This window comes from Pedobacter puniceum, from assembly GCF_009674685.1.
Taxonomy (GTDB): Bacteria; Bacteroidota; Bacteroidia; order Sphingobacteriales; family Sphingobacteriaceae; genus Pseudopedobacter; species Pseudopedobacter puniceum.
Genome location: NZ_WKJI01000003.1, coordinates 57,672 through 115,342 on the forward strand (window position 1 = coordinate 57,672; position 57,671 = coordinate 115,342).

48 protein-coding genes and 2 tRNA genes (2 of these 50 cut by a window edge) are annotated in these 57,671 nt (G+C 34.5%); 23 read left to right on the forward strand and 27 right to left on the reverse strand.

All coding sequences use genetic code 11. From position 1 onward, the window contains the following. The 5 genes in view from GJJ64_RS11575 to rsmI are tightly spaced (at most 60 nt apart) and all read right to left on the reverse strand, a layout consistent with a single transcriptional unit that may run on beyond the window. Window positions 1-614: the 5' portion of an efflux RND transporter periplasmic adaptor subunit gene (locus tag GJJ64_RS11575; RefSeq protein ID WP_154287947.1), read on the reverse strand. 535 nt of this gene lie to the left of the window's left edge; 614 of the gene's 1,149 nt are visible here — the first part of the coding sequence; the start codon lies at window positions 612-614; its stop codon lies beyond the left edge, outside the window. 2 nt (window positions 615-616) lie between these two features. After that, window positions 617-4,954, reverse strand: a complete 4,338-nt coding sequence (locus GJJ64_RS11580; RefSeq protein WP_154287948.1) for a CusA/CzcA family heavy metal efflux RND transporter — start codon at window positions 4,952-4,954, stop codon at window positions 617-619. A 60-nt stretch (window positions 4,955-5,014) separates the two neighbouring features. Continuing rightward, entirely contained in the window at window positions 5,015-5,401 is a 387-nt protein-coding gene (locus tag GJJ64_RS11585) for a hypothetical protein (RefSeq protein WP_154287949.1), read from the reverse strand. Between the two features lie 35 nt (window positions 5,402-5,436). Then, window positions 5,437-7,044: an apolipoprotein N-acyltransferase gene (gene lnt, locus GJJ64_RS11590; RefSeq protein ID WP_154287950.1), complete on the reverse strand. Its 1,608-nt coding sequence runs from the start codon at window positions 7,042-7,044 to the stop codon at window positions 5,437-5,439. Between the two features lie 39 nt (window positions 7,045-7,083). Then, window positions 7,084-7,800, reverse strand: coding sequence for a 16S rRNA (cytidine(1402)-2'-O)-methyltransferase (rsmI, locus tag GJJ64_RS11595; protein WP_154287951.1), 717 nt, complete (start codon window positions 7,798-7,800; stop codon window positions 7,084-7,086). A gap of 191 nt (window positions 7,801-7,991) precedes the next feature. Between rsmI and serS the strand changes: the two genes are divergently transcribed. Continuing rightward, entirely contained in the window at window positions 7,992-9,263 is a 1,272-nt protein-coding gene (gene serS / locus GJJ64_RS11600) for a serine--tRNA ligase (RefSeq protein WP_154287952.1), read from the forward strand. Window positions 9,264-9,561: 298 nt separating this feature from the next. Here the strand turns inward: serS and GJJ64_RS11605 are convergent, their stop codons facing one another. The 11 genes from GJJ64_RS11605 to GJJ64_RS11660 all read right to left on the reverse strand — a co-directional run bounded on the left by GJJ64_RS11605 (window position 9,562) and on the right by GJJ64_RS11660 (window position 18,247). After that, on the reverse strand, window positions 9,562-10,035 hold the full coding sequence (locus GJJ64_RS11605; RefSeq protein ID WP_154287953.1) for a DUF4112 domain-containing protein: 474 nt from the start codon (window positions 10,033-10,035) through the stop codon (window positions 9,562-9,564). A gap of 39 nt (window positions 10,036-10,074) precedes the next feature. Further along, on the reverse strand, window positions 10,075-11,391 hold the full coding sequence (locus GJJ64_RS11610; RefSeq protein WP_154287954.1) for a TIGR00341 family protein: 1,317 nt from the start codon (window positions 11,389-11,391) through the stop codon (window positions 10,075-10,077). A 5-nt stretch (window positions 11,392-11,396) separates the two neighbouring features. Then, the gene (locus GJJ64_RS11615) at window positions 11,397-12,443 is read right to left on the reverse strand and encodes a hypothetical protein (protein WP_154287955.1); all 1,047 of its coding nucleotides are present in this window, start codon (window positions 12,441-12,443) and stop codon (window positions 11,397-11,399) included. 107 nt (window positions 12,444-12,550) lie between these two features. Then, window positions 12,551-13,240, reverse strand: a complete 690-nt coding sequence (locus tag GJJ64_RS11625; protein ID WP_154287957.1) for an SIMPL domain-containing protein — start codon at window positions 13,238-13,240, stop codon at window positions 12,551-12,553. A gap of 156 nt (window positions 13,241-13,396) precedes the next feature. Continuing rightward, window positions 13,397-14,707 carry an ABC1 kinase family protein gene (locus GJJ64_RS11630; RefSeq protein WP_154287958.1) on the reverse strand — a complete coding sequence of 437 codons (1,311 nt, stop codon included), beginning with the start codon at window positions 14,705-14,707 and terminating at the stop codon, window positions 13,397-13,399. Window positions 14,708-14,761: 54 nt separating this feature from the next. After that, on the reverse strand, window positions 14,762-15,445 hold the full coding sequence (locus tag GJJ64_RS11635) for a TetR family transcriptional regulator C-terminal domain-containing protein (RefSeq protein ID WP_317162931.1): 684 nt from the start codon (window positions 15,443-15,445) through the stop codon (window positions 14,762-14,764). A gap of 22 nt (window positions 15,446-15,467) precedes the next feature. Continuing rightward, window positions 15,468-16,109: a flavin reductase family protein gene (locus GJJ64_RS11640; RefSeq protein ID WP_154287959.1), complete on the reverse strand. Its 642-nt coding sequence runs from the start codon at window positions 16,107-16,109 to the stop codon at window positions 15,468-15,470. 1 nt (window position 16,110) lies between these two features. Beyond that, a complete protein-coding gene (locus GJJ64_RS11645) occupies window positions 16,111-16,809 on the reverse strand; it encodes an SDR family NAD(P)-dependent oxidoreductase (protein WP_154287960.1) in 699 nt (232 codons plus the stop codon). Window position 16,810: 1 nt separating this feature from the next. Next, entirely contained in the window at window positions 16,811-17,512 is a 702-nt protein-coding gene (folE, locus tag GJJ64_RS11650) for a GTP cyclohydrolase I FolE (RefSeq protein ID WP_229655532.1), read from the reverse strand. Continuing rightward, on the reverse strand, window positions 17,475-17,888 hold the full coding sequence (locus GJJ64_RS11655) for a 6-pyruvoyl trahydropterin synthase family protein (RefSeq protein WP_154287962.1): 414 nt from the start codon (window positions 17,886-17,888) through the stop codon (window positions 17,475-17,477). Before GJJ64_RS11655 ends, folE begins: the two co-directional genes overlap by 38 nt. A 71-nt stretch (window positions 17,889-17,959) precedes the next feature. Further along, window positions 17,960-18,247 carry a TIGR03643 family protein gene (locus tag GJJ64_RS11660; protein ID WP_154287963.1) on the reverse strand — a complete coding sequence of 96 codons (288 nt, stop codon included), beginning with the start codon at window positions 18,245-18,247 and terminating at the stop codon, window positions 17,960-17,962. A gap of 41 nt (window positions 18,248-18,288) precedes the next feature. Between GJJ64_RS11660 and GJJ64_RS11665 the strand changes: the two genes are divergently transcribed. The 7 genes from GJJ64_RS11665 to GJJ64_RS11695 all read left to right on the forward strand — a co-directional run bounded on the left by GJJ64_RS11665 (window position 18,289) and on the right by GJJ64_RS11695 (window position 27,913). Next, window positions 18,289-18,441, forward strand: coding sequence for a DUF2256 domain-containing protein (locus GJJ64_RS11665; RefSeq protein WP_154287964.1), 153 nt, complete (start codon window positions 18,289-18,291; stop codon window positions 18,439-18,441). Between the two features lie 37 nt (window positions 18,442-18,478). Further along, window positions 18,479-19,819 (forward strand): DASH family cryptochrome, encoded by a 1,341-nt coding sequence (locus GJJ64_RS11670; RefSeq protein WP_154287965.1) that lies wholly within the window; start codon window positions 18,479-18,481, stop codon window positions 19,817-19,819. Window positions 19,820-19,861: 42 nt separating this feature from the next. After that, window positions 19,862-21,397 carry a cryptochrome/photolyase family protein gene (locus tag GJJ64_RS11675; protein ID WP_154287966.1) on the forward strand — a complete coding sequence of 512 codons (1,536 nt, stop codon included), beginning with the start codon at window positions 19,862-19,864 and terminating at the stop codon, window positions 21,395-21,397. Between the two features lie 81 nt (window positions 21,398-21,478). Beyond that, entirely contained in the window at window positions 21,479-22,378 is a 900-nt protein-coding gene (locus tag GJJ64_RS11680; RefSeq protein WP_154287967.1) for a MerR family transcriptional regulator, read from the forward strand. Window positions 22,379-22,469: 91 nt separating this feature from the next. Beyond that, entirely contained in the window at window positions 22,470-25,274 is a 2,805-nt protein-coding gene (locus tag GJJ64_RS11685; RefSeq protein WP_154287968.1) for a 2-oxoglutarate dehydrogenase E1 component, read from the forward strand. 29 nt (window positions 25,275-25,303) lie between these two features. Next, window positions 25,304-26,836, forward strand: coding sequence for a 2-oxoglutarate dehydrogenase complex dihydrolipoyllysine-residue succinyltransferase (gene odhB, locus GJJ64_RS11690; RefSeq protein WP_154287969.1), 1,533 nt, complete (start codon window positions 25,304-25,306; stop codon window positions 26,834-26,836). Between the two features lie 69 nt (window positions 26,837-26,905). Beyond that, the gene (locus GJJ64_RS11695) at window positions 26,906-27,913 is read left to right on the forward strand and encodes a hypothetical protein (protein ID WP_154287970.1); all 1,008 of its coding nucleotides are present in this window, start codon (window positions 26,906-26,908) and stop codon (window positions 27,911-27,913) included. Window positions 27,914-27,971: 58 nt separating this feature from the next. Here the strand turns inward: GJJ64_RS11695 and GJJ64_RS11700 are convergent, their stop codons facing one another. After that, on the reverse strand, window positions 27,972-28,391 hold the full coding sequence (locus GJJ64_RS11700) for a nucleoside-diphosphate kinase (RefSeq protein WP_026904117.1): 420 nt from the start codon (window positions 28,389-28,391) through the stop codon (window positions 27,972-27,974). 108 nt (window positions 28,392-28,499) lie between these two features. Between GJJ64_RS11700 and GJJ64_RS11705 the strand changes: the two genes are divergently transcribed. The 9 genes from GJJ64_RS11705 to GJJ64_RS11745 all read left to right on the forward strand — a co-directional run bounded on the left by GJJ64_RS11705 (window position 28,500) and on the right by GJJ64_RS11745 (window position 40,572). Then, window positions 28,500-29,510: a DHH family phosphoesterase gene (locus GJJ64_RS11705; RefSeq protein WP_154287971.1), complete on the forward strand. Its 1,011-nt coding sequence runs from the start codon at window positions 28,500-28,502 to the stop codon at window positions 29,508-29,510. A gap of 115 nt (window positions 29,511-29,625) precedes the next feature. Then, the gene (locus GJJ64_RS11710) at window positions 29,626-30,585 is read left to right on the forward strand and encodes an FKBP-type peptidyl-prolyl cis-trans isomerase (RefSeq protein ID WP_154287972.1); all 960 of its coding nucleotides are present in this window, start codon (window positions 29,626-29,628) and stop codon (window positions 30,583-30,585) included. Between the two features lie 79 nt (window positions 30,586-30,664). Next, window positions 30,665-31,432 (forward strand): TatD family hydrolase, encoded by a 768-nt coding sequence (locus GJJ64_RS11715; RefSeq protein WP_154287973.1) that lies wholly within the window; start codon window positions 30,665-30,667, stop codon window positions 31,430-31,432. 53 nt (window positions 31,433-31,485) lie between these two features. Continuing rightward, window positions 31,486-32,508, forward strand: coding sequence for an asparaginase (locus GJJ64_RS11720; protein ID WP_039451085.1), 1,023 nt, complete (start codon window positions 31,486-31,488; stop codon window positions 32,506-32,508). 357 nt (window positions 32,509-32,865) lie between these two features. Then, window positions 32,866-36,042: a SusC/RagA family TonB-linked outer membrane protein gene (locus GJJ64_RS11725; protein WP_154287974.1), complete on the forward strand. Its 3,177-nt coding sequence runs from the start codon at window positions 32,866-32,868 to the stop codon at window positions 36,040-36,042. An 8-nt stretch (window positions 36,043-36,050) separates the two neighbouring features. After that, a complete protein-coding gene (locus GJJ64_RS11730) occupies window positions 36,051-37,595 on the forward strand; it encodes a RagB/SusD family nutrient uptake outer membrane protein (RefSeq protein ID WP_154287975.1) in 1,545 nt (514 codons plus the stop codon). Window positions 37,596-37,619: 24 nt separating this feature from the next. Next, window positions 37,620-38,282, forward strand: a complete 663-nt coding sequence (locus GJJ64_RS11735) for a hypothetical protein (protein WP_154287976.1) — start codon at window positions 37,620-37,622, stop codon at window positions 38,280-38,282. 124 nt (window positions 38,283-38,406) lie between these two features. After that, the gene (locus tag GJJ64_RS11740) at window positions 38,407-39,453 is read left to right on the forward strand and encodes a hypothetical protein (protein WP_195759281.1); all 1,047 of its coding nucleotides are present in this window, start codon (window positions 38,407-38,409) and stop codon (window positions 39,451-39,453) included. A gap of 114 nt (window positions 39,454-39,567) precedes the next feature. Further along, the gene (locus GJJ64_RS11745) at window positions 39,568-40,572 is read left to right on the forward strand and encodes a LacI family DNA-binding transcriptional regulator (protein ID WP_154287978.1); all 1,005 of its coding nucleotides are present in this window, start codon (window positions 39,568-39,570) and stop codon (window positions 40,570-40,572) included. Here GJJ64_RS11745 and GJJ64_RS11750 read toward each other — a convergent pair whose 3' ends face one another. The 8 genes from GJJ64_RS11750 to ileS all read right to left on the reverse strand — a co-directional run bounded on the left by GJJ64_RS11750 (window position 40,573) and on the right by ileS (window position 50,007). After that, a complete protein-coding gene (locus tag GJJ64_RS11750) occupies window positions 40,573-41,886 on the reverse strand; it encodes a cryptochrome/photolyase family protein (protein ID WP_154287979.1) in 1,314 nt (437 codons plus the stop codon). After that, window positions 41,879-42,784, reverse strand: coding sequence for a TIGR01777 family oxidoreductase (locus GJJ64_RS11755; RefSeq protein ID WP_154287980.1), 906 nt, complete (start codon window positions 42,782-42,784; stop codon window positions 41,879-41,881). Before GJJ64_RS11755 ends, GJJ64_RS11750 begins: the two co-directional genes overlap by 8 nt. A 66-nt stretch (window positions 42,785-42,850) precedes the next feature. After that, a complete protein-coding gene (locus tag GJJ64_RS11760) occupies window positions 42,851-43,276 on the reverse strand; it encodes a CBS domain-containing protein (RefSeq protein ID WP_154287981.1) in 426 nt (141 codons plus the stop codon). Between the two features lie 74 nt (window positions 43,277-43,350). Continuing rightward, window positions 43,351-44,793: an SDR family oxidoreductase gene (locus tag GJJ64_RS11765; RefSeq protein ID WP_154287982.1), complete on the reverse strand. Its 1,443-nt coding sequence runs from the start codon at window positions 44,791-44,793 to the stop codon at window positions 43,351-43,353. A 120-nt stretch (window positions 44,794-44,913) separates the two neighbouring features. Then, the gene (locus GJJ64_RS11770) at window positions 44,914-45,606 is read right to left on the reverse strand and encodes a DUF2490 domain-containing protein (protein ID WP_154287983.1); all 693 of its coding nucleotides are present in this window, start codon (window positions 45,604-45,606) and stop codon (window positions 44,914-44,916) included. A 20-nt stretch (window positions 45,607-45,626) separates the two neighbouring features. Next, the gene (locus GJJ64_RS11775; RefSeq protein WP_154287984.1) at window positions 45,627-46,229 is read right to left on the reverse strand and encodes a lipoprotein signal peptidase; all 603 of its coding nucleotides are present in this window, start codon (window positions 46,227-46,229) and stop codon (window positions 45,627-45,629) included. After that, window positions 46,229-46,612 (reverse strand): TraR/DksA family transcriptional regulator, encoded by a 384-nt coding sequence (locus GJJ64_RS11780; RefSeq protein WP_154287985.1) that lies wholly within the window; start codon window positions 46,610-46,612, stop codon window positions 46,229-46,231. Before GJJ64_RS11780 ends, GJJ64_RS11775 begins: the two co-directional genes overlap by 1 nt. A gap of 2 nt (window positions 46,613-46,614) precedes the next feature. Then, window positions 46,615-50,007 (reverse strand): isoleucine--tRNA ligase, encoded by a 3,393-nt coding sequence (ileS, locus tag GJJ64_RS11785; protein ID WP_154287986.1) that lies wholly within the window; start codon window positions 50,005-50,007, stop codon window positions 46,615-46,617. A gap of 118 nt (window positions 50,008-50,125) precedes the next feature. Here ileS and GJJ64_RS11790 point away from each other — a divergent pair, with 118 nt between their 5' ends. From GJJ64_RS11790 to GJJ64_RS11810, 5 genes are all read left to right on the forward strand, one after another. Continuing rightward, window positions 50,126-50,317 (forward strand): hypothetical protein, encoded by a 192-nt coding sequence (locus tag GJJ64_RS11790; RefSeq protein WP_154287987.1) that lies wholly within the window; start codon window positions 50,126-50,128, stop codon window positions 50,315-50,317. Between the two features lie 67 nt (window positions 50,318-50,384). Further along, on the forward strand, window positions 50,385-52,619 hold the full coding sequence (gene porZ / locus GJJ64_RS11795; protein WP_154287988.1) for a type IX secretion system anionic LPS delivery protein PorZ: 2,235 nt from the start codon (window positions 50,385-50,387) through the stop codon (window positions 52,617-52,619). 1 nt (window position 52,620) lies between these two features. Further along, window positions 52,621-53,346 carry a DNA repair protein RecO gene (gene recO, locus GJJ64_RS11800; protein ID WP_154287989.1) on the forward strand — a complete coding sequence of 242 codons (726 nt, stop codon included), beginning with the start codon at window positions 52,621-52,623 and terminating at the stop codon, window positions 53,344-53,346. A 59-nt stretch (window positions 53,347-53,405) separates the two neighbouring features. Continuing rightward, window positions 53,406-53,483 (forward strand) — tRNA-Val (locus tag GJJ64_RS11805). A 13-nt stretch (window positions 53,484-53,496) separates the two neighbouring features. After that, window positions 53,497-53,571: transfer RNA gene (locus GJJ64_RS11810), tRNA-Val, on the forward strand. A 207-nt stretch (window positions 53,572-53,778) separates the two neighbouring features. Here the strand turns inward: GJJ64_RS11810 and GJJ64_RS11815 are convergent. Next, on the reverse strand, window positions 53,779-55,704 hold the full coding sequence (locus GJJ64_RS11815) for an LTA synthase family protein (protein ID WP_154287990.1): 1,926 nt from the start codon (window positions 55,702-55,704) through the stop codon (window positions 53,779-53,781). A 91-nt stretch (window positions 55,705-55,795) separates the two neighbouring features. Beyond that, complete coding sequence (locus tag GJJ64_RS11820; protein ID WP_154287991.1) at window positions 55,796-57,427, reverse strand: M1 family metallopeptidase; 1,632 nt, start codon at window positions 57,425-57,427, stop codon at window positions 55,796-55,798. Between the two features lie 93 nt (window positions 57,428-57,520). Between GJJ64_RS11820 and GJJ64_RS11825 the strand changes: the two genes are divergently transcribed. Further along, window positions 57,521-57,671, forward strand: partial view of a hypothetical protein gene (locus GJJ64_RS11825; RefSeq protein WP_154287992.1) — the 5' end (the start) only. It continues 1,019 nt past the right edge of the window; only the first 151 of its 1,170 coding nucleotides appear in the window; its start codon is at window positions 57,521-57,523; its stop codon lies off the right edge, out of view.

Here is a 57,671-nt window from a genome sequence, read left to right on the forward strand (position 1 = left end):
GAAACATAACCATCAATAGGCGAGTAGATGTTTATTTGCCTTGATAAATTACCTTCGCTAAGTTTTGTAGGGTTGATATTGATAAGTCTTAACTTCTCTGCCAAAGCATTTAAACTAATCTTTAAAGTTTTATATTCTGCCTCTGTTTGCTGTAAAACTTTGTCGCTACTGGCTTTATTTAGATTTAGTTCTTTTTGTCTTTGATATTCTTTTTCGGCATAAGCTAGTTTAGATTTTGTAATGAGGTAATCTTGCTGTAATTGTATGTACTGCTGATCTTCCATTTTAGCAATAACTTCTCCTTTATTAATGTGCATACCGGGTAATAACTTTGTGCTAGCAACGTAGCCACCTAAAAGTGTACTTACCGATACCATGTTTTGCGGAGGTACATCAATAGTTCCAGTAACTTTTACCACCGATGAAATATTTCTTAAACTAAGCTTTGTTGTATCTAAAACAACGTTCTTGAGCTGTTCTTTGGTTAAAGTTACTTCTTGCTCATTAGTTTCTTCATTTGTTGCTTGTTCTTCTTTGGTACTATTACAGCCTGTAAAAAGGACAATGCTAGTAAGCAGAAGAAATACTTTAGCTGAATATATGAATGCTTTCATCTTTATTTTGCGTTTAAATATTGTAACTGAATGCTTTGCTCGTTCAAATTTTTCAAAGCTTGTAGATATTGACTTTTAATAGCAATGCTTTGCTGTATTAGCATTACCCAATCTAGGTAATTGATATCGCCGTTCTCAAATTGTTTGTTAGCAGTTTTAGAAATCATATCGGCATCGGCTAAGCCTTTATCCTCAAAATACTGAACAATTTCTAAACTACTTTGGTATTGTAGCCATATTGCTTGATATTGATTTTCAAGCTGTTGCTTTTGTATCTCGTACTCTTGCGAAACAATTTCCTGGTTAATTTTAGAAGCAGCAATTCTGCTATTTTGCGAGCTAAAAATAGGTATCCCTAAACCAATTTGTCCGGAATTAAAACGCTTGCTACGGTCGTAAAAAACTTCATCCGGACCTACCCCAATAAAGGTGGTATTAAAGTACCCTAAAGTTATTTCTGGTAATAGTTTAGATTTTTCTGTTTTAGTTTGAGCTATACTTACCGCTTTTTGTTGCGCTAACATTCTAAGTTGCGGATGTTCTTCTACCTTGCTTACTTTGCTAAATCTATCCGCAGGTATAAGATTTTCTTTTGTAAGATTAAAATCTAAAGAGCTGTTTAGCAAGAGCTTAAATTGTAGTTCGGATAGTTCTAAATCTTGTTTCAATTGCTTTAGCTGCATCAATATCTGGCCTCTTTGGCTTGATGCTGTAGCTGCTTCTAAAGCATTGGTCTCGCCTTTTGCTAGTCTTAATTGTGCTTTTTTAAGAAACTCGGCATAAATACTATCACTAGTTTTAAGTAAGTTTTCCTGCTCTTTAAGATTTAGGATTTGATGATAGGTGATAGAAACAGCTCTAGTAAGTTCTGCCTCTTTCACTGCAATATTTAAAGCCGCCGTTTTAGCTTCTTCTTTCAATTGATTTTTTTGTCTTACATAAACCGTAGGAAACTGAAAAGATTGCGATGCTCCAAATCTTAAATCATTATAAACACTGTTTACCTGTCCAAAATCTGTATTAAAATTAGTTGATGGTAAACCAGCACCTGTTTTAACCAATTTTTCTTGATAAGCCGCTTTTAAACGTTCATTTTTTACAGTTTTATTGTTCTTTATAGCGGTATCTATGGCAGCTTTTAAAGTAATGTTTTGTTGTGCTTTCGCTGATGAAATGCCCAAACTTAATACCAATAATAAAGCACCTAACTTTGGATTTACTTTTATTTTACCACCTTTTTCAAAAAGGATGTACAAAATAGGAAGTACAAACAAGGTAAGAAAAGTAGCAATCATTAAACCACCAATAACAACGGTAGCTAATGGCCTTTGTACCTCTGCACCAGCACCATTACTTAAAGCCATTGGTAAAAAGCCCAACGATGCTACAAAAGCAGTCATTAAAACAGGTCTTAGTCGTACTTTAGTTCCCATTAAAACAATTCTGTTTAAATCTTTTAACCCCGATACTTTTAAACGGTTAAACTCGGCTATTAAGACAATGCCATTTAACACAGCAACACCAAATAAAGCTATAAAGCCAACTCCGGCACTGATGCTAAAAGGCATGCCTCTTAAAGCTAAAAATAATATCCCACCAATAGCAGAAAGCGGTATTGCAGAATAAATTAACAAGCCATGTTTAACCGAGTTGAAGGCAAAGAATAGCAATACAAATATCAGCGCAAGTGAAACCGGAACAGCTATCATTAAACGTTGCTTTGCAGCGTTTAAATTCTCGAAAGCACCTCCGTAAGTAACATAATATCCGGCAGGTAAATTAAGCTGACTTTCTACTTTTTGCTGCAGTTCTGCTACTATGCTTTGCACATCTCTATCTTTAACATTAAAACCAGCAACAATTCTTCTTTTGGCATCTTCACGTTGTATTTGGTTAGGCCCGTTTTGGATGCTTACATCTGCCAATTGCTGTAAAGGAATTTGTGGTCCTTTGGGTGTTGGTATCAATAGGTTTTGGATATCTTCTAGATTCTTCCTTTGCTCGTTATCTAGTCTTACCACTAAATCAAAGCGTTTTTCGCCATCAAAAACTAAACCTGTACTTTGGCCAGCAAAAGCAGTATTTACAATTCTATTAATATCGGCAATATTTAATTGATATTGTGCAATGGCTGGTCTGTTATAATTAATGATTACCTGTGGCATACCTGTAATAGGCTCTACAAATAAATCTTGGGCGCCATCTACCGTATTGATGATTTTGCCAAGTTTATGTGCATAATGTGCCAATGTATCTAAATCTTCCCCAAATATTTTACATACCACATCTTGTCTAGCGCCTGTCATCAACTCGTTAAAACGCATTTGTACCGGAAACTGAAATCCGGTTGTGATACCAGGCACTTCTTCTAGGGCTTTCCCCATCTTATCGGCCAACTCATTAAATGTTTCAGCAGAGGTCCACTCTTTCTTATTCTTTAATATCACCATCATATCGCTAGCTTCCATAGGCATAGGGTCTGTTGGTACTTCTCCGCTTCCAATTTTGGTTACTACTTTTTCTACCTCTGGGAAACGAGATTTTAGGATATGAGCTGCTTTTTGGGTACTTTCTATAGTGGTATTTAAATTACTCCCGGTTAAAACGCGAGTATCAACAGCAAAATCACCTTCCTCTAAGGCAGGTATAAACTCGCCTCCTAAAGAAAATAATGTAGCCAGCGCAATTACAAATAATGCTGCTACACCGCTTAAAACCATTTTAGGGAATTTTAGGACTTTTGCTAATGCTTTTTGGTAAACACGTTCTAGTTTATACATCCATTTATCAGAGAAATTGGGTTCATGCTCTATTTTTTTATTTAAGAATAAAGCACTCATCATGGGAATATAAGTAAGCGAAAGAATAAAAGCACCTATCAAGGCAAAGGCTACAGTTTGCGCCATAGGTTTAAACATTTTGCCCTCTATACCTTCTAAAGTGAAAATTGGTAGATAAACAATCAGGATGATAATTTGCCCGAAAACTGCACTGTTCATCATCTTACTGGCAGATGTTTGCACTTCATTATCCATTTGCTTTTGGTTAAGTTGTACAACTGCTCCAAATTTATTGCTGTGCTTAAGCTGATGCATAACGGCTTCTACAATAATAACCGCACCATCTACAATTAAACCGAAATCTAAAGCTCCTAAACTCATTAAATTTCCGCTTACGCCGAAGGTATTCATCATGATAATGGCAAAAAGCATAGCAAGCGGAATAACAGAAGCCACTACTAAACCAGCTCTAAAATTTCCTAAGAAAAGTACCAGAATAAAAACAACAATTAAAGCACCTTCCATGAGGTTTGTTTCAACTGTTTTAATAGCATTATTTACCATTTTGGTACGGTCTAGAAAAGGTTCAATTTCTACACCTTCTGGTAAGGTTTTTTGTATTTGAGCTACACGGTCTTTTACATTTTTAATTACCTCATTACTATTAGCGCCTTTAAGCATCATTACAATAGCTCCGGCAACTTCACCTTCATCATTATAACACAAGGCCCCATAGCGGGTGGCATGACCAATTTTAACATCGGCAATGTCTTTTATAAATACAGTAGCAGATGATGACGTTTTTACTGCTATGTTTTCAATATCTGTAACGCTTCCTATTAAACCTTCGCTTCTAATGAATAATACGCTAGCACCTTTTTCTATATAAGCGCCTCCGGTATTTTGGTTATTTTGTTCTAAGGCCGAGAAAACATCGTCTATCGTAAGGTTTAAAGATTGTAATTTGTTGGGATTAATAGCAATTTCAAATTGCTTAAGCTTGCCGCCAAAACTACTTACCTCGGCCACACCTTTAACACCTAAAAGTTGGCGCCTTACTATCCAATCTTGAATAGTTCTAAGCTCTGTTTCGTCGTATTTATCTTCATAGCCTTTTTTAGGTTTTACTACGTATTGATAAATCTCGCCTAAGCCAGTAGAAACAGGGCCTAATTCTGGTGTACCTATCCCTTTCGGGATTTCTGTTTGTACTTTTTGCAAGCGTTCTGCTACTTGCTGTCTGGCCCAATAAATATCTGTTTCATCAGTAAAAACAATGGTAACTAAGGATAATCCAAATCGTGAAAAACTACGAATTTCTTTCATCCCATCTATATTGCTGTTAGCCTGCTCTATAGGGAATGTTACCAGTCTTTCTATATCTGTAGCACCAAATGATGGTGCCACAGTAATCACCTGCACCTGGTTATTGGTAATATCTGGTACTGCATCTATGGGTAAACGTGTGGTTTGGTAAATACCATAGCCAATAAGGGCAATGGTAAATAAGCCAATGATGAGTTTATTCCTGATGGAAAACTCAATAATCTTATTTAACATATCAGTATTGCTAAATTTTTATGAAAAAAATAGTAATGTATTAGTTTGTAGAGAAAATAATTAGCAAGCTTTTGGAGGCTGCCAAATAGAAGAAAGATAAACTGAGTTTATAAAGAAACTATTATAAACGGGTGTTTTTTGTTGACGTATAATAGCAGGTAATGTAATGGTGCTTAAGTTATACTGTGGTAAGTTTACATTACAATCTACCAAATTTAAATGGTTGTGGGTTTTAAAAGGTAGTTGCATATCTCGTTCATAATCAGCATCTCTAATATCTTCTAAAGTATAATGCATACTTAGAAATTCAAAGATGGTGATATTGTTATCTTGCAATTTATGCTCTATCAGGTGCTCAACCAAAATAGGCAATTTTAATAGCTGGTACAGTTCTGTAGTAGCTATTAAATGGATGCTTAATAACGATATGGCAATTATCTTTTTCAAATCATTACAAATATAAAAAAATATAGATTCAAACTTTAAACACTAGGTTTAACTGCTTTGTTTCTAATTTTATAGGTTAAAAGGAATATTAACCCCAAAATACCTATCCCTAAAAATGGGTAAACCACAATATCTGGATGTTTAACATAAAAAGTAAGTTCAGAATTTAAGTTAATATCTTGCGCTATAGCAGCAGGTTGCCACCATGATGTTTGTTGTACCAAATCTCCACGTTGGTTAATAAAACCAGATATCCCGGTATTTGCAGAACGGGCCACCCAACGTCTGGTTTCTACAGCTCTTAATCTGGCGTATTGCAGATGTTGGTCTTTTCCTGAGGTATTGCCCCACCAACCATCGTTGGTGATGATGGCTATAAACTGTGCTTCTTTTTTAACATAACCTGCAACCCAGTTACCCCAGATAGATTCGTAACAAATAACAGGAGCAACACCAATACCACTTTGCGAATACAATACAGAAGGCTCATCCTGATAGCCATAACCACCAGTGGTACCGCCAAATTTGGCAAACACGGGTTTTAAAAATGATAAAGCATTAATAAAAGGCATTTTCTCTACTCCAGGTACCAGTTTAGATTTATGGTAGAATTGTACTTTGGCAGAGTTTTCAATCGCAACAGCAGTATTAAAACTATCCCAATATTGGTTACTTTGAGCATTAAATTTTGCTGTCTTAGTTTTTGGGCTTTGATAAGTTAAATAGGTTTCAGCCCCGGTAATTAAAGTGGCATTGGCATAAGGCTGCATAAATTGTTGTAAGCGGTAAAATATGTTCCCTTGCCTAATATAATCTTCATTTACATATTCTGGAATGGCTGTTTCTGGCCAAATGATAAACTCGGTACTAACTTTAGTCGCTTTAGTACTTAAAGCAATTAAATGATCTAGTTGCTGGTTGGTAGTATAACTTTCATATTTGGCATAAGGGTCTATATTGGGTTGTACCACTACTACATGGGCGGGGTTATTTTCTTCTTCATAGTTCATGTAGGTTAGGGTAGAAAAACCTATCGGGATGAGCACCCAGCAAGCTAAACCTACTAAAAGCTTGAATATATTTTTTTGCTGTTTTTCGCTATTTTTTAACTGTTTCCAGATGTTAAATAGTAGGATATTACTTCCTAAAATCCATAAAGAGCCTCCGTATACACCTGTATACTCGTACCATTGGATAAACTGCGGACTGCTAGCAAAACCATTTCCTAAAGTCATCCAAGGGAAGTTTAAATCCCAGCTTTGGTGTAAATATTCATAAGAAATCCAAAATCCTATAAGGGCTATATCAGCTAGAATGGGTTTGGTGATATTTTTAAGTTTATGATAGCAGAAAAAACTCAAAGTCATGAGTAAAGCGCCTAATAAATAAGCCACAATAGAGCCTTCTGGCGATGCATTCCAAATCCAGTAGATACTAGCGGTATTCCATGATAAAAAGGTTAAACCGGCTGTAATAAATACTTTTCTTCCTTTTTGTTTAGTGTCACTTTTGTGGATGTTTTCTATAGCCACTAATAGTGGGAAAAATCCTATCAATAACAATAATGAGGTGTAAGAAATAGGCGGCCAAGCTATAAAAAGTATAATGGCAGATATGAATGCGTATTGGATATGCTTTTTCATTGAATGTAATTTCTTGATTTGATGAAGAATTTAACTTTATTAATCTTCTTGGTCTCTAAATTTTTCTTTTACAGCTTTGCCAGATATTTTCCCCGCTAAACAAATTACAAATTCACCTTTTATAGTATGGGTTTCAAAATAGTTTTTAACCTCGGCTAAACTTCCTCTTTTGGTTTCTTCGTACATTTTAGTAAGCTCTCTGGAAACAGAAACTTCTCTATCTGCACCAAAAAACGTGATAAACTCTTCTAAAGATTTTAATAAACGGTGTGGCGATTCGTAAAAAATCATGGTTCTTTCTTCTAAAGCCAATTCTTTTAAGCGTGTTTGCCTGCCTTTTTTTACGGGTAAAAATCCTTCAAATATAAATCTATCATTGGGTAAGCCCGAGTTTACCAAAGCCGGTACAAAAGCAGTAGCACCAGGTAAACATTCTACTTCTAAATTGTTTTTTATAGCCTCACGAGTTAGTAAATAGCCCGGGTCTGAGATGGCTGGCGTACCAGCATCAGAAATTAAAGCTATGCTTTGCCCTTCTTTTAAAAACCTGATTATTTCATTAACGGCCTTATGCTCATTATGTTGGTGGTGCGAGAAAAGTTTTTTATCGATACCAAAATGTTTTAGCATAGGAGAAGAGTTTCTGGTATCTTCTGCCAAAATAATATCTACCTCTTTTAAAACTTTAACAGCTCTAAAAGTCATATCATCAAGATTCCCTATGGGCGTAGGTACGAGGTATAGTTTTCCGTTCATGGTTTAGCTTTACCCTCAATCCCTCTTAAAAAAAGGGTGAATTTAGGGCTGTGTTTTATTTTCTGATTTAACATTATCCGTTTTTTATTTAATCCTTCAGCTTGTTTTCTGTTTTCAGTTTATAAAAATATCTATCCTCAAAAATCGTAAATCGTACATCCTTTTATATCTTTGCAGAAAAAATAAAAATCATGCTGCAAGTTAGTTATATCCGCGAAAATAAAGAGCAGGTTCTAGAACGTTTAAGTGTTAGAAATTTTAGTCAGCCAGAGTTGGTTGATGAAATCATCAGTTTAGATGAGAAAAGACGTTCTACGCAATCCAAAGGAGACGCTTTGCAAGCAGAAGCAAATGCAGCAGCCAAGCAAATTGGCGAGTTGATGAAGCAAGGTAAGAAAGAAGATGCCGAAGCCATCAAATCAAAAACGGCATCATCTAAAGAGGAGATAAAAAAATTACATGATGAACTTGCTGTGATAGAGCAAGAATTACATCAAAAGTTAGTTCAACTACCAAATTTGCCTCATTCATCTGTACCTAAAGGTAAAACTCCAGAAGAAAATGAAGTGGTATTAACTTTTGGCGAAGCACCAAATTTGGCAGAAAATGCATTACCACACTGGGATTTAGCTGCAAAATACGATTTAATTGATTTTGAACTGGGTGTTAAAATTACCGGTGCTGGTTTCCCAGTTTACAAAGGTAAGGGTGCTAAATTACAAAGAGCCTTAATTAATTATTTTTTAGCTGAGGCTGAGAAAGCAGGTTATGAAGAAATGATGTTGCCACATTTAGTTAATGAGGCATCAGGCTTCGGTACCGGGCAATTGCCAGATAAAGAGGGGCAAATGTATCATGTTGGTATAGACCATTTATACCTGATACCTACTGCTGAAGTGCCTATTACCAATTTATACAGAGATGTTATCTTAAAAGAAGACCAATTACCTGTTAAAAACTGTGGTTATACACCATGTTTTAGAAGAGAAGCGGGTTCTTATGGCGCACATGTAAGAGGTTTAAATCGTTTACACCAATTTGATAAGGTAGAGATTGTTCAAGTTGTGCACCCTGATAAATCTTATGATGTGCTAGAGCAAATGAGCTTACATGTACAAAGCTTATTACAAAATTTAGGCTTACACTATCGCGTTTTAAGATTATGCGGTGGCGATATGGGCTTTACATCAGCCTTAACTTACGATATGGAAGTGTGGAGTGCCGCACAACAACGTTGGTTAGAGGTTTCTTCTGTTTCTAATTTTGAGACTTACCAAAGCAATCGTTTAAAATTAAGATTTAAAGGTAGCGAGGGTAAAACACAGTTAGCACATACTTTAAACGGAAGTGCTTTAGCTTTACCAAGAATTGTAGCTTCTATTTTAGAGAATTACCAAACGCCAGAAGGAATTAAAATTCCTGATGTTTTGGTTCCTTATACAGGTTTTGATATGATTAAGTAAACAAAAATTCAAAAGAAGTTTCTTCAGAATATCATGTTTTGTTAATATGGACAGGAGTTGAAATCATGTTATTCTTTAGCTTAGCTATTATTGTTGACGTTTTTTAAAAATGTTTTAAAATTAGTCTTTGATACATAAGTTCTAGCCCGGTAGTGGCTTCTTTCTTTTCTTTGATGAAAAGAAAGAAAAATCCGTCCTTCCTGCTTAAGAAAGTTTTGTTTAAATGTAAAAGAGAGGTCTTAAATATCCGATTTTTCAGGTCTTTCTACTTTATACTCTGTACTTTTCTACTTCTATGCTACAACCAATTTTGAATCAGCGTATACAAATAAGCAAACAAATAGTACAGAGCAATAGCAATTAAGCCTAACACCACTACAGCAATAAGTAAAAAACCGATGATGATACCTGTTATACTGCCAGTATGTTTACCTTCTGTATAATGTTCTCTTAATAATTTAATATTCCTGCTGTTGGCTTTAAAGCCGAAATCAAAGAAAAAACCTAAAACCGGGATAGCGCCTAAAATGGTATCTATCAAAACATTACCAAACATTTTAAGAGCCACTTTTTTGCTGGCTCCATTTTTCAGCATGGTAGCAATAAGGGCTAATGAAACACTAAAACCTGCTATATCTCCAAGATAGGGGATGAAATTTAGAATAGGGTCTAAACCAAAACGATAACCTTTTATGCTAAACTGTTCGTCCATTAATTTTGAGATGCGTTCTACCCATCTTAATTTATCGTTCTTGAATGGCTGTTGGTTCATGCTGTTGTTTTAGTTCAATAAGCAATTTATGTACCTTGTTTACCTGTTAAGAATAATTAAAGTGTCTTTATTTAGTCGCAATTTTAAAAAAGCGTAAAGTTTTTTTGCTCCCTGATTGCTTAAAGAAGTTTTTTTCTTCCAATTGATGATTACATGAGTTAGCGTATCATTTGAATTACCACTTTGTTTTAAATTAACCATTTCACCTATACTAATCTGACTAGCTTCTGGGTATAAAACTGCAAGTTCTTTAGAGATATCAGATGTTGCGTAAACATTATCTTTATTGTTAATAGGAGTAGCCGCTTTTAAATTGATAGCATTTAGCATACTGGCTGCTACCTCGCGGCTCATATCTGCAATTTCTTCTTTAGAAACATTTACTCTAGAAAGCTTTATTCTTAAATCATCAAAACCACTGGCTTTTAATAAACTATCATAACTGGCTATTTCTTTTTCAGAAACTGGTTTGCCAGCAATAACAACCTGTACGTATTTTAAAGAGTCTCTATTTTCTATATTCCATTTTAATACCTCTGTTTCATCATTACTAATTTTATTGATAATGATGTTTTGAACCTGTCTGTTCATTTTATTTTTAAGATATACTTCCCATAAGAAATAGCCACTTGGTATCACTACAAAAAGTAAGGCAAAAGACATAATTCTACTAACTCTTTTACGGGTTTTTACATCCATATATTGTCTTAGTGGAAACTGCAAAAACTTAATAACCAAATAAGTTGATAAACTGATGAATATGGCGTTAATGATGAAAAGGTAAAAAGCCCCGGCAAAAATCATCAACTGTCCGGTTGCAAGTCCGAAACCTGCCGAACAGAGTGGGGGCATTAAGGCTGTAGCAATAGCAACACCAGGGATAGCATTGGTTTTCTCTTTTCTTGAACCAGATACAATACCTGCAATACCACCAAAAAATGCTACCATTACGTCTAATAAAGTAGGTTGTGTACGAGCTAGAATCTCTGCTGTAGCATCTCCTAAAGGGGTTATGGTAAAGTATATATAAGCAGTAGTTAAGCTTATGAAGGTAGCCATACCCAAATTACGTAAAGAGCGGGTAAGCATTTCTTTATCATTAATACCAAAAGATAAACCTACACCTAATATGGGCGACATTAGGGGCGAGATAAGCATGGCACCAATAATTACCGCAGCAGAATTAACATCTAAACCAATAGAAGCCAAAACGGCAGAACATATTAAAATCCAAATGTTATAGCCTTTTAAATCTATATTTTCATTGATGTTATTTACTGTACCTTCTTGGTCTGTGGTGTCTTGTAAATGGAATATTTTTTTTAGGTAGTTTTTAATAAGATCTGCCGAATTCATATAAATTATTTTAAAAACAAGCAGGCGTGTAAATGTTCTTTCACCAACATGCCCATGGTAGTCATCTTCTTAAATTTTGGCATTTTATGGTATTTTGCCAACTCTTCTCTTAAAGCTATTACTTTTTCTTCTGGAGCGATATCATCTTGAACCATTACGCTAAATATTTCTTTTAGCCTGTAATGAGCCAGTTTTACCCGGTGACTAATTAAGCTGCGTTCTTCTTGTTGGTATTGCAGCATAGATTTCTCGTTCATATGCTCCATCCCCATAAAAACTATGTTATTGTTCTCTTTAAAATAATGTGGTAAGTATAATTTAAGTCGGCCTTCGTAGGATTGTTGATCAAAATCTATAGCCCTAATGCGGTATTGGTTTCCCTCGATATCTGGCGTAATATCTACCACGAAATTATAAGAGCGCATATCGCCTAAAAGCCTTACAAAGCAACGTTCGTTAAATTTTACAAATTCCTTACTGATACGTGTTTGGTTAAAGCTGGTATCATTAAGGTAACTATTTAAAAATACATCTCCGGGTAAACCGGGTATATGCTCCTCTATTAAGGTATTATCATCTGTTAAATAATTTATTCTGTTTGGAGATAAAATATGCTCTAATTCTAAGCCATAAACCCTACTTGCATCGGCAATTTTAACGTAAAAATGGTCATAGTTATCGTTTAACCTATTGATGATTCTTACCCTAAACGGTTTAGAATTACCAAAAGTGCAGTAATCTATTCTGGAAACAGAAAGATGGTCCATCACCTCCATACGCCCCGATGTATGTAGCAAAGCATAAATATATTTCAAGCCCGGATAAAGCTCTTTCATCTCAGATTCATCATAATAAACCGTTTGCCACAAAGTATCTTGGTTGTTTTTATCTAACAACGGCGTAGAAAGATTAAAACGCAGCATATCAGCATATAAAACAGGGAGTTTTATTTCCCTATCATATTTAATTAGGTATTGTTTTAAAGTTGGATTAACAGCATAAAGTATCTTCTTTTTAGAAGGTACATCATTCCGCTCTTCAATAATATTCATATCATGATGCTCTTTCTGTTGGTAATTTATCAATATTTAGTGGCTCTTGAAAATAAAAAAGCCCATTCTAAATCAAGAATGGGCTTGGTAAGTTTTAATGATGATGCTTATTTAATCTCAAAAGCAGCGTTAATGGTATAATTCAATTTTATTTTCTTAAAATCTATATCAGGCATAGCACCTGCATCAGCCATTTCTGCTCTTACTGCCATGGTTTTATAAAGCATAGGTTGCGGTGTAAAATCACTATTATGGTCTTGTATTAAAAGTACACCGCCTAATTTCTCGCCAATACTTTCTACCAATGCAGTAGCTTTCTCTTTAGCATTTTTTAAGGCTTTAACCTTAAGCTCGTTTTTATAAGCCTCTATTTTAGAGTGCGAGTAGCTTTCTATGTTGGTGTAGGCAATTCCTTGTGCATCAACAGCGGCAATAATAGCATCTAAATTAGAGAGGTCTTTTACTTTTAAACGATACTGTTTGCTGGCTAAAAAAGCTGGGTCTTTTTTCTTTTCCCAGTAATTGGTATAGCTGCTCATGTTGTTAATCATGAAATCTTCTGATGGAATACCCGCTTTTAAAACGGCTGCTTGTAATTGCTTTTCTAAAGTACTGATGCTTACTTTTCTTTTAGCATCTTTCATATACTCTTTTAAAGAAATGCCTACATAAATTTCATCTGGAGTGATTTCCATTTCGGCGCTTCCATTTACTTCTATTTTTTTTCTTAAATCTGCTTGAGCAAAAGCCTGTGCTACAAAAACTAAGGCTACAAAGGTTAAAACTAGCTTTTTCATATTCTTTCTTGTTTGGATAATCATGTAATTGATATTGTTTTTCTCTAAGATGTAATAATTATACCAATTCCATAAATGGGGATAAAATTTTTTTAAGATAGTTGAGGTTGGAGGGCATTAAAAAAAAAGCTCTAGATTTTACTAGAGCTTTTCTTATTAATAAACCAATTGTATATGTGGCTTATAAGTATCTGTTCTGATGTTTGCTTTTAGCTCGTGTAAAATATTGTACAAGCCAAAATTGGTGCGGTTAACATAAATAAAATGCTTCACACCACGGGCTTGCTTAAACTCTGGCATTTTAGCTATTTTCTCGCCGAAAGTATATAGTGCATCAAAGAAATCGGTTTGCCCAAAATCAAATTCGCCTGTCATATAAGGTTCTGCAAAAAGAGTAATCATCTCTTTGTAGTTCTGATAATAGAACTCAATTTGTTGTGCATTATCTTTTGGTAAAATCATCTCTAAAAGCCTAAAAGCTTTAATGGTTTCTTCTTTGTTGTTTAATAATGCTGTTGATGTAGTAGAGAAGAACGGATAATAAAAATCATCTGGTAATTCTTTAATACATCCAAAATCAATAATACCCAGTTTGCCTTCTGGGGTAATTAAGAAATTACCCGGATGTGGGTCAGCATGTACCGCTCTTAATTCATGCTGTTGGAAATTGTAAAAATCCCAAAGTGCTTGCCCAATTTGGTTCCTTAATTCTTGACTAGGGTTGGTTTGTAAAAACTCTTTTAGATGCAAGCCTTCTATCCAATCCATCGTAATAATTCTTGGGCCTGATAGTTCTGGATAATAGGTAGGGAAAACTAAATTAGGAATATCAGCACAAGCTTTAGAAAATTCTAAAGAGCGTTTTACTTCCAATTCATAATCTGTTTCTTCTATCAAACGCTCTTCTACCTCTTTCATATAAACATCAAGCTCCTTTTCGCTCATGCCTAACAATCTAAACGCAAAAGGTTTTACCAATTTAAGGTCTGATGAAATGGAGCTACCAACACCCGGATATTGGATTTTTACCGCTAATTTTTTCCCGTTTAAAGTTGCTTGATGAACTTGCCCAATAGAAGCTGCATTGGTTGATTTTAAATTGAAAGTATCATAGATTTTTTCTGGCGTTTTACCAAAATGTTTTCTGAAAGATTGTACAATTAATGGTCCGCTTAGTGGTGGTGCATTGTATTGCGATAAAGAAAACTTGTCTACATAAGCCTTTGGTAGGATGTTTTTATCCATACTAAGCATTTGTGCCACTTTTAAAGCACTGCCTTTAAGCTGACTTAAAGAGTTGTAGATGTCGCTGGCATTATCCTCATTTAATTCATCTCTACTTAAATCCGGATTAAAAAGTTTTTTAGAATAATGCTTGATATAATTACCACCTATTTTTATACCTGTACCAACAAACTTTGCAGAACGGGCTACTTTACTGGATGGAATACTGTTTTGCTCTTTCATCTTTATCTGTTATATCGTATTTAATACCAGTTGTTTTTTGGTGATTTAACTAACTTAAAAAGCCATTTTAATACCTGCATGTTGTGCTAAAAACTTCCCGTATTCAAATAAATTATCAATAGGAGAGCGCTGGAATAAATCAAAAGTTACGTTAATGCCTTTTTCTATAGCTTCATCGGTTTTTTCAAATCCGGCAGATTGATCTTTAATCCAAAAATTTAGTAAGAAGGCTACTTGTAGCCAAAGCGCATCCACATATTTATCGCTAATAAACTTTCTTTCTGAAAGTTCGCCGCTTTCTAAACCATCTTGTATAATTTGGGTACTAAACTCGGTAAAAGTTTCTTTGGCAGAGCTTAATGCTGTAGGAGTTTTAATTCCTTTTTTAAAGTTTCTAACGCTATGTAGGGCATAACTTCTTTTGCTTTTTAAAAGCTCAAAAAAGCTATAGAAGAAAGATAACGCTTTTTCTCTGGCCGAGTATTGCTCCCAAACTTCCTGACTTTTAATCTCGGCGATGGTTTTAGAAAATAAATCGTTCCAGATATCAGCTTCTATAGCACTAAAAGAAGCATAAAACTTATAAAACTCTTCTTCGGCCATTTTATTCTTCTTCGCAAAAATAAAAACCGATGCAGGTTGCTTGCCCTCAGTTAATAAATGTTCTATATATGCATTCTGAATTTTTTCTTTAGTACCCATTGCTTTTGGCTTTTTTTCTGAGACTTTATTTTCCATCATCTTCAAGATTAATTACTTCTTAAACGTTTATTTCTTCTGGATGTTTTTCTGGTTGTGCATAGCTTAATCTGGCTAATAGTTGGGTGCTGTGGTAAGCATCTAAACCAGCTACAGTTACCGTATTTGTTGCTGCTAGGTTTATATAACCATCTGCTGAAATTAAATTTTCATCAACTAAAATATGCTGCACTTCGCCAATAACTATACGCGTACCATTTAATGCAACAGGGATGATTTCTTTTAATTTTAAACCCAATTTAACCGATGATTCCTTAACAAAAGGAGCATCAAAACCTTCTAAATACTCTTCCTGAAAACCACAAGCAGCAAATTCAGATTCACCAGCTTTATACCTAGCGCTGGTCTGATGTGCGGCTTTATAAAACTCTTCCTTAACGTTGTTAAGGGTGTAGTAGCTGCTTTCGCTGATGTTTTTTAAGGTTTCATGCTCTGGTCCATCTGGCCTTACCACCATGCCAATGTAAGGTGGGTTAGCACCAATATGAAAAATAGAGTTAAACAAAGCAATATTGGTTGCGCCATTTGTTTTGTTTATTGTTGCAACCATTTGTAAGCTCTTAAACCCCGATATACTGTTCATAAAAGTAGTGCGGTATCTGCTTGGGAGTTCTGTAATTTGCTCTAGGGTAAGATGTTTCATTTTAAAATGATTTTAAAGTAGACATTCCGCCATCAATACCTATAACCTGCCCAGTTATCCAAGAACTTTTTTCTGATAATAAGAAATTGGCAGCTTCTGCCAGTTCTTCTGCTGTTCCGATTCTTCCTAAAGGGTGTCTTTTTTCAGATGCTTCTCTTCTTTCTGGTGTAGCTAATAAGCCGGCAGCCAAAGGCGTATCCGTTAAAGAAGGCGCTAAAGCATTTACTCTTATTTTGGAAGCCGCAAATTCTGCCGCTAGTGAAACAGTTAAGCCTTCTATTGCACTTTTGGCCGCTGCTATAGATGCATGAAAACCCATCCCGGCTTTAGCAGCTACAGTGCTAAATAGCAAAATACTAGCTTGTTTGGATGCTTTAAGCTGTGGTAATACTTGCTGTATAACTTTTACAACACCAATAACATTTACTTCGTAATCTTTTCTAAAATCATCTGCTGTAAGTCGGGCAAATGGCTTTAGATTTATAGTTCCAGGGCAATAAGCTAAACCATGGATGGTCTCAGGTAAATGGTTTTTTAAAACAGTAACATCACCTAAAATATCTAGTTCAACAAATGTTGCTTCTAAAGGTAATTCGCCCCTATGTCTAGAAACAGCGGTAACATCATGCCCATCAGCAATTAGTTTTTTTACTAATTCCAAACCTATACCTGTACTACCACCAATTACTAAATAATTCATATTATCCTATATGTTTTAAAAATTCATTACGGGTGTCAATATCTAAGAATTTGCCACCATACTCTGCAGTTACAGTAGAACTTTGCACATCTTTAATCCCTCTTGATGATACGCATAAGTGGGTAGCGTCAATTACAACAGCTACATCCTCTGTACCTAAAGCTTGCTTTAACTCATTAGCAATTTGCATAGTTAAGCGCTCTTGTACTTGTGGTCTTTGTGCATAATATTGTACAATACGGTTTAGTTTTGATAAACCAATTACTTTACCATTACTTATGTAAGCTACATGTGCTTTTCCGATAATTGGAACAAAATGGTGCTCGCAATTACTGTATAAAGTAATATTCTTTTCAACCAGCATTTGATTGTATTGATATTTGTTATCAAACAGCTTCATATCTGGTTTATTAGCCGGGTTTAAACCTTTGAAAATTTCTTTTACATACATTTTGGCGACTCTTTGCGGAGTACCTCTTAGGCTATCATCTGTTAAATCAAGACCTAAAATATCCATGATATGTTTGAAGTGGTGTGCTATCTGTTCTATTTTGATATCATCATCTAAATCAAAAGCGTCTTCTCTTAATGGTGTATCATAAGAGGTTCCAATATGTTCATCGCCTAAGGCGTCAAATTGGCTTAGTACATCTTCTTTTAGGGGTTTAAGCTGGGTACTCAACATAGTTTCTTTCAGTTTCAAAAAGTGTAACATAAAGATCTAGCGCAGTATCTAACTGTGCTCTTAATATATTCCATATAACCATGGCAATATTTTCTGCAGTAGGATTCAAATCTTTAAATTCTTCTACATCTAAATTGAGGTTCTTATGGTCAAATTTTTCTACAACATGGTCTTGGATGATGTCGGATAAAATTTTCATATCTACCAAATAACCTGTTTGTTCATCTGGGTAACCAATTACCTTTACAATAAGTTCATAGTTATGTCCGTGGAAACTGGGATTATTACACTTTCCAAAAACTTTTTTATTTTCTTCATCGCTCCAAAGCGGATTATGAAGTCTGTGTGCGGCATTAAAATGTTCTTTTCTGTAAACGGCTATTTTCTGTTTCATTGTTAGTCTAACATCAAGGATGTTGTTTTGTTTAACTTTTATAGATATTTCTTAAACAAATGTACGATAGATTATCGCTTAGAGATTTTATTTAATGTAATTTGACGTTGTAATGAACATTTAAAGCGGTTTACACCCTGCTCTCTTTTCTTTTGATGTTTGATAGAAACTTGATGGGCTCTTTCTCTCCAAAGCCTCCAGCTTGATGGTTTAAGTTCTCTTCTCATCAAACGGATAACATCTTGCTCTTTTAATTTAAATTGATATTCTATGGCTTCAAAAGGAGTACGGTCTTCCCAAGCCATTTCTATAATTCTATCTATATCGGCTTGACTTAAATTTTTAAAATTTTGTTTCATCAGTGATTAAACATCTTAAGCAGTCTATTGTTTATTTCCTCATGAAGAACAAAAGCGGTAAAATTGTTAGCAAAGCCCATTTACCTGCTAAGCTTTGTGTAGTTTGTAATAGGCCTTTCTCTTGGCGTAAAAAGTGGGAAAAATGTTGGGAAGAAGTAAAATATTGTTCAGAACGTTGCCGAAATATGAAATAATAACCAAATTGCAGGCATTTTAAATATAAACCTTGACATGAGTGGTAAAACGATATTAGTATGGTTCAGGAACGATCTACGTATTCATGATAATGAAATACTACTTGAAGCTACATTAAAAGGTACTAAAATTGTTCCTGTTTACATTTTTGATACTCGTTATTATACACAAACGGTTTATCAAACTCAAAAAACTGGGGTATTTAGAGCACAATTCACTATAGAAAGTGTTACTGATTTAAGACTCTCTTTACAAAAACTAGGCGGAGAATTATTGGTTTATACGGGTATTCCAGAGCAAATAATCCCAGAAATAGTTAAAAAATATCAAGTTGATGAGGTTTATCATCATAGAGAGGTAGCATCAGAAGAAACCAAAATTTCTTCTTTGGTTGAAGATGCGCTTTGGAAAAGCCAAATTAACTTAAAGCATTTTATTGGGCATACCTTATATCATAAAGAAGATTTACCTTTCCCTATAAAAGATATTCCTGATGTATTCACCAAGTTTAGGAAAAAAGCAGAGAAGGAAGGCCAAATACGCTCGGTATTTGCTACGCCAGAAAAAATTATAGTTCCAAACAATTTAGAACAAACAGAAATCCCATCACTTCAAGATTTAGGTTTTGAAGAGTTTCAGCCAGACCAACGTAGGGCTATAAATTTTATAGGTGGTGAAACTGAAGGCTTAAAAAGATTGAACTATTATTTGTGGGAAACAGATTTTCTAAAGCAATATAAAATCACCAGAAATGGTTTAATTGGTGCCGATTATAGTTCTAAACTATCTCCATGGCTTTCTGCAGGATGTGTATCACCAAGAGAAGTTTATTGGGAAGTAAAGAAATATGAGAAAGAGCGTGGAGCAAACGACTCTACTTATTGGTTGATTTTCGAATTGATTTGGAGAGATTACTTCCGTTTTATGTTCAAAAAACATGGAACCCAATACTTTATACAAGAAGGTGTAAAGGGTAAATCTCAGGACTTAGCGTCTAATCAAGAAGAATTGTTTGAGAAATGGAAGGCTGGTAAAACTGGAGTACCTTTTGTGGATGCTAATATGAGAGAACTTAACCTAACAGGGTTCATGAGTAACAGAGGCCGTCAAAATGTTGCTTCTTATTTGGTTAAAGATTTAAAAGTAAACTGGACCTTAGGGGCAGCTTATTTTGAGGAAAAACTCATTGATTACTCTCCTTCAAGCAATTGGGGTAATTGGGCTTACGTTGCTGGTGTAGGAAACGACCCCCGAGAAGACAGATATTTTAATATCCCTAAACAAGCCAAAGAATATGACCCTAAAGGGGAGTATGTTAAATTATGGCTTCCAGAACTATCTGAGCGTGGTGTAGAAACTGTACACGAAAATTACTAAAGAATTTAACAAACTAATACAATTGTAAATTGTATTAGTTACATGTCTAAAACCTTAAGGTTAATTTTAGGAGATCAACTTAATACACAACATCCATGGTTTGCTGATAAGCAAAAAGATGTTACGTATGTGATGATGGAAATCATACCAGAGCAATTGTATGTGAAGCATCACATCCAAAAGATTATTGGTTTCTTTCTCAATATGAGGCATTTTGCCTTAAGCCTTAAACAGCAAGGGCATCATGTAATTTACTTTTACCTTGACAGCGCAGAAAACCAACAAGATTTTAAAGAAAACCTACTTTGGCTGAAGCAAAAACTTAGCATTAAAAAGTTCGAGTATCAGTTACCTGATGAAGTAAGACTTGATGAAGTTTTAAAAGAAATCCAAAAAGAATTTAAAGAAAGTAAAGTTTACGATACCTATCATTTCTTAACTTCAAGAAATGAGGTAAAAGACTTCTTTAGAGGTAAGAAACAGTATTTGATGGAGAATTTTTATCGCTATATGCGAAAAAAACATCAAATATTAGTAGATGATAAACAAAACCCAATTGGTGGTCAATGGAACTTTGATGCCGAGAATCGGAAAAAATATGATGGTAAAGCTCCTTTAAAAGATGCTCTTCTATTTAAAAGAGATGTAACCGAATTGGTTGCTTTGCTAGATAAATTGCAAATACCTTATTTCGGAGGAATCAATAAAAAGGAATATAATTACCCCGTTGGAAGGCAAGAAGCTTTTGCCTTACTAGACTACTTTTGCCAAGAGCTTTTGCCTGCTTTTGGTACTTACGAAGATGCTATGTTAAAAGAGCATGTAACACTTTTTCATTCCAGATTATCTTTTATACTGAATTTAAAAGTTATTAGCCCTTATGAGGTTGTACAGCAAGTTGTTAAATATTGGGAGTTACATCAAAATAGCATTACCATAGCTCAGGTAGAAGGTTTTACAAGGCAGGTTATAGGCTGGCGAGAGTATATGCGTGGAATCTATTGGGCAGAAATGCCCGACTTTAAAGAGAAAAATTTCTTTAATTACAGTACTTCTTTACCAACATGGTTTTGGGATGGAAAAGTAAAAATGAACTGCTTAAAGCATTGCATATCAAACTCTTTAGAGCATGCTTACGCACACCATATACAACGCTTAATGGTTATTGGCAATTTTACATTGTTAGCAGGTATACATCCTAGTGAGGTAGATAATTGGTTTTTAGGTGTTTACACGGATGCTGTAGAATGGGTGCAAATTACCAATACCAGAGGGATGAGCCAATTTGCAGATGGAGGAATTGTTGGAAGTAAGCCCTATGTATCATCAGCCAATTATATTGATAAAATGAGCAATTATTGCAAGGGCTGTTTTTACGATAAAGCTAAAAGACATGGGAACAAAGCTTGTCCGTTTAATAGTTTGTATTGGAACTTTTATATAGCGCATGAAGATAAGCTTAGAAGCAATCAGCGAGTTTCTATGATGTATAAGCTTTTAGAAAAAATTGAGCCTGATGAAAAAGAAAAAATTACAGAACAAGCAAAAAAATATTTGGAAAATCTAAACAGCTTGTAAATTTGTATTTGTTTAAACAAATTTAACATAAGCTTGTTACTGCATTAACTCTAAAGCAGAAGTAGCTATAAAACAGGTAAGGTGAAAAGATTTTCTATTAGTGATATTGAGAACTTAACTGGTATAAAAGCCCATACAATAAGAGTATGGGAACAGCGTTATAATTTCTTTACTCCAAAACGTACCGAAACGAATATCCGTTATTACGATGATCAGGATTTGTGCATGTTCTTAAACATTGCCACATTAAATGAGAACGGGTATAAAATCAGTAAGATTTCTAAAATGAATAGTGAAGAAATTAATCAACTGGTTGCTTCTCTTAAAGAAAATCATTACAACACCAACATTCAGGTTCAAATGCTTTCTAATGCCATGTTAAAAATGGATGATGATGAGTTTGATGAGATTTTAGGCGCCTGTATTAGAGAAATGGGGATGGAAGCAGCAGTTTCCGAAATCGTTTTCCCTTTTTTAAGAAAAGTTGGTTTTATGTGGCAGGTAGGAACTATTAATCCTGCACATGAACATTTTGCTACCCACAAAATAGAGCAAAAAATTATCTATTGCACTACTCAGTTTAACAAAAAAATAAACAAGCAAGGTAAAAGGTATTTGCTTTTTTTGCCTCCAAATGAGCACCATCAAGTAGGGCTATTATTTGCACAATACATGTTAAGAAGTAATGGTCACCACGTTTTATATTTAGGACAAAACCTTCCTTATGATAGTCTAACAGAGGTTGTTAACTATTATGAGCCCGATTTTGTGCTGTCAGTATTAACCGTTCTAAATACCGATACGGATGTTGATGATGCTATCACTAAAATAAAAGCTGCTATAGGTGAAATACCTCTTATCCTCACAGGCAGTTTAATCACCAACCAAGAAACAAACAAATCTCAGAAAATCATTATCGTAAAAAATATTGCAGAGTTTGCAAGTATCATAGAAAAGTTAAATATGAGTATAGCTTCTTAATTTCAAATAATTATTTGAATATTTAAGCCTTTAAATTAGTGGTTTACAAACCTATTTTTTACTTTTGCCCCTTATAAAGAATTAGTTTTTAATGGATAGTTTTTCATACCTAAGTAACGCAGATTCAGCCTACATAGATTCCCTTTATCAATCATATAAAGAAGATCCTCAATCAGTAGATTTTGGCTGGCAAAAATTTTTCGAAGGATTTGATTTTGGTCAGCAGGCTGCAGACGGTAGCAGCACCGAAAACGTATCTGTAAATTCAACTCCAGATCATGTATTAAAAGAAATTAATGTTTTAAACATGATTAATGGCTATCGTACAAGAGGCCATTTATTTACCAAAACAAATCCAGTAAGAGAAAGAAGAAAATATTATCCTGGAAAGGGTATAGAAACTTTTGGTTTTACCGATGCTGATTTAGATACCGTATTTAATGCGGGTGTAGAAGTTGGTTTAGGTCCTGCAAAACTAAGAGACATTTATCAATTATTAGAAGATACTTATTGCCAATCTATAGGTGTAGAGTACAGATACATGCGTAATCCTATCAAATTTAAATGGTTTGAGGAGCGTATGGAGTCTTGTCGTAACTTACCTAACTTTGATACAGAGAAGAAAAAGAGAATTCTACAAAAACTTAATCAAGCTGTGGTTTTTGAGAGTTTCTTAGGGACTAAGTTTTTAGGTCAGAAACGTTTTTCTTTAGAAGGTGCAGAATCTTTAATACCAGCTTTAGACTCTGTTATAGAAAAAGGTGCCGATTTAGGTATCCAAGAATTTGTTATTGGTATGGCTCACCGTGGTCGTTTAAATGTTTTAGCCAATATTATGGGTAAAACTTACAAAGACATTTTCTCTGAGTTTGATGGCAAATACAATAAAGATTTACCTTTTGGTGGTGATGTTAAATACCACATGGGTTTTTCTACCGATGTAGAAACCTCTAACAATAATAAAGTTCATTTAAGTCTTTGTCCTAACCCTTCTCACTTAGAAACCGTAGGTGCAATTGTAGAAGGTTTATCAAGATCTAAAATGGATATGAAATATGGTAGCGATTATAAAAAAATTGCTCCAATTTTGATTCATGGTGATGCCTCAATAGCCGGTCAAGGTTTGGTTTATGAGGTATTACAAATGGCAAAGTTAGATGCTTACAAAACAGGCGGTACTATCCACTTAGTTATCAACAATCAAGTAGGTTTTACTACTAACTTTAAAGATGCCCGTTCATCAACTTATTGTACAGATATTGCAAAAGTTACTTTATCTCCAGTATTCCATGTAAATGGAGATGATCCTGAAGCGGTAGTTTATGCTATCAATATGGCGATGGAATATCGTCAGCGTTTCCATAATGATGTATTCATAGATATCCTATGCTACAGAAGATATGGACATAACGAGTCTGATGAGCCAAGATTCACTCAGCCGCTTCTTTATAAAACGATAGAAAAGCATCCAAACCCAAGAGAAATTTATGTTGAAAAACTTAAAGCTGCTGGGGCTGTTGATGCCAATTTGGCTAAACAAATGGATAAAGAGTTCAGAGATCTTTTACAAGAAAGGTTAAATGAGTCAAAAGAAGATGAAGGTGCACCAATTAACCCTGTTTTTTCTGGCGCATGGACAGAAGTAAGGTTCTCTAAAGAAGAAGATTTTGTGTCATCTCCTGACACTAGCGTAGATAAAGATACTTTCTTGAAAATAGCTTCTAAAATTACCGATTTACCAACCGATAAGAAATTTTTATCTAAGGTAGACCGTTTATTTAAAGAGCGTAAGAAAATGGTTGAAGAAACCCATGTTTTTGATTGGGCAATGGGAGAGTTAATGGCTTACGGTACTTTAGTTAACGAAGGTAATAGGGTAAGAATTAGCGGTCAAGATGTTGAAAGAGGTACATTCTCTCACCGTCATGCCGTGGTTAAAGTAGAAGATTCTGAAGAAGAATATACTCCATTAACGCATGTTTCAGAAAAACAAGCTCCTTTTGAAATTTACAACTCACACCTATCAGAATATGGTGTATTAGGTTTTGAGTATGGTTATGCTATGGCAAACCCTTACGCTTTAACCATTTGGGAAGCTCAGTTTGGAGATTTCTTTAACGGAGCTCAGATTGTTGTAGACCAGTACATATCATCAGCAGAAACCAAATGGCAAAGAGCTAATGGTTTGGTAATGTTATTGCCACATGGTTATGAGGGGCAAGGTCCAGAGCACTCTTCTGCAAGGGTAGAGCGTTTCTTAGAGCTTTGTGCAGAGTATAACATGAGCGTTGTAAACTGTACAACACCAGCTCAATTTTTCCATGTATTACGTCGTCAATTAAAAAGAGAAATTCGCAAGCCTTTGGTGGTATTTTCACCTAAGAGTTTGTTAAGATATCCAAAATGCGTTTCTCCTTTAGAAGATTTTACCAATAATAAATTCCAAGAAGTAATTGATGATGCATCAGCGAAAGCTAAAGATGTAAAACGTGTTTTAATTTGCACTGGTAAAATTTATTACGATTTACAAGAGGAGAAAGAAAAATTAAATAGAAAGGATATTGCTATCGTAAGATTAGAGCAAATGTATCCTACTCCTTTTGCGCAGTTAGATAAAATCAGAGAGAAATATAGCAATGCTGAGTTTATCTGGGTACAAGAAGAGCCAGAAAATATGGGTGCTTGGCCATTCATCAGCAGAGTGTTTAGAAAATCTAAATTTGATTTTGATGTAATTTCTAGAAAACCTAGCAGTAGCCCTGCAACAGGTTTCGCTAAATTACATTTAGCAGAGCAAGCGGCTATTGTAGCCAAGGCTTTCGAGATAAAAAACACAGAGCAAGTTAAAGAAGTAGTAAAAAAAGCGTCGACCGCTAAAACTGCTAAAGTAGATTAATCATATATCAAATATATAATAGCGTATTTATGAGCTTAGAAATTAAAGTGCCTGCAGTAGGCGAGTCTATAACTGAAGTGATCCTTTCCAGATGGATCAAATCTGATGGAGATCATGTAGAAATGGATGAAGTTATTGCAGAACTAGAATCAGATAAAGCTACATTTGAGCTTACTGCAGAGGGTGCAGGAGTGTTAAAAACTATTGCAAAGGAAGGCGATACCTTAGAAATTGGCGCTTTAGTATGTAAAATAGAAGGTTCAGATTCTGCTCCGGCTAAAGAAGAGGCTTCTGTTGAAGTTGCTAAAGAAGAAGCGGCTCCTGCAGCAGCACCAGCTTCCACAGGTGGTGGTGTTGTAGAAGTAAAAGTTCCAGCAGTTGGAGAGTCAATTGCAGAAGTTACTTTAACCAAATGGTTAAAAGCAGATGGTGATGAAGTGGCTATGGATGAGGTAATTGCAGAATTAGAATCTGATAAAGCAACATTTGAGTTACCAGCAGAAAGTGCAGGTGTTTTAAAAACTATAGCTAAAGAAGGCGATGTATTAGAGATTGGGGCTTTAGTAGCTTCAATTAGCGGTTCAGCGGGTGTTTCTGCAAAAACTGTTTCTTCTACACCTGCAGCAGCACCGGCAGCAAGTTCAGCAAAAGCTGAAGGCGCTTCTTATGCAGATAAAACACCTTCTCCGGCAGCAGCCAAAATTTTAGCAGAAAAAGGTATCAGCCCTAGCGCAGTAAGCGGAACTGGTGTTGGTGGCAGAATCACGAAAGAGGATGCTAATAACGCTCAAGCTGCTAAGCCAGCAAGCGCTCCGGCAAAAGCAGCAGCTACTAGTCAGCCAAGTACAACAACATCTGGCGATAGAGTAGAACGTCGTGAAAAAATGAGTTCGCTAAGAAAAACTATTGCTAAGCGTTTAGTTTCTGTTAAAAATGAAACGGCTATGTTAACTACTTTTAATGAAGTTAATATGGCGCCAGTAATGGAGCTTAGAAAAAAATATAAAGATCAGTTTAAAGAAAAACATGGCGTAGGTTTAGGCTTTATGTCATTCTTTACTAAAGCTGTTACAGAAGCATTAAAAGATTTCCCTGCGGTAGGTGCTAAGATAGATGGCGATGAAATTGTTTATAGTGATTTTGCTGATATCTCTATAGCGGTTTCTGCACCTAAAGGTTTAGTTGTACCTATTATTAGAAATGCAGATAAAATGTCTTTAGCTCAGATAGAGAAAGAAGTTATCAGCTTGGCTACAAAAGCAAGAGAAAACAAACTGACTATTGAGGAAATGACAGGTGGTAATTTCACTATTACTAATGGTGGTATTTTTGGTTCTATGTTATCTACCCCTATTATTAATGCGCCACAATCAGCTATATTAGGTATGCATAATATTGTTGAGAGACCAGTTGCAGAAAACGGACAAGTAGTTATCAGACCAATTATGTACGTAGCTTTGTCTTATGACCATCGTATTATTGATGGACGTGAGTCTGTAGGTTTCTTAGTAAGAGTTAAGCAACTTTTAGAAGACCCAGCAAGATTATTATTAGGTGTTTAAGCCTTTTCAATAAACTAAAGAAACCTCTGGAGAAAATTCCAGAGGTTTTCTTTTTTAGTGAGCAAATTTATGAGCATCAAAAAGTATTTAATCGTTTCTGTTCTAATCTTAAGTTCTTTAAGTGGCTTTGCACAGCAATTAGAAACCAATTTTAATTTCCACGGTTTTGCAGATAATAGAGAATATGCAAAATCAGGGCGATTATCTCAAACCATATTTGGTGCTCGTTTCTCTCCAGAAATTGGTGCTCTACTAGATAGTACACATCGTTTAAGAATTGGGGTAAATCTATTACACGAATTTGGTTCTTCTCAATTTATAGAAAAAGTAAATCCTGTTATCTACTATCAATACCAAAAAAAAGCTTGGGATTTTTATTTAGGGGCTTTCCCAAGGGTGAATTTATTAGATGATTATCCGCGTATTCTTTTGAACGATACCTTAAATTATTTCAGACCCAATATAGAAGGGATGTTGGTGAAATATGAAACTGCGAAGTTTAAACAAAATATCTGGATAGATTGGACAAGTAAGCAAACTAACCAAAACAGAGAGGCTTTTCTTTTTGGTTTTTCTGGAAAATACCAGCCGGGTAAATTTTTTATTTCTCATTATGCTTATATGTTCCATAATGCTTTTTCTAAAATGCCACCTGCAAATCAATATTTACAAGACAATGGGGCTGTTTTGGTACAATTGGGTTTAGATCTAGGCAAACCTCTATTTCTTGATTCTTTAACAATTTCAGCAGGAGCCATGGCTTCTATAGAAAGAACCAGAGGTTTAACAGGTATAGAAATACCAAAAGGTTTTATCAGTAATGTATATTTAGCTTACAAAAAGTTTGATATACAAAATACTTTTTACGCAGGTCAAGGTCATTGCTTAATTAATGGGGATAAGTTTTATACCTCTGATGTTTATGACCGTTTAGATATTGGTTTTACACCTATTATGTTTAAGAATATCCAAGGTAAATTTATTTGTTCTTTACATTTTGTAGATGGTGTAATTGATAGTCAACAAGCTTTTTCTTTAAGATATAACCTGTTTAATTCTAAAGCTCTAAAAAAGTAAGTTCATAAAAAAAGAGCTTTAGGATGATACCCAAAGCTCTTTAAATTGTTTTGTTAGATTAAAATCTCTCTGAAGCATTAAAGAAGAAATTACCTTCGATTAAAGCGTTATCATCAGAATCAGATCCGTGTACTGCGTTTGCATCTATAGATTTTGCGTATTTGTTACGGATAGTTCCTGGCTCTGCTTTAGTTGGGTCTGTAGCGCCAATTAATTTTCTGAAATCTTCTACAGCATTATCTTTTTCAAGAATAGCAGCTACAATAGGTCCAGAAGACATAAAATCAACTAAATCTTTGTAAAAAGGACGCTCTTTATGGATTTCATAAAATTTACCAGCAAGCTCTTCACTTAAACGGGTATATTTCATGGCAATAATTTTAAATCCGGCAGATGTAATATCATTCAAAATAGCACCAATATGTCCGTTTGCAACGGCATCGGGCTTAATCATTGTAAAAGTTCTGTTAGTAGCCATATTTGTTTTTGAATTTGACCGCAAAAATACGTTTAAAATCTTAATGTAAAAGCTATAGCTCTTTAATTTGTTGGTAATTATGTAACTTCGCAATTATTAGATTTTTGGATGATTGATATAACCGCTATTAAAGCGCTGCTTGCTGAGCCCCGACGAATTGTAATTACTACTCACCATAAACCAGACGGAGATGCCATGGGTTCTTCATTAGGTTTGTATAACTATCTAATCCAAAAAGGACACTTTGTTAAAGTTGTTTCCCCTACGGATTATCCTTACTTTTTACAATGGCTGCCTAATAATCCAGAAGTTATCATTTTTACAGAAAAGCAAGAGGAAAGTAAGAAATTAGTTGCCGATGCCGAGCTTATTTTTTGTCTTGATTTTAATGCTTTATCGCGTATTAATGAATTAGGAGATGAAGTAAGAAAATCATCAGCAATTAAAATCATGATAGATCATCATTTAGAGCCAGAAGGTTTTGATGATTATCGTTATTGGAATATTGGTGCTTGCGCTACCGCTCAGTTAGTTTATGACTTTATTGTAAATGAGTTAGAGGAGAAACAATACATCAATAAGGATGTAGCTACATGTTTATATACTGGTATCATGACAGATTCTGGCTCATTTAGATTTCCTACCGTAACATCCGGCTTACACCGCATAGTTGCAGATTTAATTGATGCAGGAGCAGAAAACTGGAGAATTCACCAGCAAGTATATGATAATGCTACAGAAGGGCGTTTAAAATTCTTAGGATATTGCCTAAGTAATAAATTAGAAGTTTTTAGAGAATACAATACAGCTTTAATTAGTGTTTCTAAAAGTGATATTGCTAAGTTTGATATTCAAACAGGCGAAACTGAAGGGATAGTTAATTATGCTTTATCAATAAACGGAATAAAATTAGCGGCATTTATTGTAGAAAGATCAGATAGGGTAAAGCTATCTTTACGTTCTACCGGAGATTTTCCAGCAAATGAAATTTGTAAAAAATATTTTGATGGCGGAGGTCATAGAAATGCTGCAGGTGGCCATTCTGAAGAAAGCCTAGAGCATGTAGTGCAAAAATTTAAAAGTATATTGCCAGAATACAAAAAGCTATTGCTACTATAAGAAACATAAGTTTATATTTGGCAGCAATTTTTTATATATTCAAGCATTAAAAACAGATAAACGATTATAAAATAATAAAGGGCAAGCATTTTGCCTTATTAAACAAATTAAATTAATGAAAAAAGGATTATTGATTTTAAGTATAGCAGCGTTAGGATTCGCAGCTTGTAACGGTGGATTTAAGAAAGGTGCATCAGGCTTACTTTATAAAGTTCATGAAGATGTTGAAGGAGATTCAATTAAAGAAGGAGATTTTATAAGCTTAAATATAATTGCAAAAACCGATGGTGACTCTGTTTTATACAATTCTTATGAAATGGATAGAGCATCTCAAACTTTTGTGCCAAAACCTATGTATGATGGCGATTTATTTACTGCTATCATGAAACTAAATAAAGGTGATAGTGCTACTATTAAAGTAGATATCGATTCTGCTGAGAAAAAAGGTCAGCCAAGACCGCAAGGTATCAAAGGAAAATATATCATTTACACCGTTAAAATTGAAGATGTAATTAAAAAGGATACTACTAAAGAGCAAGAGTTTCAATCTAAAATTGAGGCTTTCTTTAAAGCAGAAGGTGATAGAGCTAAAAAAGCAGAAGCTCCTAAATTAGAGAAGTACATCAAAGATAACAGCTTAAAAGCGCAAAAATATCCTTCAGGTTTACAAGTAGCTACTTTAACAGAAGGTACAGGTGTGCAACCAAAACCGGGTGATAGCGTAATGGTAAACTATACAGGTAAATTGGTTTCAGGTAAAGTATTTGATACTAGTTTGCCAGAAGTTGCTAAAAAGAATAATATTTACAACCCAGGGAGAGAGCCTTACACTACATTAAACCTTGTAATTGGACAAGGTAATGTGATACCAGGTTTTGATGAAGGTGTTTTAAAAATGAAAAAAGGTGGTAAATCAGTTTTATTGATTCCTTCTGCATTAGCTTACGGAGAGCAAGGTATGCAAGGTGGCATGATTGGTCCATTCACTCCTTTAGTGTTTGAAATAGAATTGGTTAATGTTGTACCGGGTAAAGGTGTGGCAACGCCAGTTTCGCCGGAAGCTCCAAAAAAATAAAGAAAAACCCTTTCTAATTTTAGAAAGGGTTTTTTGTTAAGGCTCATTTTTTAGAAGATATAGAAAGCGATTTTTAGAAATGATATTGACAGATACCCATACTCATATTTATTATGAGCAGGATATAGAAAAGAGAAAGCAGTTAATGGATAACTGTTTCAATAACCATGTGCGGAGATTGTTTTTACCTAATGTAGATCATGAATCTATTCCTATGGTTTTTGATTTATGTAAACAGTATCCAGCCCACTGTTTCCCTATGTTGGGCTTGCATCCTTGCGATGTTAAAATTGGCTTTGAGGATGAATTAAGTAAAATAAAATCTTATCTACATGATGCAAAAATTTATGCTATTGGTGAAATAGGGATAGATTTATATTGGGATAAAACCACAATAAACTTACAACAAGAAGCATTTAAACAGCAAATTCAATGGGCTAAAGATTTAGATTTACCTATTGTTATTCACTGCCGTGATGCCTTTGATGAAGTGTTAGCCATTCTTCACGAAATGAGAGATGATAGGCTAAGAGGAATATTTCATTGTTTTAGCGGAAATTTAGAACAGGCTAAAGAAGTAATCTCTTTAGGGTTTTTCTTAGGAATAGGCGGTGTTGTAACCTATAAAAAGTCTGGTTTAGATGAAGTAGTAAGACAAATAAATCTAAAGCATATTGTTTTAGAAACCGATGCGCCTTATCTGGCTCCGGTACCCTTTAGGGGAAAGCCTAATGAGAGTGCTTACCTTATTTATGTTGCACAAAAAGTAGCAGATTTACATCAAATTTCTGTAGAAGAGCTTGCAGAAATTACAACAGCCAATTCAATAGAAATCTTTGGTGTATAAAAACTATTTCTTTTTCTTTGTAACAATTAACGTTCAAAATTAAAATCAACCTGATGACCAAAATTTTTGTCATATATACCGGAGGTACTATTGGTATGATAACCGATCCGGCAACAGGCGCTCTCAAGCCATTTACTTTTGAACAAATTATAGAGAATGTTCCGGAGTTAAAGAGGATGGATTATCAATTAACCGTTCATTCTTTTAACCCAATCATAGACTCTTCTGATATGACGCCCGAAATTTGGGCATTTTTAGCAAAGTTGATTGAAGATAACTATGATGATCATGATGGCTTTCTGATTCTTCACGGTTCTGATACGATGGCTTTTTCTGCATCAGCTTTAAGCTTTATGCTAGAAGGCTTAACCAAGCCAGTTATTTTTACAGGCTCGCAACTTCCTATATCTGAGGTAAGAACAGATGCTAAGGAAAACTTCATTACCGCCTTAGAAATTGCATCAGCAAAACTACCAGATGGTAAAGCTCGGGTTCCAGAAGTGTGTATCTATTTCGAGAATAAACTTTTTAGAGGTAATAGAACCTTCAAATATAACTCTGCCAAATTCGAAGCTTTCAGATCACCTAATTATCCTGTTTTAGTAGAAGCAGGTGTACATATTAAGTATAATGATGCTGCCATTGGAAAATGCGAAAACTGCATTTTAAAAGTACATTCTAATGTAAATAATAATATAGGGGTATTAAAGTTATATCCAGGTATAAGCCCACAAATTGTAGATGCCGTTTTAAATTCCGATGCAGAAGCAATCATCATGGAGAGTTTTGGTGCTGGTAATACTACAACCGCAAAATGGTTTTTAGATAGGTTAGACAATGCCATCAAAAACGGAAAAATTATACTAGATATTTCGCAATGTAAAGTAGGCTCAGTAGAAATGGGGCGCTATGAAACAAGTAGCGAATTATTAAAAATGGGCGTTGTTAATGGTTACGATATGACCTTTGAGGCAGCTGTTACAAAGCTCATGTATTTATTAGGAAGAAATTATCCTAAAGATCGTTTATTGCGTAGACTACGCACTTCTATCAGAGGAGAGCTTACTCAATATTAAAGTTTCTTGTGCTTTAATCACCCTCTTTACGACCACAATTTTTGTGGGTTCTTACACTATCTTGTTTAAAAAGTATCTCAAATTAACATAGCATTATATGTTAATTTGAGATATTCTTTTGCCAATCTGCCATATATATCTGCACTTTATTTATTCGATATTTGAATAAAGGGCTTATAAATAGATGTTAATCTAAATAACTTGTTAACACTATCCTTGATAATAAACCAAAGACCATTACAATTTTATTACCATGCAAGTTAAATCACAAGAGATTAAACGTGTTTGTTTTATCCCTTCATCGATTAAAGAATCATCAAAAATTAAAACCAATTAATCAATCTATAAATCAATAAAATGAAAAAAAGAGTACTACTAGACTTTTTCCAAAAGTTAATTTTTCAAAAAAAGTTAGTGCTATGTTTGTTGGTGATACCTTTAATGGTAGCTAGCGCTTATGCACAAACTATTAGTGTATCTGGGGTCATTAAGGATGAAGGCGGCTTGCCTTTGCCTGGAGTGGCGGTAACTTTAAAAGGTACAACAGCAGGTACGCTAACCAATGAGAATGGTCAGTTTAAGATTAACGCACCAGCAAATGGTGTTTTACAATTAAAGTATCTGGGCTTCATTTCTCAAGAGGTAGCAGTGAATAAAAGAACAACGATAAATGTAACACTGAAAGAAGATATCAGTAGGTTAGATGAAGTTGTTGTTGTTGGTTTTGGTACACAGACCAAAAGAGATATTTCGGGTGCAATCAGTTCTGTTGATGCCAAAACAATTGAAGAGCGTGTTCCTGTAAATATTTTTGATGTATTGCAGGGGGCTGCTGCTGGTATACGTGTAGCTACTGATTCTGGAGCTCCAGGTGATGAGTCATCCATTAACATACGTGGTGTATCTTCTATTTCTCCAGAAGGAGGTCTTCCTATATATGTGGTTGATGGTATTTTAGTAGACAATATAAACGGTATTAGCCCTAATGACATTAAATCTGTTGAAATCTTAAAAGATGCAGCATCTGCAGCAGTATATGGTGCTAGATCTGCAAATGGTGTTATCCTAATAACAACTAAGCAAGGAGAGTCTGGTAAGCCACAAGTTAGGTTTTCATACACAAACAGCTATAGTACTTTGGCTCACAAATTACCTCAGGCCAATCGTTTAGAAAGAGAAATTTTTGAACAAAGTAATTTGCCAACTCGTTTTGGCTTGTATCCAGTTCGTAATGACTCTACTGCTTATGGACGTAACAATGATTTTGATTATCAGGATTTAATTACCCAAACCGGTGTAAGAGGTCAGTATGATATTAATATAAGTGGCGGTAACGAAAACTTAAGATATTTTACTGGTATACAATATCTTGATAACCAAGGTATCATATTGGCTTCAGAAGAGCAGAGAGCTACTTTTAGAACAAATATTGATTATAAGCCAAGTAAAAAGATATTATTTGCTACAAGATTAACATTTGGTTATACTGATGCTAACTTAATTAATGATGGTCAAGTATTGTCGCAAACAGCACAAAGACCGGCATCTCAAGCTTTATACTTACCAGACGGTAGACCTATTTTTGATAATGGAGGTCGTAAACATCCAATAGAAGAGGCTAGATTAAGAGGAAATCAAAGGGCAAGATATAATGGTATATTAGGTCAGATATTTGAATATAACATTAGCAATGCTCTTAAATTGCATGTAGATGGTTCTGCAACACTAAATTTTAATCAAAATAGAACATTTATTTCTGGTTTCTTAAATACTTCAGGTGTAGGTAGTGCTAGTGAAAGTATAGCTAGAACTACTCGTCTTCAAGCGAATGCCATTTTATCTTATTCTAAGACTTTTAATAAAGATCATTCTGTAAGTGCACAAATAGCCACTTCATTAGATAATTCTTTAACAAGAACTGTTTCTGTTGCAGGAACAAACTTCGTTACAGAGAGCGTTAATACATTAAATGCAGTTAGTTTGTTTAATCCTGGTAATACTAACTCATTAGCCACTACCAATGGTTTATTAGGTTTCTGGACAAGGGTTAACTATGATTATAAGAAGAGATACTTATTTAATGCAGTTTTAAGAAGAGACGCTTCATCTCGTTTTGGTAGAGAAAACGTCTGGGGTAATTTTCCAGCTTTCTCAGCAGCATGGAGATTTAGTGATGAGAAATTTATGGGTTGGTCTAAGAAATTCTTAACCGATGCTAAGTTAAGAGCTACTTGGGGTAAGCAAGGTACAGAAAACCTTGGTGATTTCGCCTCAAGAAACCTACTTGTTTTTGGTAACTTCTTTTACAACGGGGTTAGTGGTGTAGTAACTAGTCCTCAAATGGGTAATCCAAATATCAGATGGGAAGAACAAACGCAGTCCGATGTAGGTTTAGATTTAACTTTCTTTGGAGGGAGACTTTCTATGGAAGCTTCATATTACCAAAGAATCACCAAAGATCTAATTTCTAATACTGCCCTAGTATTACCTGGAGAAATTGGAAGACCAGAAAACGTATTCTTAAATGCGGGTACTATTAGAAACCGTGGTTTAGAGGTGCAGGTTTCTGGTTTCCCTATACGAAACACAGCTAAAAAAATTACTTTAAACACTACGCTTAACTTAGGATATAACAAGAACGTAATTACCGACTTACCTGGAAGAGAAGTAGTATTAAACAACCTTTACATAGTAAGAGAAGGGGAGGAAGCAGGAAGATTCTTTGGTTATAAAGCTTTAGGGATATATGCTTATGATGAGTCTAATGCTTATTCAGAAGATTTTGCTACTAGGTTGATACCTCAATTCCAGAGAGATGCGCAAGGTAACATATTCTTTGGTAAAGATCAGAGACCGATTTTAACGGGTTATAATTTACCTAATGGTACTCCTTACACAGGCGTTGTTAGACAATTAAGAACAGATGGTGCTATAGCAAGAGCTGGAGATGTAATTTGGGAGAATTTACCAGATGCTAATGGAGTAAGAAACGACAATGTAAGTATAGAAGATAGACAAATTCTAGGTTCAGGTATTCCTAAACTAACTTTAGGTTTAAACAATACCTTCAACTATAAAAGATTTGGTGTTTCTGTTTTCGTATTCGGAAGTTTTGGAAACAAAATATATAATAGCTTAGCTAGAAGTAATGCTCAGTTTAGTTCAACTAACGTAACTCCATTCCCTTACGTTATTTCTAATATCTGGAAATATCCGGGACAAGTTACTGATGTTTACAGCAGAAATTTAGCGTTAAACAACTCAAGACCGGGTAATAGTTATTTCTTAGAAGATGGTTCATTTATACGCTTACAAACAGTAAGATTTACTTATCAACTTCCTCAGAAATACTCTAAAATCGTGTTCTCAAACAACCTAAATATTTTTGCTTTCAGCAACAATCTGGCTACTTGGACTAGTTACTCAGGTTTCGATCCAGAAGTTGGCCAAAGAAACGTTTTAGAGCCGGGTAATGATAATGGTAGATTTCCAAAGAGAAGAGAAATCGGATTTGGTCTTAACGCAACATTTTAATTGAAATTATGAAAAAGATAAATTATTTAATCCTTTTTATCGCTGCTACTTTATTCAGTGGTGCTATTGGATGTAACGTCATAGAAAAGGACCCTATATCTTCCATAGAGCCAGGTCAGTTCTTTAAAAATAGAAATGATGCTAATGCTTTTATGGCGGGTATCTATAATTCTTTACAAACAACCCTTAGAAATAATTATTTTGATTGGGGAGAAGTAAGGTCTGACAATGTCGAACCAGAAGGTACCGGTACGGCACAAACAAAACTTGTTAATAATGCATTAGCCGCAAACGATAATGATTTGAATGCCGTAACAAATTGGTCAGATTTATATAGAACCATTTCTTTATGTAACATGGCTATAGAGGTGTTTCCTGATTTGATAGCAAGAAATGTTGATGCTGCGTCAGATCAATATAGGGATCAATTAGGTCAAGCTTATGCTTTAAGAGGTTTGATGTACTTTTATGCATTAAGAGTTTGGGGTCGTGTTCCAATTGTTAATGAAGTAGTAACAAGACCAGATCAACAGCTATATTATCCAAGGGCTCCGATTGATTCTGTTAAAGCTCAAATCTTATCTGATATTGATAAGTCGTTACAAACTATTGGGAATACAACAAATAAATTTTATATCCAAAGACAAGCAGTGTTTGCTTTTAAAACGGATGTACATATGTGGTTCCAAGAGTATCAAGCAGCTGTTGATGCTTCTTCAAATATCACAGGTTATTCTTTTATAACAAACCCTGCTCAATGGAAAACTATTTTTGTTGAACCAGAGTCTTCTAGTGAAACTATATTTAACTTATTCTGGAATTCTGCTGAGCGTAACAATCAAGGTGTTGGAGTATGTGCCCGATTAGGTTCTAGAAGTAATACAAGCAATTATAAAATAAGACCAGCTGTAGTAGCTAATTACTACAATAGACAAGTTAATGGCCGTAAAGTTGACGCTAGACTATGGTTATCTGTAGATACCATAGAGTCTCCAAATGTTGTGCAATACGATTTATTGAACGATCAATATGGTAAATTTATGACTATAAACTCAGTAACTGGTCAATTCAATTACATCAATAATAATGATTGTAGTGTTAGAATACCAATTTATAGATATGCCGATGTAATGTTGTTAAGAGCAGAAGCATTAGCTAGGTTAAATAGATTTACTGAGGCATTAGCAATTTTGAATCAAGTAAGATCTCGTGTTGGATTTACTGTGCAAGCACAAAGATCTGATTATACAGGTACAGATGAACAAGTAGGTATTGCAATACAAAGAACTATACTTTTAGAAAGACAACTTGAACTTATTGGTGAAGGTAAGAGATGGTTCGACTTATGCAGAATTGGTAGAACATATGATTTTACTAGTACTGGCTATGATTATTTAAGATCTGTGATGAATCCTATTCTTCAAGGTAGAACTGGTGGAGTAGCCTTTGATACTGACCTTAACATGGGGCGTATTTTATATCCGATTAATTCTGATATTATCAATGCCAACCCATTGTTAAGAGGTCAGCAAAACCCACCATATTCCGAATAATATTTATTTACTATAATTATATAGATGATGAAAGTAAAAAGAATTTTAGTTATCGCACTTACAATGTCAGTAGTACTGCTGGGTAGTTGCGAGAAGTTTCCTCTACAGAAATCTAGAAAGTATGAAACTTCATTTTTCCAAAATAATACTAATAAAACTGTATTGGAGTTTATAGAATCCCGCCCAGATTTATTCTCAGGATTAATAGATGCTATAGCTTATTTAGATGCAGACCCTGCTTATGCAGATATTAAGCAAATGTTTCAATCTCAAAATAATACTTTTTTATTACTACATAATGACGCATTAATAACTGTTCCCTCAACAACAAGTTATTGGGGTAGAACAAGTAACCGTGTTACAGATACAGATCCAACAAGTCCAACTTTTGGTTTATTAGTAGCTGGAAGCTCTTGGGCGCAATATCCAAAAGAGGATATTGCTAGATTACTAAGACGTCATGTGATTAAGGGTAAAGCGGATTTTGCTAATTTATCTTCAACTCCTAAGTTTTTTGAAACTTATGATGCGAACTTTAGAATGAGGATAGTAATGACTGATAATAGAGACGGTAATATACAATTAGGCGATGGACCAACATTTATTACACCAAGAACTCCTAACCTATTTGCAAATGGAGGTAATGTAATACATGTGTTGAATGCTTATATAGTTCCGGCACCGTAACTGTAAAATTCATAGTGTTAACGCATATAAAAAGACTATAAGTATGAAAATAAAAGATAAAATATTATGTTCACTTGCGGCTGTGATTTTACTTTCTAGCTGTAAGAAAGATACAATGGTCGAAATGACCTCATTAAATAAACTAGGAGATGAGTACTATTTTGGTGAAAGGGTACTTATGTGGGCTTCAACTGAAGGCGAGCTTGATGGTATGACTTATGAATGGAAAACGACAGGCGGTTCTTTTGATGGTTTTAGAACACAAAACCGTTTTGAAAACGTATGGATAGCACCTACTACGCCAGGTGAATATGTAGTAACAGCTACTGCCAAAAATGGTAGTTCAACTTCAACAAGATCTACTAACATGAGAGTTACTAGATACTTTTTTGATGAATTCCAGAATGCAACCTTTATGTTTAGAGGACAAGGTTGGTTACAATCTAATTTATTAAACTCTAATTCAGGTTCTGACTTTATACCTATTGTTTCTAACTCAAGTACTCCAGAGCTAAGTACTGTTGATATTTCAAATGCAAGTACTTCGGCACCTAACATGAGAAGACTTCTAAACTTAGCTGAGTTAAAAGCTCCTTTTTCTGTGAAAACAAAATTAGGATGGAAAAATTTCTTTAGAACTGGTCAGCCAATTACGATTTCTATGTTTTTTGTGCAGCCAACTAGAAATACTAATCGTCCTCATATCAGAGAGATAAGATGGACTTTTAACCCTAATGCTGCAACTGGTAATAACTTTCAAATTAGATATGAAATATTTACTCCGGCAACTGGCGTAGCTACTTTTAGTGGTAATACTGGTGTATTTCCATCTCCAGAACCTTTAATTAATCCTTCTGCTGGTTTTACAGCAAATAGTGGTAGAAATGCTATTTTTACGCTAGCAAACGGACAACAAAAAGCATTTACTTTCTCTTTGACAAGCGATTTTACATTTATAGCTCATGTTGATGGTGTGGAATGGTTTAGAAGTAATGGAATTAAGGATTGGATTACAAAAGCAAAAGCACAATGGCCAGATTTTGAGGATCCAATTGGAAGAGAGTTCCGAATTGGAATTCCAGCTAGAGCTACAGCTAATGAGACTGCTACCACAGTAGCTGTTAATAGTGTTTATATCAACAATGATGGAACTATTTTAAATACTCCATAAAAAACTGTTAAACCAATTTTAAACGGGCGAGCTTATAAACTCGCCCGTTTTTTTTGAACATTCATCAATTCTACATTTCTTAACTTATTCTTATATTGGTGTTATAGAATTTATATGAGTAAAGTTAACCTCAAAGAACTAGCCAAAGCATTAAATTTATCAGTTTCAACGGTTTCTAGAGCTTTAAGTAATAGCCATGAAATAAGCCAAGAAACAAAAGAAAAAGTAAAGCATCTAGCCGAAAAATTAAATTATCAGCCCAACCCTCATGCCATGAGTCTTCGTAGTCAAAAAACTAAGACCATTGCAGTTATCATTCCAGAGTTATCAAATAATTTCTTTGCTTTAGCTATTGATGGCATAGAGTCTATCATGCAAACGGCAGGTTATCAATTGCTTATATATTTAAGTCATGAGGATCAGCAAAAAGAGGTAAGCATAGTAAACAAGTTAGAAGGTAGAGTAGATGGGGTATTGATTTGTATGGCTACAGAAACCCATGATATTTCTCATTTAAGAGGATTAAAAGAAAAGAAAATCCCGATAGTATTTTTTGATAGGGTTTCTAATAAGCTCAACACGGTTAAAGTAATTACCAATGATATAGAAAGTGCATATAAAGCTACAGAACATCTTATTGAAAGAGGTGCGCAACGCATTGCGTACATATCATTATCTCTTAATATATCAGTAGATCAGAAAAGGATGCAAGGTTGCTTAAGAGCTTTAGAAGACTATAAATACACAGGAGAACAAAAGAGAGTATTAAGTTGTACAATAAACGATGAAGAAAATTATGAACTTATAAAAAAGCTATTATCCTCTCCTAATAGACCTGATGCTGTTTTTACTTGTGTTGAAAGATTGGCAATTACCACTTATACTGTTTGTAAAGATTTAGGATTGTCTATTCCTAAAGATGTTAAGGTTGTAACTTTCTCCAATATGCCTGCAGCAGCATTACTAAGTCCGCCTTTAACAACGGTATCACAGCCAGCTTATGAAATAGGTAAAGCTGCTGCTCAAGCTATATTAGATGCTTTAAATAAAAATATAGTTGAGCTAAAAGATGAGAAAATTATCTTACCATCGGTACTAATAGAAAGAGCATCAACTTAATTATTTCTTAGATAAGCCTTCCTGATAAACTTTTAAACATCTTTCTCTTGCAAATTTGTGTTCTACGATTGCTTTCGGATATTTAAAAGGATCTGAAAATTCTGGCACCCATTTTTTTACATAAGCTAATTCTTTATCAAACTTTTTTTGTTGCTCATAGGGGTTGAAAATTCTAAAATAAGGAGCCGCATCAACACCAGAACCTGCGGCCCATTGCCAGCCACCTACATTACTAGAAAGTTCAAAATCAAGTAGTTTTCTGGCAAAATAGCGTTCTCCTAAGCGCCAATCTAATAATAAATGTTTGGTTAGAAAGCTTGCAACCACCATCCTAATACGGTTATGCATGAAGCCGGTTTCGTTAAGCTCTCGCATACCTGCATCTACAATAGGGTAGCCCGTTTTCCCTTCGCACCAAGCTTTAAAAGCTTCTTCGTCTTTACGCCACTCTATTTGGTCATACTCGGGTCTAAAGGCTTGAGTTGCAGAATGAGGGAAATGCCAAATGATAGCGAAATAAAAATCTCTCCAAATCAGTTCGTTTAACCAAGATTCACTCTTATAATTTAAAGCATTCTTTACCAATTCGCGTATACTGATGGTCCCGAATCTAAGATGTAAACTGATACGGGAAGTAGCGTTTTTGGCAGGATAATCCCTGTTTTCTCCGTAACTATTTAAAACATTTTTATAGGCTATTTCTGGGAAATTTAATTTGCTTGGTGTAAAGCCCATATCAGACAAGGTAATAGGGGCTAAAGCTTGTGTTTGATAAAAATTCTTAAAGTATTTTTCTGCTGGATAAGGCTTGTAATAATAGGAATTTAGTTTATCAAGCCATTTTCTTTTATAAGGGGTGAAAACTACATAAGGAGAACCATCATCTTTAACAATTTCATCCTTCTCAAATATAGCTTGGTCTTTAAAGGTTTTAAATAAAACCTGATGTTGTTGAAATAGCTGATTTAATTTTTTATCTCTTTCTTTAGCATAAGGCTCATAATCATGATTGGTGTAAACCTCAGCAACATCATATTCTTTTAATATGGACGACCAAATTTCTAAAGGTTTTCCGTATTTGATAATTATTGAACTGCCTAAACCATGAAGTTGTTCTCTTATTTTCATGATTTCTTGGTGGATAAAAGTTACCCTGCCATCATCTTTATCTTCTAATTTAGAAAGTATATCTTCATCAAAAATAAATAGCGGTAAAACAGGATGATTAGCTTTTAAAGCATAGTATAAAGCGGCGTTATCATTTAACCTAAGGTCTCTTCTAAACCAAAAGATACTGATTTTAGAATTATTCATATATATTCTTTAATGCAGATTTGATATCAGGGAATTTAAATTTGAAGCCGGCATCTTGTATTTTTTTTACATCCATGCGGGTACTTCCAAGTACTACTAAGCTCATCTCTCCAAACAAAAGCTTTAAAATAAAAGCAGGAACGTTAGGGAGCCAGATAGGTTTTTTAAATTGATGAGCTACAGCGTATGTTAATTCTTTGTTGGTGACAGGTAATGGCGAACTCATGTTAAAAACACCTTCTAATTGCTCATTTTCTATGGCGAAATCATACATATTTACAACATCTTCTATGTGCGACCATGAAATCCATTGTTTACCATTGCCAAGCGGAGAGCCAATACCATATTTGATAGGTTGTGCTAATTTCTCTAAAGCTCCAGAATCTTTATCTAATACAACACCAGTTCTAAATTTTACGATACGTAGATTGTAATTTTTACCTAAGTCTACAGCTTGCTCCCATAAAATGCAGCAAGTACTTAAGAAATCATCTAAAGGTTTTGATGTTTCTGTTAAAATTTCATCGCCACGGTTGCTATAATAGCCAGAAGCAGAGGCCGAAATAACTTCTTTAACCTGATGTTGTTTTTGGGCTAAAAGACTATAAATCAATTTTATAGAGTCTGTACGGCTTTTAATCAAAAGGTCTTTTCTTTTTTCTGTCCAACGGCTATCTGCAATGCCAGCGCCAGCCAAGTGTATAATGGTATCTACACCATCAATGCAAGTTTCATCGATAGTCTGATTTTCTACATCCCAGATAAAAGTTTTAACACGAGGGTTTTTGCCTTTACTTCTAGAAAGGTGGCAAACTTCATGTCCTTTGTTAAGTAATAATTGTGTTAGTGCTTTACCAACCGAGCCTGTGCCGCCAGTAATAAGAATTTTTTTTGCCATAGCTGTTGTTATAACCAAAATACCAGATTTTAGTTTTTAACAGCTCTTTATTTTTAGCATGTTAATTTAGCTCTTGATATAGCTTTCTAAATCTTGGATAGTTTGTTTTTGATCTTCGATAACAAACTTTACAACATCGCCAATAGAAATCATTCCTACCAGATTTCCAAATTCTAAAACGGGTAAATGGCGTATATGCCTGTCTGTCATAACTTGCATACAATACTCAACACTGTCTTGCGGAGAAATGGTTACCAGGTTTGCAGTCATAACTTCTTTAAGTTTAACTTCTTTAGATGATTTACCTTGCAACACCACTTTACGGGCATAATCTCTTTCAGTAAAAATTCCTTCTAGATTTTCATCAGCTATTAAAACCGCACTAATGTTATGGTCCATCATGAGTTGAAGCGCTTCAAAAACAGTCGCATTTGGACTAAGTTTTATAAGATGATTGTTTTTTTGATTTAGGATTTTTCTTACTGATTTCATGGCAATAAAATTTTGTGGCTTAATTAAATTTAGTAAAATTTTATTTACAAATGAAATAGGATTATCAAAAATTATTACACTTTTTCTTTGTAATTCACCAAGTTAAGTGCCATTCCATTAAAAATAAAAAAATGAAAAGGCCATAGTATCCACCAATAAATTCTGCCCCATAAGCCTCTTGGTCTAAATGTGGCAATCTGACTTAAAATACTGCCTGTTGGCCTATCAATAATTTTAAATTCTAGCCATGCCTCGCCAGGTAAGCGCATTTCTGCATATAATAAAAGCCTCGCATTCTTTTTATCAGCCAAAATTACACGCCAAAAATCTACAGCATCACCAGCTTTAAGGCTTACATCACTTCTTCTTCCTCTTCTAGTTCCAACGCCACCAGCTAGCTTATCAATGATACCTCTTAAATTCCATAGCCAGTCTAGGTAATACCATCCTCTTTTACCGCCAATAGCCCAGATATTTTGAAGAACCTCGTTTTTATCACGCTTAAAATTGAGTTTAACTTTATATTCCAGCGTTCCGTTTTGAGGGACTTTCACCTGATCCATGAAACTGGTTTCAAGGAAACCGCGGTTCAAAGCATCTCGCCAGCTAGACACTATAGAGTTTTGCTCTATTTTCTCGAAAGCTAATTGTAAAGCAGTTCTATAACTTACACATTCATGCGGAACAATTTTTTTGATTTCTTCATCTTTACAAACCACCTCGTTACGCATACTTTCTACCAAGCTGCTGGCTATGCTGTAGTTTACAGATGTTACTAGGTTTAGCCAATAAGAAGATAGTCTGGGTGTAAGAACTGGAACCGTAAAAATCCAACGTTTGATATGCCTTTCTTTTGCATAAAGTAAGAGCATTTGCTTGTACGTAAGTATATCTGGCCCACCAATATCTAAGGTTTTGTTAAACGCTTTGCTGTTACCTAAAACACCGTGTAGATAAGCCAAAACATCTCTTATAGCTATGGGTTGGCAGCGGGTTTTTAGCCATTTAGGCGCTATCATAATAGGCAGCTTTTCTGTTAAGTCTCTAATAATCTCAAAAGAAGCACTACCAGAGCCAATAATAATAGCTGCTCTTAGATAAGTATGTGCTATGTGCGATGTTTTGAGAATATCTTCTACACCTAATCTTGATTTAAGATGGATTGATAAATTTTCATCGTTAACAATACCAGTGAGGTAGATGATTTGCTTACAATTAGTTTTTTCTAAAGCTTTGATGAAATGGTGTGCTGATAACTTCTCTAAATCGCTAAAATCTGTATTACTCATAGAATGAACCAGATAGTAAGCAGCATCTATATCTTTAGGAATTTCTTGTAAAGAATCTTCTCTAAGTAAATCGCCGGTAATGATTTCTACTTGATTTTCCCAATTGTTATCTTGTTGGAAACGCCTTTTATCTCTTACCAGACAAACTATTTCATGTTTGTTTTCTAGTAAGACAGGTAATAATCTGGTTCCAATATAGCCATTAGCACCTGTTAGTAGAATCTTCATATCCTATCAACATCTAAAACTAAAAGCAGTTTTAAGTATTGATGAAGTTTTTAGCATTATGGATAAAATAAAAGCCTTCACAGATAAGTAAAGGCTTTCACAATTGATATTCATAAATTGTTAAAATCTGGTATACAAGGCTACTTGAAAGATGTTATTATTTGTATTTACAGCAGCACCTTTAATAGATTGATTAAGATAGCCTGCTTCCAAATCCATTTTAGGATTAAGTCTGTAACCTGCAGCTAGGTATAACCTGTTTTGGTCGAATAAGAAGCCGTTAGGTTGGTTTTGGATATTTAAGAAAACCTCATTCTGTAAAGCCATAAAAACACCTTTACTAAACGTTGGTGTAGTTTGCTTTTGTAATGGGATAACACTTCTGAAGAAATAGCGTAATCTTTGCGAAAAAGCATCGTTACCATTAGCCTGGTTTACAAATCTTTGCTCCAATCTGAAACGGTGTGTTAAAGGAATTTTACCAAGCTTATAAGTAACAATAAATTGCTCCCAAATACGACTTTCAGTAAGAGCATCCATACCAGGCTGATCGCTTATAATTAAAGCATAGCCAAGGGTGGCATTTAGTTTATCGTTAATAAAATATGTAAAACCGGGTCTTATTAGGATATTTCTTACATATTCTAAATCATCAGCAGAGCGTACCTGAAAATCAAAATGTAAACCTGTTTTTTTAGAAAATTTTTGACTATGAAACCAAGCAGCCCAGCCAGATTGTTGGTTAATAGTTTGTGCTTGTGCTACTAATGATAAAGTAAGCCCTGTTAATAAGAGTAGAATTTGTTTTTTCATGTTGTAATTTTGATTACCGGTTAATCTTCAATTACTTCGCTATTGGTGCTTGGCTCTTCTTTAATTTCTTCTTTGAAGTAAACCTTCTGATAAATTAATATCAAAATAACGCCTATAGATATGGCTGCATCAGCGATATTAAATACCGGTCTGAAGAATATAAAGTCTTCGCCGCCCCAAACAGGCAGCCATTCCGGGAAAACACCTGTGAAAATAGGGAAGTAAAACATATCAACCACACGGCCATGAAAAAGTTTTTCATAACCGTAAATTACACCATAAAAAACAGAGTCTATAATGTTTCCTAATGCACCGGCAAAAATAAGAGATACATTAAGAATTAAGCCTCTATGATATTTATGCTTAATAAGATGATGTAAGCCGTAGCCAATACCTATTACAGCTATTATCCTAAATAAAGAGAGCGCTAGTTTACCCAGTTCTCCGCCAAATTCCATTCCAAATGCCATTCCGTTATTTTCTGTGAAATGGATGATGAAAAAGTCTTGTATAATCTGGAATTCTTGACCAATATACATATTGGTTTTAATCCAGGTTTTCAAAATCTGATCGGCAAGAAGAACCAGTATGATTAAAAATACAGGCTTTGTATAACCTTTCATTAATTCTGTTTTAATTTAGCTTCCATACTTAAAGTAGCATGTGGCACAGCCTTCAAGCGTTCTTTTTGTATTAATTTTCCTGTTTCTCTGCAAATGCCGTAAGTTTTATTTTCTATTCTTACTAAAGCAGCTTCTAGGTTTTCAATAAATTTTTTCTGGCGAGCTGCAAGCTGGTTAATTTGCTCTTTTTCTAAAGTTGCAGAACCATCTTCTAACGTTTTATAAGTTCCGGCAGTATCATCAGTACCATTAACATTTGGATTGCTTAATGAGCCCGCAAGCATGGCTAATTCTTCTTTAGCGCTATTTAATTTTCCTGTAATTAGTTCTTTAAACTCTTGTAACTCGGCGTCAGAGTAGCGGGTTTTATTATTAGTCTCCATGTTTAGTTCTTTTTTAGTGAGATTAAAATATTAGTTTCTTCTATTTCTATGGTGTCTCCACCTGTTAATTCATCGCTTAAGGTTAAAGACTCAGCCAGCGTCTCTTCACAAATATATAATAAATTGCTACTTACAGCATCCGTAATAATAGGGAGCTTTTGTAATACCACGCTTATCTTATCTGTAACCTCAAAACCTTTATCTTTTCTTAAGTTTTGTATTCTATTGATAACCTCTCTGGCTATACCTTCTTCTTTTAAGCTTTGGGTAATGGTAACATCTAAGGCTACTGTTAAACGCCCTAAATTGGTAACCTGCCAGCCTGGTACATCTTCTGCAATAATCTCTACATCTTCAACAGCAATTGTAAATGTTTGTTCTTCTACCTCAAACGTAATATTTCTGTTTGTTTCTAAAGTTTGGATTTGCTCATCATTTAAAGCAGTTAAGAAATTCCCTACAGCTTTCATGCTCTTACCAACTTTTGGTCCAAGTGCTTTAAAGTTTGGTTTTATTTTCTTTTTAATGATGCCTGCTGTATCTGTAATGAATTCGATTTCTTTGATATTGGTCTCAGACAGAATGAGTTCTCTTACTTTTTCTACTTTTTGCTGGAAACCTTGATCTAGTACTGGTAACAATATTTTACTCAGTGGCTGTCTTACATTAATGCCTACTTTTTTACGCAATGATAATATCATGGATGAAATATCTTGCGCTAATTGCATTCTTTCTTCTAAATCTTTATCCACCAAATTAGCTTGGTAAATAGGGAAATCTGTTAAATGTACAGATGCTACTTGCTCTTTTTGTGTGATGCTGTTTAAATCGTTAAATAACCTGTCTGAAAAGAAAGGAGCTATGGGCGACATCAACTTTGCTACACCTACTAAACAAGTATATAAAGTTTGGTATGCCGATATTTTATCTTCAGTATATTCACCTTTCCAGAAACGACGACGACTTAAACGTACAAACCAGTTGCTTAAATGCTCATCAACAAAATTTTGGATGGCTCTTGCTGCTTTTGTAGGTTCAAAATCCTCATAAAACTCGTCTACTTCTTTAGTTAAGGTGTTTAATAAAGAGATAATCCAACGGTCTATTTCTGGGCGGTTAACAATTTCTTCTTCTGCGTATTTAAAACCATCTATATTGGCATAAAGGGCAAAAAACGCATAAGTATTATACAGGGTGCCAAAGAACTTACGACGAACCTCATCTAAGCCATCTAAATTAAATTTTAAGTTATCCCAAGGAGATGCGTTGCTAATCATGTACCAACGTGTAGCATCAGCGCCATAGGTTTCTATGGTGCTAAAAGGATCTACCCCATTACCTAGCCTTTTAGACATCTTATTGCCGTTTTTATCTAATACCAAACCATTAGAAATTACATTTTTGAATGCAATGCCTTGGTTAGCATTTTTAATATTTACGGCTTTTATATCATCGCTGGTTTCGCTTAATAAAGTTGCAATCGTGTGTAAAGTGAAAAACCATCCACGGGTTTGGTCTACACCTTCAGCAATAAAATCTGCTGGGTAGGCTTTCTCAAATTCTTCTTTATTTTCAAACGGATAATGCCATTGTGCATAAGGCATAGCTCCAGAATCAAACCAAACATCTATTAAATCTGGCTCACGGAACATTTTTTTACCCGTTGAAGAAACTAAAATTACATCATCAACATAAGGACGATGCATATCTTGTAAAGAAAAGCCTTCTGGCATAAAACCAGCTTTTATAGCTTTTTCTATTTCTTGATTTAATTCTGCAACAGCACCAATACAAATTTCTTCAGTTCCGTCTTCCGTTCTCCAAATGGGTAAAGGCGTTCCCCAATATCTAGAACGAGATAAATTCCAGTCAACTAAATTCTCAAGCCAATTACCAAATCTTCCAGTTCCGGTACTTTCTGGTTTCCAATTAATGGTTTTATTAAGCGCTACCAGTTTTTCTTTAACAGCAGTGGTTTTAATAAACCAGCTATCCAAAGGGTAATAAAGTACAGGTTTATCTGTTCTCCAGCAATGTGGGTAACTGTGTTCGTACTTTTTAACATCAAAAGCTTTGTTTTCTTCTTTAAGTTTTATGGCAATTAAAACATCTGTAGGCTTAAAATCAGCTGCTTTACGCTCTTCATCGCTATAATATTCTTCTTTTACATATTTGCCTGCAAAGTCTGTTACCTCATCAACAAACTTACCTTGTTTGTTTACCAGTGGGAATTCGTTTCCTTTTTCATCAGTCACCATAACAGATGGTACGCCATTCTCTTTGGCAACCCTAAAGTCATCAGCACCATAAACAGAAGCTGTGTGTACAATACCAGTACCGTCTTCGGTAGTAACAAAGTCTCCACCTATTACACGGAAAGCATTAGCCTCTAAGTTTTCATTGCTTACATAAGGCATTAATTGGAAGTAGCGTAAGCCTAAAAGTTCTTTACCTATAAACTCGGCAGCAATTTCCCATGGTATTAATTTATCGCCAGCTTTATAATCCTGAAAAGATAAATTTTGCGCTTCGGCTTTAAAGTGTTTAGCTACTAAATCTTTAGCTAAAATTACGCTTACCGGAAGGTGAGTGTATTGGTTAAAGGTTTTGATTTTTACATAGGTGATTTTCTCGCCAACCGCCAAAGCACAGTTAGACGGTAAAGTCCATGGTGTGGTTGTCCAAGCGATAATAGTGGTATCTTCTTCCTCAGTTTCAAAAAGTTTTGAAATTAGCGGATGAACCTGATCTTTCTTTAATCTAAACTGCGCAACAATAGAAGTATCTTTAACATCACGATAAGTGCCAGGTTGGTTTAACTCATGCGAGCTTAGACCGGTACCTGCAGCAGGTGAGTATGGTTGTACTGTATAACCTTTGTATAAGAAACCTTTGCTGTGTAATTGTTTTAAAATCCACCAAAGACTTTCTATATATTCATTTTCATAAGTGATGTATGGGTTTTCTAAATCAACCCAATAGCCCATTTTTTCGGTAAGGTCATTCCATACATCGGTATATTTCATTACCTCTTTACGGCAGGCATCATTATACTCTTGAACAGTAATTTTTTTACCAATATCTTCTTTAGTGATGCCTAAAGATTTTTCAACAGCTAGCTCAATAGGTAAACCATGTGTATCCCAGCCACCTTTTCTTTTAACCTGAAAACCTTTTAAAGTCTTGTAACGGCAAAAAATATCCTTTATAGAACGAGCCATAACGTGGTGAATACCAGGCATTCCGTTGGCGGAAGGCGGTCCTTCATAAAATGTGTATGGTTTAGAAGCCGGACGATTGCTTATACTTTTTTCAAAAATATGATTGCTTTTCCAGCTCTCTAATACTTCTTTGCCTATTTGTGATAAGTTAAGTTGCTTATATTCTTTGTACATCAGCGCTTTGTCTCCAAAATTAAGGATGCAAATTTAGGCATTTAGATGCTTAAATAGTAATAGAAAGAGAAAAACAAAAGCTGGTTTGAAAATTGTATTACAATTGTTAAAAAAGCTTATGTTAAAAAGGTCAATTTATGCATTAAGATATTCGGCAATTATAGTAGCTGCCAGTATCTTGTTATACTTATTTAATCCAGATTTTGGTAAGTATATTTTAGGTTTTGGTTTAATAAGTTTAGCCATAGCAACCGTTTTATACATTGTTTTTATGTTTAAAAGATATGGCGAGAAAAAGCCTATTCACTAAATTTAGATCACAATAAAGACGCTATATTTTTGTGCTTTAAGCGATAAGCCTTAATTTGGGGCTATAAATGAAAATTAAGCTTGTTTTTATATTTCTTCTGGTTAGCAACTGGGTATTTGGACAGCAAGTTGGTATTGGCCAATGGCAAGTTTATCTGCCGTTTTTTAATGCTTCTAGTGTAGATATAAATGAGGAAGAAGCTTTTTGTGCTACCAGTGGGGGATTATTTACAGTAGATAAAAACACTAAAGAAGTACAAAAATTCTCTGTTTTAGATGGCTTTGCTAGTAGTGATATTAAACTTGTAAAATGGAATACAAGTACTAAACAACTTTTTATAGTTTACCAAAACTCAAATATCGATGTTTTAGATGAGGGTAAACTACATAACCTCCCTGAGATTTTTAATCGTAATAATTTAGGACGAAAGAATATAAATGCGGTTTTTTTTAAGCAAGAGATAGCTTATTTAAGTACTGCATTTGGTATTGTGGTTTATAATCTTGCTAGAAAGGAGGTTAGAGATACTTACTTTTTTACCGAAAATGGTGCGCCTCTTGAAGTTTTTGAAAGCGTTATTTTGGGCGATAAAATATTTGCGGCAACTTCTTCTGGTATTTACGAAGCTAATGCGAACGATTTATTAATAGATTTTAGTAGATGGCGTAAACATGCCTCAAATCAGCTCTATCCGGGGGGTATTTGTAGGTCTGTTGTAGATTTTAATGGTAAACTTTACGGTTTATTTAATAGCCAGATTTATGTTTTTGAGAATAATCAATGGATGATGACTTCAATTTTTGGAGTTGATGTCGCCAAATTAAAAGTGGTAAACAATAAATTTATCACCATAGCGCCTTTTAGAGTAATTGTTTATGATAGTCAGTTTAATCAGCTCAGGAACATCCAAAACACCAATGTTTTTAATAACGTTAAGGATGTTGCTTTGCTTGGCGAGGAAGTTTTAATAGCAGATAATAAAATTGGATTAGTAGGTTTTAAACCCGATGCAAGCTTTGTAAATTATACGCCAGCAGGTCCTCAAATAAAAATTGTTAAAGATTTATCATCATTAAACCAACAGTTGGTTATTGCGCCAGGTGGTTTTAGCGATACCTACTCGCCTTTATTTCAAAATTTAGGTTTTACCGAGTTTAAAAGAGGCGAGTGGAAGAATTATAACGAACAAACAAGCCCATTTTTATCGCCCATAAGAGATATTACGGTTATACATCCATCAGCAACAAAAACCTATTTGGGGTCTTTTGTTAATGGTTTGTTGGTTAAAGAAGGAGAAGATTTTAAGCTTTTCAATCAACAAAATAGCAGTTTACAAACTACTTTAGGAGATGCTGCTACGATAAGAGTTTCTGGTATTGCAGAAGACCAGAGGGGTAATATTTGGGTAAGTCAGTTTGGAGTTAGCAGTCCTTTATCTGTTTTAAAAAAGGATGGTACATGGCAAGCTTTTTCTTTTCAGGATGTTTTGCCGGGTTCTTTTATTGAGGCGAAAGGTTTATTGGTAGATGATGCATCCCAGAAATGGTTGATGATTAGAAATAGAGGTCTGTTAATTTTTAATGACTCGCAAGCCAAGATACTAGGGTTTGGGGCTAATTTATTGCCGGGGGGCGATGTTTTAAGTATTAAAAAAGACCTAAAAGGCGCTTTGTGGGTAGGTACAGATAGAGGAATAGCCTTTATCGAAAGCCCTGAAGATGCTTTTAGTAATGTAGAGGTAGAAATTCCAACACTTACAGAAAATGGATTTATAAGACCAGTTTTAAGTCAGGAGCAGATAAATTGTATAGCAATAGATGGAGCAAACCGCAAATGGATAGGAACAAATAATGGGGTTTGGCTTTTTGATGAAGCTTTGCGTAAACAAGTCTTAAATTTTAATACCAGTAATAGCCCCTTAATTAGCAACCGTATTTTAGATATTGAGGTAGAAGCCCAAAGCGGAGAAGTGTTTATTGCAACCGAAGGCGGTTTAATGTCTTATCGTGGCGATGCTACAGCAGCATCATCAAAACTTTCTGAAATTACGGTTTTCCCTAATCCGGTAAGACCAGGGTATACAGGTTTAATAGCAGTAAAAGGATTAACAGAGCAAGCAAGAGTTAAAATAACAGACATTAGTGGTAACTTGGTTTATCAAACCGTAGCAGAAGGAGGTTTAGCAACCTGGGATGGACGTACTTTTAATGGCGATGCAGTTTCTTCTGGTGTCTATCTGATTTTAATAGTAGCAGAAGATGGAGGAGATACCGCTATTTCTAAATTGATGATAGTGAGATAATATGATTCATAAGACAAGAGGCATTGTTTTAAAAGTTACAGATTATTCTGAAAGTAGTGTAGTAGCAAGAATTTTTACAGAAAAATTTGGCTTGCAATCTTATATGATAAATGGGGTAAAAAAAGCTAAGTCTAAAGTGAAGATGAATATGCTACAACCATTGCACCTATTGGATATGGTGGTTTACCATAAACCAAATGGTGGTATTCAGAAAATTTCAGACATCAGGAGTATGCCTATGCTACAGCATATTCCTTATGATATTGTGAAGAGTTCTATCGTCATTTTTATCAATGAGATTTTGTATAAATCTTTAAGACAGCAAACAGATGATGAGGTACTTTTCGAGTTTATTTTTAAATCTATTGAGCTTTTAGATGCTGCAGAAGAACCTATAGCCAATTTTCACCTCGTATTTTTAGTAAAACTAACTAGGTTTTTAGGATTTTATCCTGATACCAGTTATGCCGATACCAGTAATTATTTCGATTTAAAGAATGGTATTTTTAGTAAGCAGCAGCCCAAACATTTATTATATATCACCAATGAAGATTTACAAAACTTCATTTTATTGTTAAGATGCTCTTTAGAAAATTTTCAGGAACTTAAAATAACCCATAAAAGCCGTAAGTTTTTGATAGATAAGCTTATTGATTATTATAGTTTGCATATAGATGATTTTGGACAAGTAAAATCCCATGCTATTTTGGAAGAAGTTTTAGGATAATTTCAAATTTATTTTGCTTTTCTCGAATAAGAGTTTACTTTTGCAGTCCCAAAAGATTTGGAGGATTAGCTCAGCTGGTTCAGAGCACCTGCCTTACAAGCAGGGGGTCACTGGTTCGAACCCAGTATCCTCCACCAATAAATCCAAGATGGGAGATTAGCTCAGCTGGTTCAGAGCACCTGCCTTACAAGCAGGGGGTCACTGGTTCGAACCCAGTATCTCCCACACAAAAAGCCCGATGAAAATTGGGCTTTTTTGGTTATAATACTTAGGTAATAAGTGGTATTTATGGTGGATTTTCAGAGCATCCCGATATATAATCGGGAGGGTCACTGGTTCGAACCCAGTATCTCCCACACAAAAAGCCCGATGAAAATTGGGCTTTTTTGGTTTTAATATTTCTTACTTATATAAAGATTGAACGGATTTTTCTCAATCAACCGTTAAACTATTTCCAATCATATTTTTATTGTATTGCTGTATAAAAGCTTTTAAATAAGTTTCTAATTCTTGTTTTTCCTTAGGCTGATTTTGGCTGATATCTTTTTTTAATAAAGCATCATTTTTATAGTTATAAAGTTTACTGCTTTCTTCGTTATATTTTAAAACATACTGGCCTTTCATAATTTGGTAGTTACCATCGATGGTATTGATAACAAAATGATTTTTTTGAGGCTTCAGCATATCATGCCCGAAAGCAAAGTAAGGCTTGTCAAAATTTAAGTAATTTAAAATAGTAGGAGTAATATCTATTTGTTGCACCGGATAATCTCGTTTACCTTTTAAATTGCCACTGGGGTCATAAATGATAATAGGAACAGCAAAGGCACCTAAAGATGTTTGATATTCTGGATGACTGGCAAGTGTAGAGTGGTCTGCTGTAATGATAAACAATGTATTTTTGTACCATTTGCTTTTAGATACAGTTTTAAAAAACTTACTTAAAGCCATATCTGTATAGCCAACATTTTGATGAACCGGTAAAGTACCTTTAGGAAATTTGCCTTCATAAGCTACAGGTAATTTAAATGGATGATGCGATGAAAGCGTAAATACACTTGTGAAAAAAGGTTGTTTAAATGTACTGATGTTTTTTGCCCAATATTGTAAAAAAGGCTCATCCCAAATGCCCCAAATACCATCAAAATCATCATCATTTTGGTATTCTGACTTCCCAAAATAATGCTTTATACCAGCCATTTTTATGAAAGAACTAAAGCCCATAGAACCGTTAGGTGCTCCATGAAAAAAAGAGGTGTGGTAACCTTTATTGGCAAGTAAGCCACCTAAGCTATTAATTTTATTACCAGAATAGTAAGATAAAACAAAAGGCTCGTTTATACCAGGTATACTAGATAATACAGATGGTAAACCTTCAATAGATTTTCTACCGTTTGCATAAGCATTGGTAAAACATAAAGAATGTTTAGCCAAAGAATCTAAAAATGGCGTATAACCTTTGTATTTTCCTTTTTCTAATTGGGGATTAAAAGAGCCTAAAAACTCTCTGCTAAAGCTTTCTAAAATAATAACAACAATATTTTTAGGCTTAAATTTTTGGCCTGAAATGGGTTTTTTGATAGGATTATACAAACTATCTACTACTGTTTTAGTAAAATAGTTTTGTTCTTTTAAAGGCTTCGTTTTTATAGTTCTGATGATAGAAAAAGGTGTATTAACAACAATATTAATTTCTGATGGGTCTTGTACATATTCTCCCGCATTACTTATTGTAATAGGACGGGTACTATGTCTAAAGCCTCCACGCATACCTGCTATAGCAAACCAAATAATCAGCATCATCATTACTGCAGCGCTGCTACCATAAATGACAGTATTGTTAATTTTAGGCTTTTTTACAGGGATATGTTTATAAGCCCAATACATCCCAAAAAGGCAAAACACAAATAATAATGTGGTATGCCAGTAATCTATAAAAATAAATTTTAAGGCAAGTTCTGCTAAGTTTTGTTCATTAGAAAACTGCGCAAACATGCTAAAGGTGCTACGTTTTAGTGTAAATGGGAAATAAGCAATATCAGCTATATTAAAAGCTAATCCTAAACCATTGGTAAAGAAGAAAATGCCTGCAAATATCTTTTGGTATCTTTTACTGTATCGTATTTTTAAAGGGATAATCTGGCTGGCTATGAAAAGGATATTCAAGTAAATAATAGCACTAATATCAAACTTTAAGCCGCCATAAAGTAAGGTTAAAAAGTGTAAAAAATTAAATTCTGGAAATGCAGAAGCATTAAAAATATAGAATGCTATTCTACAAACAGAATACAGGGCTACAATAATAAATAGCCTTAAACCTAAAGAGAAATAAATATTTCCTCTTAAAAACTTGTACATACAAAAAGGTCCCCAAATAAGCCGCAAATATAGTATTAACCATATTTTAAGAAGCCTTTTTTAATTATTTAAATTGAGGTTATAAGATTTGTCATATTTTTTTGAGGTTTATATAAAAGTTAGGGTCTAAATTAAAACTACTTGCTTTTACATATTGCCAATTTGAACTTGGCTTAAGGTTTATTAGTTTCTGATTGATGTAAACTTGTAAAGGCATATTGAAATTGGTGACATCACAATTCCAACGATAAATAAATCCTTTTTTATCTTTTTTAATTTCTAAAGTTGGTGGGTTTTTATGTTCGAGATATTGCTCAAATACTTTACTTAAATCAATTTTTGTTTTTTGGTTGATGTATTTTATGATATCCTTGCCAGTTACGGTTTTTAAAGCAAAATCTTTATTTAAACCTATCAATAACTCACGCCATAAGTTGTCATTATTAATAATACATCTTATAGTGTGCAGCATATTAGCACCTTTATAATACATATCTCCAGACCCCTCTTGATTAACACCATAAGGCCCTATAATAGGTTTGTCGTTTTGGATATTATTTCTTAGTCCAATAATATAATCAGCCCCAGCTTTTTTACCATAATGATATTCAATAAATAAGCTTTCAGAATAATTAGTGAAGCTTTCATGTACCCACATATCAGCAATATCTTTGGTAGTGATATTGTTGCCAAACCACTCATGTCCGGCTTCATGTACAATAATAAAATCCCATTTTAATCCCCAGCCTGTGCCTGATAAATCTCTACCTAAATATCCTTTTTTAAATTTATTGCCGTAAGCAATTGCACTTTGGTGTTCCATCCCTAAATAAGGAGTTTCGATAAGTTTAAAGCCATCTTTATAAAAAGGATAAGGTCCAAACCAATATTCAAAAGCTTGTAACATTCTTTTAACATCCGCATCAAAATGTGTTTTGGCAATTTCTAAATGTTCTGGTAAAACATAATAATCAAGACTCAGATTGCCTTTTAAACCTTTATAAACATCATTAAATAGAATATAATTGGTAGCGTTTATCGCAACATTATAGTTGTTGATAGGAGAACTCACAAACCAATTATAAGTTTTGTAAGCATCCGGATGAGTGTCTACAGAACGTAACCTCCCGTTAGAAACATTCATCATATCTTTGGGTACACTTATGCTGATAAGCATACTATCTGCCTCATCTGCTTGTTGGTCTTTATTAGGCCACCAACTACTAGCGCCTAAACCTTGGCAAGAAGTAGTTATCCAATCTTGATCCTGATGTTTGGAAAATGTGAAACCACCATCCCAAGGAGCATTTTTAGCTATTTTAGGTTTCCCCTGATAAAAAACTTCAAATTTTTGTTGGCTATTTTTTCTGATACTATCAGGAAAGCTTACAAAAACTGCATGATGGGTTCTTATAAATGGTAGAGCTTTGTTTTCATAAATAATTTTGTCTATCTGTAAATTCTCAAATAAATCAAATTGTAGAGTTTTGAAATCTTTGGTAGCTGTGAACTGAAAAATATTACTGCCTTTAATTGTTTGATTTGCTACATCTATCTTCACTTTTAGGTTATAAAAGTTTACATCATAACAAGTTCTGTAAGGACTGTGGATATTACCTCTTAACGAGTCGGCTAAGGTAGCTTTATGCGAATTTAAAAGCTGACTATAGGCGCTTGTTGATAAAAAGAGGAACACCAAAAAAGTAATATTTTTACGTGTCATGTGAAATTTTAGGCAATTTTAATGGTTGATTTAAACATGCAAAAACGTATTTTTAAAAAATCTGTTATTCTAATAAGCATTTACAAATTTTAAATGAAGATACTTAAAGTAGAGGATAAAGCCACGCAAAAAGCATTTTTAGAGTTGCCGATATACTTATATAAAGATGATAAAAACTTTATCAGACCTTTAGATAAGGATATTGAAATGGTTTTTGATGAGAAACGTAATAAGTATTTCAGAC

Coding starts and splice junctions, on each gene's coding strand:
- GJJ64_RS11580 (WP_154287948.1), bottom strand. CDS start 4,954: ATGTTAAATAAGATTATTGAGTTTTCCATCAGGAATAAACTCATCATT.
- lnt (WP_154287950.1), bottom strand. CDS start 7,044: ATGAAAAAGCATATCCAATACGCATTCATATCTGCCATTATACTTTTT.
- rsmI (WP_154287951.1), bottom strand. CDS start 7,800: ATGAACGGAAAACTATACCTCGTACCTACGCCCATAGGGAATCTTGAT.
- serS (WP_154287952.1), top strand. CDS start 7,992: ATGCTGCAAGTTAGTTATATCCGCGAAAATAAAGAGCAGGTTCTAGAA.
- GJJ64_RS11605 (WP_154287953.1), bottom strand. CDS start 10,035: ATGAACCAACAGCCATTCAAGAACGATAAATTAAGATGGGTAGAACGC.
- GJJ64_RS11610 (WP_154287954.1), bottom strand. CDS start 11,391: ATGAATTCGGCAGATCTTATTAAAAACTACCTAAAAAAAATATTCCAT.
- GJJ64_RS11615 (WP_154287955.1), bottom strand. CDS start 12,443: ATGAATATTATTGAAGAGCGGAATGATGTACCTTCTAAAAAGAAGATA.
- GJJ64_RS11625 (WP_154287957.1), bottom strand. CDS start 13,240: ATGAAAAAGCTAGTTTTAACCTTTGTAGCCTTAGTTTTTGTAGCACAG.
- GJJ64_RS11630 (WP_154287958.1), bottom strand. CDS start 14,707: ATGAAAGAGCAAAACAGTATTCCATCCAGTAAAGTAGCCCGTTCTGCA.
- GJJ64_RS11635 (WP_317162931.1), bottom strand. CDS start 15,445: ATGGAAAATAAAGTCTCAGAAAAAAAGCCAAAAGCAATGGGTACTAAA.
- GJJ64_RS11640 (WP_154287959.1), bottom strand. CDS start 16,109: ATGAAACATCTTACCCTAGAGCAAATTACAGAACTCCCAAGCAGATAC.
- GJJ64_RS11645 (WP_154287960.1), bottom strand. CDS start 16,809: ATGAATTATTTAGTAATTGGTGGTAGTACAGGTATAGGTTTGGAATTA.
- GJJ64_RS11655 (WP_154287962.1), bottom strand. CDS start 17,888: ATGAAACAGAAAATAGCCGTTTACAGAAAAGAACATTTTAATGCCGCA.
- GJJ64_RS11660 (WP_154287963.1), bottom strand. CDS start 18,247: ATGAAACAAAATTTTAAAAATTTAAGTCAAGCCGATATAGATAGAATT.
- GJJ64_RS11665 (WP_154287964.1), top strand. CDS start 18,289: ATGAAGAACAAAAGCGGTAAAATTGTTAGCAAAGCCCATTTACCTGCT.
- GJJ64_RS11670 (WP_154287965.1), top strand. CDS start 18,479: ATGAGTGGTAAAACGATATTAGTATGGTTCAGGAACGATCTACGTATT.
- GJJ64_RS11675 (WP_154287966.1), top strand. CDS start 19,862: ATGTCTAAAACCTTAAGGTTAATTTTAGGAGATCAACTTAATACACAA.
- GJJ64_RS11685 (WP_154287968.1), top strand. CDS start 22,470: ATGGATAGTTTTTCATACCTAAGTAACGCAGATTCAGCCTACATAGAT.
- odhB (WP_154287969.1), top strand. CDS start 25,304: ATGAGCTTAGAAATTAAAGTGCCTGCAGTAGGCGAGTCTATAACTGAA.
- GJJ64_RS11695 (WP_154287970.1), top strand. CDS start 26,906: ATGAGCATCAAAAAGTATTTAATCGTTTCTGTTCTAATCTTAAGTTCT.
- GJJ64_RS11700 (WP_026904117.1), bottom strand. CDS start 28,391: ATGGCTACTAACAGAACTTTTACAATGATTAAGCCCGATGCCGTTGCA.
- GJJ64_RS11705 (WP_154287971.1), top strand. CDS start 28,500: ATGATTGATATAACCGCTATTAAAGCGCTGCTTGCTGAGCCCCGACGA.
- GJJ64_RS11710 (WP_154287972.1), top strand. CDS start 29,626: ATGAAAAAAGGATTATTGATTTTAAGTATAGCAGCGTTAGGATTCGCA.
- GJJ64_RS11715 (WP_154287973.1), top strand. CDS start 30,665: ATGATATTGACAGATACCCATACTCATATTTATTATGAGCAGGATATA.
- GJJ64_RS11720 (WP_039451085.1), top strand. CDS start 31,486: ATGACCAAAATTTTTGTCATATATACCGGAGGTACTATTGGTATGATA.
- GJJ64_RS11725 (WP_154287974.1), top strand. CDS start 32,866: ATGAAAAAAAGAGTACTACTAGACTTTTTCCAAAAGTTAATTTTTCAA.
- GJJ64_RS11730 (WP_154287975.1), top strand. CDS start 36,051: ATGAAAAAGATAAATTATTTAATCCTTTTTATCGCTGCTACTTTATTC.
- GJJ64_RS11735 (WP_154287976.1), top strand. CDS start 37,620: ATGATGAAAGTAAAAAGAATTTTAGTTATCGCACTTACAATGTCAGTA.
- GJJ64_RS11740 (WP_195759281.1), top strand. CDS start 38,407: ATGACCTCATTAAATAAACTAGGAGATGAGTACTATTTTGGTGAAAGG.
- GJJ64_RS11745 (WP_154287978.1), top strand. CDS start 39,568: ATGAGTAAAGTTAACCTCAAAGAACTAGCCAAAGCATTAAATTTATCA.
- GJJ64_RS11750 (WP_154287979.1), bottom strand. CDS start 41,886: ATGAATAATTCTAAAATCAGTATCTTTTGGTTTAGAAGAGACCTTAGG.
- GJJ64_RS11755 (WP_154287980.1), bottom strand. CDS start 42,784: ATGGCAAAAAAAATTCTTATTACTGGCGGCACAGGCTCGGTTGGTAAA.
- GJJ64_RS11760 (WP_154287981.1), bottom strand. CDS start 43,276: ATGAAATCAGTAAGAAAAATCCTAAATCAAAAAAACAATCATCTTATA.
- GJJ64_RS11765 (WP_154287982.1), bottom strand. CDS start 44,793: ATGAAGATTCTACTAACAGGTGCTAATGGCTATATTGGAACCAGATTA.
- GJJ64_RS11770 (WP_154287983.1), bottom strand. CDS start 45,606: ATGAAAAAACAAATTCTACTCTTATTAACAGGGCTTACTTTATCATTA.
- GJJ64_RS11775 (WP_154287984.1), bottom strand. CDS start 46,229: ATGAAAGGTTATACAAAGCCTGTATTTTTAATCATACTGGTTCTTCTT.
- GJJ64_RS11780 (WP_154287985.1), bottom strand. CDS start 46,612: ATGGAGACTAATAATAAAACCCGCTACTCTGACGCCGAGTTACAAGAG.
- ileS (WP_154287986.1), bottom strand. CDS start 50,007: ATGTACAAAGAATATAAGCAACTTAACTTATCACAAATAGGCAAAGAA.
- GJJ64_RS11790 (WP_154287987.1), top strand. CDS start 50,126: ATGTTAAAAAGGTCAATTTATGCATTAAGATATTCGGCAATTATAGTA.
- porZ (WP_154287988.1), top strand. CDS start 50,385: ATGAAAATTAAGCTTGTTTTTATATTTCTTCTGGTTAGCAACTGGGTA.
- recO (WP_154287989.1), top strand. CDS start 52,621: ATGATTCATAAGACAAGAGGCATTGTTTTAAAAGTTACAGATTATTCT.
- GJJ64_RS11815 (WP_154287990.1), bottom strand. CDS start 55,704: ATGTACAAGTTTTTAAGAGGAAATATTTATTTCTCTTTAGGTTTAAGG.
- GJJ64_RS11820 (WP_154287991.1), bottom strand. CDS start 57,427: ATGACACGTAAAAATATTACTTTTTTGGTGTTCCTCTTTTTATCAACA.